Annotated in this window: 59 protein-coding genes, 1 tRNA gene and 1 pseudogene (1 of these 61 running past the window's edge); 40 read left to right on the top strand and 21 right to left on the bottom strand. The window is 58.9% G+C overall.

The window, feature by feature from the left end; translation table 11 throughout:
* From HX855_RS05900 to HX855_RS05890, 3 genes are all read left to right on the top strand, one after another.
* Window positions 1-749: the 3' portion of an MFS transporter gene (locus HX855_RS05900; RefSeq protein ID WP_256353045.1), read on the top strand. The gene continues 571 nt to the left of window position 1, outside the view; 749 of the gene's 1,320 nt are visible here — the last part of the coding sequence; its start codon lies off the left edge, out of view; the stop codon is at window positions 747-749.
* A 117-nt stretch (window positions 750-866) separates the two neighbouring features.
* Window positions 867-1,631, top strand: coding sequence for an IclR family transcriptional regulator (locus HX855_RS05895; protein ID WP_177087761.1), 765 nt, complete (start codon window positions 867-869; stop codon window positions 1,629-1,631).
* A 51-nt stretch (window positions 1,632-1,682) separates the two neighbouring features.
* Window positions 1,683-2,108 (top strand): GNAT family N-acetyltransferase, encoded by a 426-nt coding sequence (locus tag HX855_RS05890; RefSeq protein WP_177087762.1) that lies wholly within the window; start codon window positions 1,683-1,685, stop codon window positions 2,106-2,108.
* 154 nt (window positions 2,109-2,262) lie between these two features.
* On the opposite strand, the gene HX855_RS05885 is transcribed toward HX855_RS05890, so the two are convergent.
* Window positions 2,263-2,808, bottom strand: coding sequence for a DUF4410 domain-containing protein (locus tag HX855_RS05885; protein WP_177087764.1), 546 nt, complete (start codon window positions 2,806-2,808; stop codon window positions 2,263-2,265).
* A gap of 330 nt (window positions 2,809-3,138) precedes the next feature.
* Here HX855_RS05885 and HX855_RS05880 point away from each other — a divergent pair, with 330 nt between their 5' ends.
* The 3 genes from HX855_RS05880 to pcp are packed head-to-tail and all read left to right on the top strand — an operon-like array spanning window position 3,139 to window position 5,454.
* Window positions 3,139-3,852: a DUF969 domain-containing protein gene (locus HX855_RS05880; protein ID WP_177087767.1), complete on the top strand. Its 714-nt coding sequence runs from the start codon at window positions 3,139-3,141 to the stop codon at window positions 3,850-3,852.
* A complete protein-coding gene (locus HX855_RS05875) occupies window positions 3,849-4,799 on the top strand; it encodes a DUF979 domain-containing protein (RefSeq protein WP_177087769.1) in 951 nt (316 codons plus the stop codon). The genes HX855_RS05880 and HX855_RS05875 overlap by 4 nt, the downstream gene beginning before the upstream one ends.
* A 7-nt stretch (window positions 4,800-4,806) precedes the next feature.
* On the top strand, window positions 4,807-5,454 hold the full coding sequence (gene pcp, locus HX855_RS05870) for a pyroglutamyl-peptidase I (RefSeq protein WP_177087771.1): 648 nt from the start codon (window positions 4,807-4,809) through the stop codon (window positions 5,452-5,454).
* A gap of 5 nt (window positions 5,455-5,459) precedes the next feature.
* Here the strand turns inward: pcp and HX855_RS05865 are convergent, their stop codons facing one another.
* From HX855_RS05865 to HX855_RS05845, 5 genes are all read right to left on the bottom strand, one after another.
* A complete protein-coding gene (locus tag HX855_RS05865; protein ID WP_177087773.1) occupies window positions 5,460-6,860 on the bottom strand; it encodes a heavy metal sensor histidine kinase in 1,401 nt (466 codons plus the stop codon).
* Complete coding sequence (locus tag HX855_RS05860) at window positions 6,857-7,528, bottom strand: heavy metal response regulator transcription factor (RefSeq protein ID WP_177087775.1); 672 nt, start codon at window positions 7,526-7,528, stop codon at window positions 6,857-6,859. The genes HX855_RS05865 and HX855_RS05860 overlap by 4 nt, the downstream gene beginning before the upstream one ends.
* Before the next feature lie 51 nt (window positions 7,529-7,579).
* Entirely contained in the window at window positions 7,580-7,837 is a 258-nt protein-coding gene (locus HX855_RS05855; protein ID WP_177087777.1) for a DUF2790 domain-containing protein, read from the bottom strand.
* Between the two features lie 111 nt (window positions 7,838-7,948).
* Window positions 7,949-8,719 carry an alpha/beta fold hydrolase gene (locus HX855_RS05850; protein ID WP_177087779.1) on the bottom strand — a complete coding sequence of 257 codons (771 nt, stop codon included), beginning with the start codon at window positions 8,717-8,719 and terminating at the stop codon, window positions 7,949-7,951.
* A 169-nt stretch (window positions 8,720-8,888) separates the two neighbouring features.
* Complete coding sequence (locus HX855_RS05845; RefSeq protein ID WP_177087781.1) at window positions 8,889-9,140, bottom strand: phage infection protein; 252 nt, start codon at window positions 9,138-9,140, stop codon at window positions 8,889-8,891.
* Between the two features lie 244 nt (window positions 9,141-9,384).
* On the opposite strand from HX855_RS05845, the gene HX855_RS05840 reads away from it, so the two are divergent.
* Complete coding sequence (locus HX855_RS05840) at window positions 9,385-10,059, top strand: HAD-IA family hydrolase (RefSeq protein ID WP_177087783.1); 675 nt, start codon at window positions 9,385-9,387, stop codon at window positions 10,057-10,059.
* Between the two features lie 15 nt (window positions 10,060-10,074).
* On the opposite strand, the gene HX855_RS05835 is transcribed toward HX855_RS05840, so the two are convergent.
* The 3 genes from HX855_RS05835 to HX855_RS05825 all read right to left on the bottom strand — a co-directional run bounded on the left by HX855_RS05835 (window position 10,075) and on the right by HX855_RS05825 (window position 11,082).
* The gene (locus HX855_RS05835) at window positions 10,075-10,389 is read right to left on the bottom strand and encodes a hypothetical protein (RefSeq protein WP_177087785.1); all 315 of its coding nucleotides are present in this window, start codon (window positions 10,387-10,389) and stop codon (window positions 10,075-10,077) included.
* Window positions 10,390-10,484: 95 nt separating this feature from the next.
* Window positions 10,485-10,736 carry a hypothetical protein gene (locus HX855_RS05830; RefSeq protein ID WP_177087787.1) on the bottom strand — a complete coding sequence of 84 codons (252 nt, stop codon included), beginning with the start codon at window positions 10,734-10,736 and terminating at the stop codon, window positions 10,485-10,487.
* 88 nt (window positions 10,737-10,824) lie between these two features.
* Window positions 10,825-11,082, bottom strand: coding sequence for a hypothetical protein (locus tag HX855_RS05825; RefSeq protein WP_177087789.1), 258 nt, complete (start codon window positions 11,080-11,082; stop codon window positions 10,825-10,827).
* 170 nt (window positions 11,083-11,252) lie between these two features.
* Between HX855_RS05825 and HX855_RS05820 the strand changes: the two genes are divergently transcribed.
* The gene (locus HX855_RS05820) at window positions 11,253-11,711 is read left to right on the top strand and encodes a DUF2214 family protein (RefSeq protein ID WP_177087791.1); all 459 of its coding nucleotides are present in this window, start codon (window positions 11,253-11,255) and stop codon (window positions 11,709-11,711) included.
* Window positions 11,712-11,831: 120 nt separating this feature from the next.
* On the opposite strand, the gene csrA is transcribed toward HX855_RS05820, so the two are convergent.
* Window positions 11,832-12,026, bottom strand: coding sequence for a carbon storage regulator CsrA (gene csrA / locus HX855_RS05815; RefSeq protein WP_003192511.1), 195 nt, complete (start codon window positions 12,024-12,026; stop codon window positions 11,832-11,834).
* Between the two features lie 263 nt (window positions 12,027-12,289).
* On the opposite strand from csrA, the gene HX855_RS05810 reads away from it, so the two are divergent.
* Complete coding sequence (locus HX855_RS05810; protein WP_177087864.1) at window positions 12,290-12,667, top strand: SPOR domain-containing protein; 378 nt, start codon at window positions 12,290-12,292, stop codon at window positions 12,665-12,667.
* 44 nt (window positions 12,668-12,711) lie between these two features.
* On the opposite strand, the gene HX855_RS05805 is transcribed toward HX855_RS05810, so the two are convergent.
* From HX855_RS05805 to HX855_RS05795, 3 genes are all read right to left on the bottom strand, one after another.
* Window positions 12,712-13,401, bottom strand: coding sequence for an endonuclease (locus HX855_RS05805; RefSeq protein ID WP_177087794.1), 690 nt, complete (start codon window positions 13,399-13,401; stop codon window positions 12,712-12,714).
* 4 nt (window positions 13,402-13,405) lie between these two features.
* Complete coding sequence (locus tag HX855_RS05800) at window positions 13,406-13,657, bottom strand: DUF1654 domain-containing protein (RefSeq protein ID WP_177087796.1); 252 nt, start codon at window positions 13,655-13,657, stop codon at window positions 13,406-13,408.
* Window positions 13,658-13,885: 228 nt separating this feature from the next.
* Entirely contained in the window at window positions 13,886-14,974 is a 1,089-nt protein-coding gene (locus tag HX855_RS05795; protein ID WP_177087799.1) for an asparaginase, read from the bottom strand.
* Window positions 14,975-15,541: 567 nt separating this feature from the next.
* Here HX855_RS05795 and HX855_RS05790 point away from each other — a divergent pair.
* From HX855_RS05790 to HX855_RS05760, 7 genes are read left to right on the top strand one after another with little or no spacing between them, the layout of a single operon-like run.
* Entirely contained in the window at window positions 15,542-16,501 is a 960-nt protein-coding gene (locus tag HX855_RS05790) for a sugar ABC transporter substrate-binding protein (RefSeq protein WP_177087801.1), read from the top strand.
* Window positions 16,502-16,559: 58 nt separating this feature from the next.
* Window positions 16,560-18,113 carry a sugar ABC transporter ATP-binding protein gene (locus tag HX855_RS05785; RefSeq protein WP_177087804.1) on the top strand — a complete coding sequence of 518 codons (1,554 nt, stop codon included), beginning with the start codon at window positions 16,560-16,562 and terminating at the stop codon, window positions 18,111-18,113.
* Entirely contained in the window at window positions 18,110-19,087 is a 978-nt protein-coding gene (locus HX855_RS05780) for an ABC transporter permease (protein ID WP_177087806.1), read from the top strand. The genes HX855_RS05785 and HX855_RS05780 overlap by 4 nt, the downstream gene beginning before the upstream one ends.
* A 3-nt stretch (window positions 19,088-19,090) precedes the next feature.
* Window positions 19,091-20,113: a LacI family DNA-binding transcriptional regulator gene (locus HX855_RS05775; protein ID WP_177087808.1), complete on the top strand. Its 1,023-nt coding sequence runs from the start codon at window positions 19,091-19,093 to the stop codon at window positions 20,111-20,113.
* Window positions 20,114-20,136: 23 nt separating this feature from the next.
* Entirely contained in the window at window positions 20,137-21,054 is a 918-nt protein-coding gene (gene rbsK, locus HX855_RS05770; protein ID WP_177087810.1) for a ribokinase, read from the top strand.
* Window positions 21,051-21,455: a D-ribose pyranase gene (gene rbsD / locus HX855_RS05765; RefSeq protein ID WP_177087813.1), complete on the top strand. Its 405-nt coding sequence runs from the start codon at window positions 21,051-21,053 to the stop codon at window positions 21,453-21,455. The genes rbsK and rbsD overlap by 4 nt, the downstream gene beginning before the upstream one ends.
* Before the next feature lie 26 nt (window positions 21,456-21,481).
* Window positions 21,482-22,510, top strand: a complete 1,029-nt coding sequence (locus HX855_RS05760; protein ID WP_177087815.1) for a nucleoside hydrolase — start codon at window positions 21,482-21,484, stop codon at window positions 22,508-22,510.
* 33 nt (window positions 22,511-22,543) lie between these two features.
* Here HX855_RS05760 and HX855_RS05755 read toward each other — a convergent pair whose 3' ends face one another.
* Complete coding sequence (locus HX855_RS05755; RefSeq protein WP_010175634.1) at window positions 22,544-22,756, bottom strand: hypothetical protein; 213 nt, start codon at window positions 22,754-22,756, stop codon at window positions 22,544-22,546.
* Between the two features lie 146 nt (window positions 22,757-22,902).
* Here HX855_RS05755 and HX855_RS05750 point away from each other — a divergent pair, with 146 nt between their 5' ends.
* Together HX855_RS05750 and HX855_RS05745 are read left to right on the top strand one after the other, a co-directional pair.
* The gene (locus HX855_RS05750; RefSeq protein ID WP_177087817.1) at window positions 22,903-23,208 is read left to right on the top strand and encodes a hypothetical protein; all 306 of its coding nucleotides are present in this window, start codon (window positions 22,903-22,905) and stop codon (window positions 23,206-23,208) included.
* Window positions 23,209-23,355: 147 nt separating this feature from the next.
* The gene (locus tag HX855_RS05745; RefSeq protein WP_177087819.1) at window positions 23,356-23,676 is read left to right on the top strand and encodes an I78 family peptidase inhibitor; all 321 of its coding nucleotides are present in this window, start codon (window positions 23,356-23,358) and stop codon (window positions 23,674-23,676) included.
* Window positions 23,677-23,749: 73 nt separating this feature from the next.
* Here HX855_RS05745 and HX855_RS05740 read toward each other — a convergent pair whose 3' ends face one another.
* Both HX855_RS05740 and HX855_RS05735 read right to left on the bottom strand, forming a co-directional pair.
* Window positions 23,750-23,962 (bottom strand): cold-shock protein, encoded by a 213-nt coding sequence (locus tag HX855_RS05740; protein WP_003179963.1) that lies wholly within the window; start codon window positions 23,960-23,962, stop codon window positions 23,750-23,752.
* A gap of 289 nt (window positions 23,963-24,251) precedes the next feature.
* Window positions 24,252-24,566 (bottom strand): hypothetical protein, encoded by a 315-nt coding sequence (locus tag HX855_RS05735; protein WP_177087866.1) that lies wholly within the window; start codon window positions 24,564-24,566, stop codon window positions 24,252-24,254.
* Window positions 24,567-24,930: 364 nt separating this feature from the next.
* Between HX855_RS05735 and thrS the strand changes: the two genes are divergently transcribed.
* From thrS to HX855_RS05680, 11 genes are all read left to right on the top strand, one after another.
* Entirely contained in the window at window positions 24,931-26,853 is a 1,923-nt protein-coding gene (gene thrS, locus HX855_RS05730; RefSeq protein WP_177087821.1) for a threonine--tRNA ligase, read from the top strand.
* On the top strand, window positions 26,853-27,404 hold the full coding sequence (infC, locus tag HX855_RS05725) for a translation initiation factor IF-3 (protein WP_169875357.1): 552 nt from the start codon (window positions 26,853-26,855) through the stop codon (window positions 27,402-27,404). The genes thrS and infC overlap by 1 nt, the downstream gene beginning before the upstream one ends.
* Before the next feature lie 59 nt (window positions 27,405-27,463).
* A complete protein-coding gene (gene rpmI / locus HX855_RS05720) occupies window positions 27,464-27,658 on the top strand; it encodes a 50S ribosomal protein L35 (RefSeq protein WP_002553160.1) in 195 nt (64 codons plus the stop codon).
* A gap of 28 nt (window positions 27,659-27,686) precedes the next feature.
* On the top strand, window positions 27,687-28,043 hold the full coding sequence (gene rplT, locus HX855_RS05715; protein WP_003219940.1) for a 50S ribosomal protein L20: 357 nt from the start codon (window positions 27,687-27,689) through the stop codon (window positions 28,041-28,043).
* A 109-nt stretch (window positions 28,044-28,152) separates the two neighbouring features.
* Window positions 28,153-29,169 carry a phenylalanine--tRNA ligase subunit alpha gene (pheS, locus tag HX855_RS05710; protein WP_003219939.1) on the top strand — a complete coding sequence of 339 codons (1,017 nt, stop codon included), beginning with the start codon at window positions 28,153-28,155 and terminating at the stop codon, window positions 29,167-29,169.
* A gap of 26 nt (window positions 29,170-29,195) precedes the next feature.
* Window positions 29,196-31,574, top strand: a complete 2,379-nt coding sequence (gene pheT, locus HX855_RS05705; protein ID WP_177087823.1) for a phenylalanine--tRNA ligase subunit beta — start codon at window positions 29,196-29,198, stop codon at window positions 31,572-31,574.
* Window positions 31,575-31,577: 3 nt separating this feature from the next.
* The gene (gene ihfA, locus HX855_RS05700; RefSeq protein ID WP_002553164.1) at window positions 31,578-31,880 is read left to right on the top strand and encodes an integration host factor subunit alpha; all 303 of its coding nucleotides are present in this window, start codon (window positions 31,578-31,580) and stop codon (window positions 31,878-31,880) included.
* A complete protein-coding gene (locus tag HX855_RS05695; protein ID WP_003219935.1) occupies window positions 31,861-32,217 on the top strand; it encodes a MerR family transcriptional regulator in 357 nt (118 codons plus the stop codon). The genes ihfA and HX855_RS05695 overlap by 20 nt, the downstream gene beginning before the upstream one ends.
* Before the next feature lie 90 nt (window positions 32,218-32,307).
* A tRNA-Pro gene (locus tag HX855_RS05690) sits at window positions 32,308-32,384 on the top strand.
* Between the two features lie 514 nt (window positions 32,385-32,898).
* Entirely contained in the window at window positions 32,899-33,909 is a 1,011-nt protein-coding gene (locus tag HX855_RS05685) for a hypothetical protein (protein WP_177087825.1), read from the top strand.
* Window positions 33,910-33,911: 2 nt separating this feature from the next.
* Window positions 33,912-34,142 carry a hypothetical protein gene (locus HX855_RS05680; protein ID WP_177087827.1) on the top strand — a complete coding sequence of 77 codons (231 nt, stop codon included), beginning with the start codon at window positions 33,912-33,914 and terminating at the stop codon, window positions 34,140-34,142.
* Window positions 34,143-34,230: 88 nt separating this feature from the next.
* Here HX855_RS05680 and HX855_RS05675 read toward each other — a convergent pair.
* A pseudogene (locus HX855_RS05675) lies at window positions 34,231-34,810 on the bottom strand (IS3 family transposase); the annotation flags it as partial.
* Between the two features lie 335 nt (window positions 34,811-35,145).
* On the opposite strand from HX855_RS05675, the gene HX855_RS05670 reads away from it, so the two are divergent.
* The gene (locus tag HX855_RS05670) at window positions 35,146-38,538 is read left to right on the top strand and encodes a TM0106 family RecB-like putative nuclease (protein WP_177087829.1); all 3,393 of its coding nucleotides are present in this window, start codon (window positions 35,146-35,148) and stop codon (window positions 38,536-38,538) included.
* A gap of 374 nt (window positions 38,539-38,912) precedes the next feature.
* Window positions 38,913-39,791, top strand: coding sequence for a TIGR02391 family protein (locus HX855_RS05665; RefSeq protein ID WP_177087831.1), 879 nt, complete (start codon window positions 38,913-38,915; stop codon window positions 39,789-39,791).
* A gap of 219 nt (window positions 39,792-40,010) precedes the next feature.
* Here HX855_RS05665 and HX855_RS05660 read toward each other — a convergent pair whose 3' ends face one another.
* The 3 genes from HX855_RS05660 to HX855_RS05650 form a co-directional block, all read right to left on the bottom strand.
* The gene (locus tag HX855_RS05660; RefSeq protein ID WP_177087833.1) at window positions 40,011-40,235 is read right to left on the bottom strand and encodes a hypothetical protein; all 225 of its coding nucleotides are present in this window, start codon (window positions 40,233-40,235) and stop codon (window positions 40,011-40,013) included.
* A 202-nt stretch (window positions 40,236-40,437) separates the two neighbouring features.
* Window positions 40,438-41,022 carry a hypothetical protein gene (locus tag HX855_RS05655; protein ID WP_177087835.1) on the bottom strand — a complete coding sequence of 195 codons (585 nt, stop codon included), beginning with the start codon at window positions 41,020-41,022 and terminating at the stop codon, window positions 40,438-40,440.
* Between the two features lie 138 nt (window positions 41,023-41,160).
* A complete protein-coding gene (locus tag HX855_RS05650) occupies window positions 41,161-41,532 on the bottom strand; it encodes an OmpA family protein (RefSeq protein ID WP_177087837.1) in 372 nt (123 codons plus the stop codon).
* Between the two features lie 121 nt (window positions 41,533-41,653).
* Between HX855_RS05650 and HX855_RS05645 the strand changes: the two genes are divergently transcribed.
* Window positions 41,654-42,760, top strand: coding sequence for a helix-turn-helix domain-containing protein (locus HX855_RS05645; RefSeq protein ID WP_256353046.1), 1,107 nt, complete (start codon window positions 41,654-41,656; stop codon window positions 42,758-42,760).
* 49 nt (window positions 42,761-42,809) lie between these two features.
* Here the strand turns inward: HX855_RS05645 and HX855_RS05640 are convergent, their stop codons facing one another.
* Entirely contained in the window at window positions 42,810-44,960 is a 2,151-nt protein-coding gene (locus HX855_RS05640) for a TonB-dependent receptor (RefSeq protein ID WP_177087839.1), read from the bottom strand.
* A 424-nt stretch (window positions 44,961-45,384) separates the two neighbouring features.
* On the opposite strand from HX855_RS05640, the gene HX855_RS05635 reads away from it, so the two are divergent.
* The 8 genes from HX855_RS05635 to HX855_RS05600 are packed head-to-tail and all read left to right on the top strand — an operon-like array spanning window position 45,385 to window position 54,920.
* A complete protein-coding gene (locus tag HX855_RS05635) occupies window positions 45,385-47,088 on the top strand; it encodes an ABC transporter substrate-binding protein (RefSeq protein WP_177087841.1) in 1,704 nt (567 codons plus the stop codon).
* Entirely contained in the window at window positions 47,085-48,017 is a 933-nt protein-coding gene (locus HX855_RS05630; RefSeq protein ID WP_177087843.1) for an ABC transporter permease, read from the top strand. Before HX855_RS05635 ends, HX855_RS05630 begins: the two co-directional genes overlap by 4 nt.
* A gap of 23 nt (window positions 48,018-48,040) precedes the next feature.
* Complete coding sequence (locus tag HX855_RS05625) at window positions 48,041-49,294, top strand: acyl-CoA dehydrogenase family protein (protein WP_177087845.1); 1,254 nt, start codon at window positions 48,041-48,043, stop codon at window positions 49,292-49,294.
* Between the two features lie 32 nt (window positions 49,295-49,326).
* Window positions 49,327-50,379: an NADP(H)-dependent aldo-keto reductase gene (locus HX855_RS05620; protein ID WP_177087847.1), complete on the top strand. Its 1,053-nt coding sequence runs from the start codon at window positions 49,327-49,329 to the stop codon at window positions 50,377-50,379.
* A 15-nt stretch (window positions 50,380-50,394) separates the two neighbouring features.
* Window positions 50,395-51,270 (top strand): ABC transporter permease, encoded by an 876-nt coding sequence (locus HX855_RS05615; protein ID WP_177087849.1) that lies wholly within the window; start codon window positions 50,395-50,397, stop codon window positions 51,268-51,270.
* Window positions 51,267-52,925: an ABC transporter ATP-binding protein gene (locus HX855_RS05610; RefSeq protein ID WP_177087851.1), complete on the top strand. Its 1,659-nt coding sequence runs from the start codon at window positions 51,267-51,269 to the stop codon at window positions 52,923-52,925. The genes HX855_RS05615 and HX855_RS05610 overlap by 4 nt, the downstream gene beginning before the upstream one ends.
* A 37-nt stretch (window positions 52,926-52,962) precedes the next feature.
* Entirely contained in the window at window positions 52,963-54,363 is a 1,401-nt protein-coding gene (locus tag HX855_RS05605; protein ID WP_177087853.1) for an LLM class flavin-dependent oxidoreductase, read from the top strand.
* A 41-nt stretch (window positions 54,364-54,404) separates the two neighbouring features.
* Window positions 54,405-54,920 (top strand): GNAT family N-acetyltransferase, encoded by a 516-nt coding sequence (locus HX855_RS05600; protein WP_177087855.1) that lies wholly within the window; start codon window positions 54,405-54,407, stop codon window positions 54,918-54,920.
* The last annotated feature ends 39 nt before the right edge of the window (window positions 54,921-54,959 follow it).

Genomic DNA, 54,959 nt, shown 5'->3' with positions numbered 1-54,959 from the left:
GGTGGCAATGGATGTTTCTGATCGAAGGCATCCCGGCGTGTATCCTCGGCCTGATCACCCTGAAAGTGCTGACCAATCAGCCTTCCGAGGCCCACTGGTTGTCGACGCGGGAGCGTGCCGTCCTCACCGGGTTGTTGGCGCAAGAACAGGGCCAGGGCCAGCACCGCCATGGTTTCAAGGCCGCCTTGAAAGACCCGCGGGTGTGGATCCTCAGCTCGATCACCTTCAGCTTTACCCTGGGCTCCTACGGCATCGGGATCTGGCTGCCGCAGATGCTCAAGGCTCACGGCGTCGAAGTCAGCATGATCGGCTGGGTGGCGGCAATTCCCTACTTTTTTGCAACCATCGGCTTGCTGGTGTGGGCAAAACACGTTGACCGCACCGGCAAGGGGATTTTCAACCTGACCCTGGCCATGCTGTTGGCCGGCCTGGCGCTATTGGTCGCCCTGCAGATGGACACGCTGGTGGCCGCCCTGGCCGGGATCACCCTGGCGCTGGTGGGGACGATTGCCGGCAAGACCATTTTCTACACCTTGCCCGGCAAGTTCCTGCGTGGCCAGGCCGCGGCCGGCGGCATTGCGCTGATCAACTCGATTGGGGCCTTTGGCGGGTTTGTCGGGCCTTACCTGATGGGCTTTCTCAAGGACTACACCGGCTCGTTCACGGCGGGCTTGATGGTGATGGGTTGCATCATGTTTGTCGCGGCGGCGATGGTCATGTCGCTGCGGCTTTTCCTGCGGGAAGCATAATGCGGTGGCTGCACCCCGGCGCAAAAGGGTATGTTACGGCGACTGAGCGTGTCTGGCGCGACCGGGACGGCAATGATGCTGCCGCTCGCGCCGGCGATGAATACCCAACGAGTGGCCATGAGTACCGAACCCAACAACAGTCTTGCTGATCAAGCCGGCAGTCCGGAAGGCGGCGTTGCTGCAGTAGACCGCGCGTTTTCCATTCTCGCGGCGTTCAATATCGATCAAGAGAGCTTGAGCCTGGCGGAGATCGCACGGCGCACCGGCTTGTATAAAAGCACCATCCTGCGCCTGATCGCGTCGCTGGAAAAAGCCGGGTTCGTGCGGCGCTTGAGTGACGGCCAATACGCGGTCGGGCCTGAACCGCTGCGCCTGTCCCAGCTGTATCAAGCCTCGTTCCGCTTGCGGGATGTGATCCTGCCGCTGCTGGAATCCATCACCGAAGAGAGCGGCGAGACCTCGTCGTTCTACGTCTATGAAAACGGCAGCCGGGTGGTGTTGTTCCGTGTCGAGCCCAAGCGCGCGGTGCGGGTTTCGGTGCTGGAAGGCGCACGGTTCCCGCTGCACGCCGGGGCTTCCGGCAAGGTGCTGCGCGCGTTCTCGCGCCAGGGCGACGCCACACTGTCTCAGGAGCGTGAGCGCTGCTGGGCCTGCTCGTTTGGCGAGCGCGACCCGGAAACCACGGCGGTCTCCGTTCCCGTGTTTGCCATGGGCGGTGAGCTCAAAGGCGCATTGACGCTGTCGGGACCCTCCGACCGATTGCTGAAAGAACACATCCCCCACGCTGCATCGATCCTGCTGCGCAACGCAGCAATCGCCACCAGCGCGTTGGGCGGCAACAATACCGAACTGCGAGCAGCCCTGGAAAAACTCAACCCCTGAGGGGGTGGTGCTTTTGTCGGGTGATCTGGAATTCAACACAGGACGATCAAGATGGACGTGGCAATGGAACTGTCGTTTGAGGTCACCGAGCAAGAGCGCCAGGCCATCCTCCAGCCGCTGAGGGCGTACAACATCAGCCAATGCGGCGAGAACCCGTTTGAAACCTTCGGGTTGTTGTTGCGTGATCCCGTCAGCCAGGACGTGGTGGGCGGCCTCTACGGGAAAATCGCTTATGGCTGGATGTTCGTTGAACTGTTGAGCGTGCCTGAATCAATGCGCACTCAAGGCACCGGTTCAAAGCTGATGCGGGCGGCCGAGGACCTGGCGCGGGAGAAAAAATGCACGGGGATCTGGCTGGATACCTTCAGCTTCCAGGCTCCCGGGTTCTATCGAAAACTGGGCTTCAGCGAGTTCGGGCATATCGCCGACTACCCGCCTGGGCACACGCGTCACTTTTTCCAGAAGCACCTGGCCTGAGGGCTGGCGGGTCACCGACGGCCACGTCACCAGTCCGTCCAAACCCTGGTCAGACTTCAAGTACCTGAGCACATTCTGCGCACTGCCGACGCTGGGCAGCTTCGGCCACGCGTCGGCACTCGCCGCGCAAACAGCATGGATACCCGCCAGGGGATTACTGTGCCTTGGCGTTCTTGATATCCGCGATCACCTGCTTGGCAATCGCCTGAACCTGCTTCTGGGTCATGGCTGACGCCACGCCTTCCCACGCCGAGGACTCGGTCTCATAGGTGCGCGCGCCCAGCGGTGCGCCGGACTTCAAGTCGGAAAAGTCGGCTTTCGAAAAGACCCACGCATTGCCCACCAATGCGCCGGCGGCGTAGCGGGTGCCCGCCGTCAGGTAGCGGAACTTGCTGACGTTGATGGTGATGCCCACGCCGTCGGCACTGCCGGTCTCGAGGGTTGGGGTTTGCTTGAGGCTATAACCGGCCTGTTGCGCTTCGGTTTGCAGGGCTGCGCCCCATTGTTGCTTGAGCAGTGGCCAGTCCTGGTTTTGCTCGACCGTGGTGTTGCCTTTAAAACTCACCACCAGGTTCTGTTTGGCCGATTCCGGAATGGCCAGTGCGTCGGTACCGCCGCTTTTTACCTTGGCGGCGCAGCCACCCAGCATCGAAAGGGCGACAGCGAACGACAGGGCATACAAGGCCTTGGAGGTTTTCATTGAATTTCCGTATCCACAACAGTTGAGAGAGGAGGCCACCCCATCGGGTGGGGCGGCTAAGATGCTGAACTTCGCGCCGTCTGGCAAGGGCGGCGATTGCAATACGCCAGCTTACGCCTCAAATACCCACAAACTTTATTGGTTTGCAGCAACAGTTTTTCTTGTTGGACACCTCCCGCCCCAAGCAGCAAAGATGCCGCCACTGACGCTCGACCTTCCGGGTCAACAATAAAAAATCGAGCCGGGCTGCACGCCGTTTTCTTGCAGTGAACCCCTTGTTCACTACCTGCTTTACTGGCGCCGCAGCGCGCATTTAAGGACCACATCACCATGCAAACTGCTGTGAACCTATGGCCGCTGATTGGCGTACTCGTCATCGTGGTCGGCTTTGTGTTGCGCTTCAATCCGCTGCTGGTCGTGACGGCGGCAGCGATTGCCACCGGGTTTGCCGCCCACTTCCCGCTGGAAAAGATCCTCGCCACCATGGGCGACGGTTTCCTCCAGACCCGCGCCTTGCAACTGATCCTGTTATTGCCGCTGGCCGTGATCGGCTTGCTGGAACGCCATGGCTTGCGCCTGCATGCGCAAAACTGGATCGCACGGTTTGAGCGGGCCACCGTCGGGCGCTTGTTGATCATCTACCTGTTTGTGCGTGAGACCACGGCGGCCATGGGCCTCACCAGCCTGGGCGGGCACCCGCAGATGGTGCGCCCGTTGCTGGCGCCGATGGCCGAAGGCGCAGCGGAGAAACGCTACGGCAAACTCCCGGACAAGCTCCGCCACAAGGTCCTGGCCATGTGCGCCGCGACCGACAACGTCGGGCTGTTTTTTGGCGAGGACATCTTCGTCGCCTTTGGTGCGATTGCGCTGATGCACACCTTCCTGCTGGGTTCGGGGATTGACGTCGAGCCTTTGCATATCGCGGTCTGGGGCATCCCGACGGCGATCTGCGCCTTCATTATTCACGCCATACGCTTGCACCGCTTTGACCGAATGCTCACCCGCGAGTGCTCGCCGGCCAAGCAGACGGAGGCGGCGCAATGATTATTTCCATTCAATACCTGTACTGGCTGGCCGGGGTTCTGCTGGTAATCACCGCCGGGATGATCCTGATGGATCGAACCCACCCCAAGCGTTGGTCGAGTTCGTTGTTCTGGCTGCTGTTTGCCATCCCGTTCCTGGTAGGGGAGCGCCTGCCTTCGGTGGTGGTCGGCGCGGGGGTGGTGGTGATGGCGCTGATTGCGGGCTTCGGCGGCGTAGGCCGCGGCGCCCACGCCCAGTTGCATGACAAGGCGGCGCGGGCCAGTGCAGGTCGGCTGGGGCACAAGTTGTTTATCCCGGCATTGGCCATTCCATTGACCACGGTGATCGGCTCGGTACTGCTCAAGCACACCGAGATCGGCGGCGTGCCGCTGCTGGACCCGAAGAACACCACCTTTGTTTCCCTGGGCATTGGCTGCCTGATTGCACTGGCGCTGGCGTGCTGGCTGACGCGGGACACGCCGGTGCAAGCCCTTCGCGAATCCCGGCGCCTGACCGAGGCACTGGGCTGGGCGATGGTGTTGCCGCAGATGCTGGCGATGCTCGGGCTGTTGTTCAACGAAGCGGGCGTGGGCACGGCCGTGGCGCACATCACCACCACCTACATCAACCTGGATTACAAGCTCGTAGCGGTGATGGTCTATGTCCTGGGCATGGCGCTGTTCACGGTGATCATGGGCAATGGCTTCGCCGCCTTCCCGGTCATGACCGGCGGCGTGGGCGTGCCGGTGCTGGTGGGCATCTACGGCGGCAACCCGGCGGTGATGGCCGCTATCGGCATGTTTTCCGGTTACTGCGGTACGCTGATGACACCGATGGCGGCGAACTTCAATATCGTGCCGGCGGCGCTGCTTGAACTGCCGGATAAAAACGCGGTGATCAAGGCGCAGATGCCGACCGCCTTGATGATGCTGGTGGTTAATATTGTCCTGCTCTACTTACTGATGTGAGGCTGTGATGCGTACTGTGTTGCTCACGGGGTTCGAACCGTTTGACCAAGACCTGATCAACCCGTCCTGGGAAGCGGTACACCTGTTGGACGGTGAGCCGCTGGGGGCTGATGTGCGGATTGTCGCGCGGCAGTTGCCTTGCGCCTTTGCCACGGCGGGTGTGCGTTTGGCCGAGTTGATGGCTGAGCATCGCCCGCAGATGGTGATTGCCGTCGGGCTGGGGCCCGGGCGCAGGCATATTTCCATTGAACGGGTCGCCATCAACGTCAATGACGCGCGGATCCCGGACAACCTGGGTGAGCAGCCCATCGACACCGACGTGGTGCCCGGCGGCCCGGCGGCGTACTTCAGCACCTTGCCGATCAAGGCCATGGTGAAGGCCGTGAGCGAGGCCGGCATTGCGGCCGGCGTCTCGCAAACCGCCGGTACCTTTGTGTGCAATCAGGTGTTCTACCTCTTGCAGCACGCCCTGGCGGGGTCGGCGGTGCGCAGCGGCTTCATCCATGTGCCATGGCTGCCGGAACAGGTGGTCGGCACTGCGCCCGAGCCACCTTCGATGGCCTTGGCGACCGTGGTTGAAGGATTACGGATCGCGACGCTGACGGCCTGGAACACCCAGGTGGATGTGGTGCAAACCGGTGGCCAGGTCAGCTGACGCGTTCAGGATTGGCGCGCCGGGAAAAACAGCTCAAAACACGTGACGCCATTCTCACTGGTCACGCTGTAACGGCCGTTGTGCAGTTGCATGATGGTCGCCACGATGGACAGTCCCAACCCATTGGACTGCGCCGAGCGCTCCCGGGATTCATCCACGCGATAAAACCGCTCGAATAACCGGGGCAAGTGCTCTTGCGCAATGGTCGTGCCCTGATTGCTGACCGTGAGGCTGATGCCCTCGTCGCCGGGCGTGGCCTGAATCAATAGCTCGGAACTCGGCGCACCGTATTTGATGGCGTTGGCGCACAGGTTGGCCAGCGCCCGGCGCAGCAACATGGGCTCGGCCCAGATCACGCCTTCACCCCGGGCCATGATGTTGATGTCGACGTCGGCTGCCAGGCCTTCAAAATAGTCGGCGATGCGTTCCACTTCGTCTGCCGCATCCAGCTCCTGGCGCTGGCGCAGGGCACTGGCCGGGTCGGTGCGGGCCAGGAACAGCATGTTGTCGAGCATCCGGGCCAGGCGTTCGAGCTCTTCGACGTTGGAGGCCAGCAACTGCTGGTAGTTTTCGATGCTGCGGTGTTGCTGCAACGCCACCTGGGTTTCCCCCAGCAGGTTGTTGATCGGCGTGCGCAGTTCGTGGGCCATGTCGGTGGAGACCTGGCCCAGTTGCACAAAACCCTTGGCCAGCCGCTCAAGCATGGTGTTGAACGAATCAATCATCGGCAGCAGTTCCTTGGGGGCGCCCTGGCTGTCGAGGCGTTCGGCGAGGTTGCCGACGCCGATGCCCTGGGCATGCACCGCCAGGCGGCGCAATGGCAGCAGGCCGCGATGCACCATCAGGTAGCCGACCACCGCCAGGATGAACGCGGCAATGCTGGCGAGGATATAGACACTCAGCCGGTAACTGGCGAGCACGGCGGTGCGCTCGGTCATCAGGCGCCCGGTGGTCACTTGCAGGCTGCCCAGGTCGCCCGAATCGATGGTGGCGGCCAGGGTGGAGAAGGGCACGCCATTGACGCCGGGCAAGTGCTGTACATCGGCGATTTCCAGGGTGTGGTCCCTGGGCACCGGTGCAACGTCGGGCATGTCGATGTTGCCGGGGTTCACTTCCAGCAACGGCTTCTTCCCGGGCGCGGCGATGCTCAGCACGGATTCGCGGTTGCCCAGCATGTTCTGGAACAGCTCCGGCTTGGTCTTGATCAGGTCCAGGGTGTTGCTGTCGTTCAGCAGGTTGCGCAGTTGGTCGACGCGGTAAATCAGCGCGGCGTCGTCACGGTGGATCAGTTCACGCTCCAGCTCGCGGTACAGCGCCACGCCGAGGGTCGCCAGCAGGGCAAACGCCAGCAAGGCAAAGATCAGCGCCAGGCGCAGGGTCAGGGAGTAATGCCGAGGTTTGCTCATGGCTGCGTATCGAAGCGGTAGCCGATGCCGCGCACGCTGTGGATCAGCTTGAGCTGGAACGGGTCGTCGATTTTCAGGCGCAGGCGGCGCACGGCCACGTCGACCACGTTGGTGTCGCTGTCGAAATTCATGTCCCACACCCGGGAGGCGATCAGCGAGCGCGACAACACCTGGTCCTGGTGGCTGGCGAACAAGTGCAGCAAGGCGAACTCCTTGTTGGTCAGGGTAATGCGCACACCGCCGCGGGTGACGCGGCGCTTGAGCACGTCGATCTGCAGGTCGGCGATCTGCAGGTGTTCTTCTTCACGGCTGGGCCCGCGCCGGGTCAGGGTGCGCAGGCGCGCCACCAGTTCGGCGAAGGAAAACGGTTTGATCAGGTAATCATCGGCGCCCAGTTCCAGGCCCTTGATACGGTCGGCAATGTCGTCCCGGGCGGTCAGGAACAGCACCGGCGTGTCGGCTTCCTTGCGCAGGCGACGCAGCACTTCCCAGCCGTCCATTTTCGGCATCATCACGTCCAGCACGATCACGTCGAACGGGGTTTCCAGGGCCTGGTGCAAACCGTCCACGCCGTCGCGGGCGAGGCTCACGGAGTAGCCCAGTTCCTGCAGGCCGTTGAGCAAGTAGTTGCCCGCCTTGGGCTCGTCTTCGACTACGAGGATATTCATGGGAGGTGCCCTGGTGATGTGCCGGTGTTGCGTGGCGCAAGTGTAGCCCGATCAATTGTCATTGGGGCAGCCGATACCCTGTACCTGATAGTCCAGCACGTGTTCGTGGCCCTGGCTGTCCAGGTAGTCGAGGCGGGCGGGGACGATGCCGCACTGGCCGTAGGTGTCGGTGCTGGAGAGCACTTTGGCGACATCCATGTGCATGAAGAAGCCCGGTTTGTCATGGATCACCGAGGTGGCGGCAGTGGTATCGGCAAAGGCCGAGCCGGTGGCGAGGAGGGCAGCAAAGCCGAGGATAAACAGTTTCATGGCGGTATCTCTCTTTAAGGGTTGGCTGCCGGTATCTGGCAGTGAGTTCACAGTAACCAGGGGACACAAACAGCCAACCAACAGGATGATGACAAGGTTGTAATGAAGGGCTTAAGGCTGGCGGCCGGACGCTTCGAGGATCAGGTCGGTGATTTCCTTGGCGTGGGACACCAGCGACAAGTGGCTCGACGGCACCTCGATGGTGGTGGCGTTCATGCGCTTGGCCAGGAAGCGTTCAAAGTCGGGGTTGATGGTCTGGTCATTGCTGGACACCGCATACCAGGATGGCTTGGTGTGCCACGCGGCGTTGACGGTGCGGCCGCTGAACAGGGTTTTGGCGATCGGTTGTTGCACGGCGTACAACTCCATCGCCTTGGCGCGGGGCACGTCGGCGGCGAAGTACTTGAGGAAGGCGTCCTGGTTCAGGGTCAGGTAGCCGTCGTGCTCCACCACACCCGCGCGCACCGGCGTGGTCGGGAACTTGGCGGACAGGGCGACGAAATCTTCACCGGCATCCGGGGCGCGGGCCGCGACGTAGACCAGCGAGCTGACTTTCGGGTTGACCCCCGCGTCGCTGACCACCGTACCTGCGTAGGAATGGCCGACCAGCACGGTAGGACCGTCCTGTTGATCGAGTACGCGGTTGGTGGCGGCGACGTCATCTGCCACCGACGTCAGCGGGTTCTGTACGGCGGTCACGTGCAAGCCGGCCGCCTGCAGACGGGTGATCACTTCGGCCCAGCTGGAGCCGTCGGCCCAGGAGCCGTGCACCAGCACCACGTTGTTGGCTTTCACCGGGGCAATCGGGCCGGCCACGGCGGCGCCGGTGCCCAGCATCAACAGGCTGGCGGCGATCAGGCAGAGTTTGCTTGTATGTTTCATGGGGCGGGCTCGCTTCATTTTCAGTGGGAAGTTTGGTCACCCGTTGTGGGTGACTGACGACTTCACTGTATGAAGTGAGGGTGCTGGCAACACTGACAGCTTAATGACAAGTTTGTAATGCAACGGGCAGCCTGGAGGCTGCCCGGATTCAATGCGGGGCAGTGATGCATTACACCGTGCGGGCTTCTCTTACGCGTTCGGCGCCACCTTCCGCCAGGCCGAGTTCATGCAGGCGATCAGCACCGCCTTCAGCGACCCGGTTTTGTTGCAGGCGATCTGCTCCGCCCTCGACGAGCAGGTGTGACGGTTGGCTCTTGACCACGGCGGCATGAGGGTTGGCTGACGCCACGGATGCCAGCCCGAGCCCTGCGGCTACAGCCAGGCCGAATACCAGGGACGACGCTTTCGAGAAATTGAACATGGTGGTGCTCCTGCGAGTGAGTCAGCCGGATTGGCTGGTGGCTGTAGTTAATCGCCGGGGTGTATCCGCCATGTGTGCCCGTGCGTGGTGAAATGCGGGTTCGCGTATCCGGGGAGGGTTTCCATACAGTCCGATACAAAACCACGGGAAGGTTTACAGCGTTTGGACCGATCCGTAGATTGCACCAGGCAAGTGGTTCGTCAGCGCCCAAGACCGGGTGACGAAAGCAAGAGGAAGCCGAGCAGTGTCCACCCGCGATTCAGCTGTATTCGCCAACCGTTACCGTGCGTTCCTGTTCGATATGGACGGCACCCTCCTGAACTCCATCGCTGCCGCCGAGCGTGTATGGGCCACCTGGGCTGAACGCCACGGGTTGGATGTCGACGCCTTTCTCAAGACCATCCATGGCGCCCGGGCCATCGATACCATCACCCGCCAGGCACTGCCCGGCGTGGACGCGCCAGCGGAGGCGCAGTGGATTACCGAGGCTGAACTCGAGGACGTAGAAGGGGTGGTGGCGATTGCCGGCGCGGTTGAATTTCTCAACGCGCTGCCCGGTGATCAATGGGCGTTGGTGACGTCCGCGCCCAAGGCGCTGGCCCTGCGCCGTATGCAGGCCGCCGGCATCAACCCGCCGGCGGTGTTGGTCACGGCGGAAGACGTCGCCCGCGGCAAGCCGGATCCGGCCTGCTACGTGCTTGGCGCGCAACGGTTGGGCGTGCCGGTACAGGACTGCCTGGTGTTCGAGGATGCCAGCGTGGGGATTCGCGCCGGCGAGGCGGCGGGGGCCGATGTGATGGTGGTGACCTCGACACACCTTACGCCCATGGTCACGGAGCATCCGACGATTGCCGGGTACGAGCGCCTGCAGGTCCAGGTGGACGAAGCCGGGCTGCTGAGCCTGCAGCGCCTGGCATGAAAAAGGCCGGCCCGGTTACCCGGATCGGCCTTCTTCGTAAATGGGCGGTTCAACCGTGGGGCCGTTTTCAGCCAGAGTCTGCAGGCGATTGCCCTTGATCCCCTGGCGAGACAGCACCATCTCCTTGAGTATTTCGCTGGCGAGCCTGGCGATCGCCTCCGGCCCTCGATGGTGCGCCCGGACGATGCCGGTCACCGCAAAATGATCCGCTTCCGGGCCGCTGAGGATCGCGGAAAGTGTGCCATCGGCATGCAAGGTACAGATGATTTTGTAACTGGGCAGACGCGCTGCCAGTGCCGCTTCGATTTCAGCTTTACTCAGAGTGTCCATCCGCGCCACAACCTTTCAGTGACCATGCATGCCCTAGCATAGGTGGTGTCGTGTTGCTGTAAATACCGGCGATCTGATATCGGATGCAGTGCGCTTCAAAGTGGCTTCAGGGATACGCCGCGCGGGGTCAACAAGATGTTTCTGGCGCTGATCCATTGGCAGCCCAGCGGGTCCACAATATCGCCATTGACGAAGGTGCCGGTGATCAAGTGCAGCAAATACAGTTCGCGCAAGCCGGCGAGCACATCGTCGGGCTGGCCCTGTAATTCCGTCGAGCACTTTGGGGTGTCCGCTGACAGTTGCAGGATCAAGGACTGAAGGATGGCGACACTCTGCTTCATATCCATATCGATAGCCTTTTTAATTAAAGGTATTCGTATGGGTGTTGCAGGGCCGAATAGTTCCTGATTTTTTGACGATGGGATCCAAAAGGCTTCAGGACGAGGCTTTCTGGCGATCACGCCGGGGGGCACGTCGGCACAGTTTTCGGTAAATAGTTGTCTGGATCGGCTTGAGACAGAAGATGAACAGGTACGCACTGAGGAACAGTGCCAGGTCCAGCCAGGAATGGGCTTTGCCCGTGCTCTCGATTTCGAATCTCAGGCCGTACTCCACCCCCACAAAGGCAAGGCTGATCAACGCGACGATCATCCAGGACTTGGATAAATAAGGTTGTTTGCCAGGTTGCCTCATCAACGTGCTCCTGAGCGCGCTGCAGACTGTAGGAAATTTGTCACGAGTTTTGGCTGTGGGATACTCAACAAGTTCCCTTTGCCCGCGGACTGTTTCATGCGCAGAAGGCGACCTGCGGCTATTACTGAGGAGTGTTCCTGCCATGTGTTACACAAAAGGGAGTACGCCTTATGTTTGTTCAATGGTTTCTTGCAGCAACCCATTTACTGGCATTCGCCATGGCGTTGTCGGCCGTACTGGCCCGGGGTAAAGCCTTGCGCAGCCTGGTGGATACTGAACCGTCTGCCGTGCGCCGCGTGTTGATCGCGGACACTGTCTGGGGAATCAGCGCCCTGGTGTTAGTCGTAACCGGTGGCCTGCGGGCCTTTGGCGGCTACGAAAAGGGCAGTGATTATTACCTGCACCAGCCGTTGTTTCACGTGAAGATGACGCTGCTTGTATTAATTTTGTTACTGGAACTCGCCCCGATGATCCGCTTGATCAAATGGCGCATCGCCTTGGCCCATGGCACGAAGGTGGATGTGCATCGGGCAGGACTTTTTGCGCGCATCAGTCACGTGCAGGCGCTGCTGGTGGTGCTGATGATGATTGCCGCGAGTGGCATGGCGCGCGGTGTCGGCCTGGGATGACAGTGGCCTGGCGCTGGAACGAGGGAACAGGACGCGCTGGTCACGGTAAGCCGTGAGCAGGCCAAAGGAGGTTTTCGCCAGCCGTTACAGTGAACGAAAGGGCTGGCTACTGGAGGCGCTTCAAGGTGTCTGGTTTTTATCCGGAGCCGTCAGACCCGCCTGGATACGTTGGTAGATCTCCTCGCGATGCACGGCAACGTCCTTTGGAGCATTGATGCCGATTCTTACTTGCTGGCCGCTAACGCCCAGAATGGTGATCGTAATGTCATCACCGATGTTTATGCTTTCACCGACTTTGCGGGTGAGTATCAGCATGGACTTCTCCTTGATTGCTTTGAAGGACACATGTTTCAGACAGGGCAGATGTCGGATGTGTGTAGCTTACTGCGAAGCGCTTCCCTGTGGCTGCCTCTTTTAGGACGCATAGAGGCGGCATTAATTCCCATGGCGCCATCATACAGGTCTGCGATACATCATTCGCATTGTTTAAGCCAACGTTTATGACCGCCAGAATAGACAGTGAATGATAAAGTCGCCTCTTTGATCTTCTAAGGAGCAGGGTAGTGCGTAAAGTAGCGATGGCAATTGCGGTGTTGGCATTGGCCGGTTGCGGTGAAGGTAAAAGTGTCGATGCGCCCAAGGCCAGGCCCGCCGTTGCCGAGGCGCCCGCTCCGGCCCAACCTGCGGTCGGTGCGATTGCCTCTCAAGAGTGGGATGTATGGGTGGGGCCGCCCGATCACAAGCTGCAGGCGATAACTGACCTGACCGCGTGGTTGCTGGAGCACGGTTTCAGTTTCTATCTGACGAAGGAAGACGGTAAGGATCAGGTGCTTCTGGGCCCGTTCAGCACCAAGGCGGAGGCCGAGGCGAAGCAGGTGCAGTTGACTGAGAAGCTGGCCACTGCGAAGAAAAATGACACGGTGTCCGAGGTTATCGAACACAAGGTCGCGCAGTAAGAAACCGGCAAGCGGGAGGCGATGGCGCTCCCGCTTTTTTGCCTTTACCCGCAGGCTTTCAAGTTCACCGGGCCGACAAACTCATTGCCGCGGCCCATCACGCACGCCACGGTTTGATTGCGCTGGCGTTCCCAGGGTTGTACCGGGTAGGTCTTGTTCCAGGCTTCGTAGAGCTGTCGGTCCTGTTTCGACAGCCGCAAGCCATACTGCTTGCTCATATAGAAGTACGTACGGGCGATCATCCCGCGTATGGAAGGGCGGGGCATGACCTTCTTGGCCTTGAAGTCCACCTGGGTCAGGCACGATCCATATTGCCCGGTTTGTACCGGCAACCAGCCAAAACTGAAGTTATTACGGTCGCCATTGACCTCGCCGATACTTGGCACCAGGTTGTGCAGGTCCGCCTCGGCACGCTTGTACACAGCATCCTTGCGGGTGCAGTTCTTGCGCCCGCCGTCCTGCCAGCACTGGCGCTGATGGCCGATCTGCCAGGCCGGAACAATGTGCTCCCACTCGATACGCGCTGCTCGGTTGGCGTTCTTGCGCGGGACATAGCCGCAGGCTTTCAGGTCCACCCGGTTACCGTTGTATTTGCAGCCGCAATAAAACTCCGTGGATTGCGGCTGATAAAGCTTCCAGGCGATTTTCTTGGCCTCACTGAACGTCTTGGGGGCTTGGGCGTGAGCGGTGACAGCAAAAAACAGAAACAAAATACTGATAAAACGAACACTCATTGACTCAATCTTCCTTCGGTACAACCCAGAAAATCTGCACGCCACCGTCGTCGCGATATGCGAGGGTGACGTTATCGTTCTCTGCAATTTCCTCCAGTAGTCGTGCCCACTCGTCTTCCGGTTCCTCCGGCAATCGAAAAATCAACGCCGCCTTATTCTTTTGGGCATTGGTGGAATTAATGATTTTTTGCACGCGAACGGCCAGGCGTTCGTAAGCATCAGGTGCTGTCGCTACGGCGGAAGAGGACTTTGCCACGGAGTATTCCTTAATAAGCTGTACGTGCATACAGTATTTAACTGTGGGCAATTTCGCAACTGCTTAAATTAATGAAATTCTTCTGACAATAATTTTGCGAAGTTGCTGTAGGACAGCTTTGTTTTTCAAGGCTTTTTTGTGCGGAGGTAAAGCGGGGGTGTGTTGGACCCGCTCGCGGTGCGCCACGAGCGGGATAGCCCAACCGTTACCGGTCAGGCCAGGGAGCGATCAATATTCCCAGAACATCCGTTGCAGTTCCTTGCTGTCCTGAGTCTTGGTCAGGGCGACCATGGCCAGGATGCGGGCTTTTTGCGGGTTCAGGTCGTGGGCAACCACCCAGTCGTATTTGTCGTCAGGCTGCTCGGCGTTACGCAGAACGAAACCGCCGGCATTCACGTGGGAAGAGCGAATGATCTGTACGCCTTGCTTGCGCAGTTCCTGCAGCGCCGGCACCACCTTGGACGACACCGAACCATTGCCGGTACCGGCGTGGATAATGGCTTTTGCGCCGGCCTGGGCCAGGGCTTTGTAGGCGGTGTCGCTGACGTTGCCGTAGGAGTAGGCGATCTCGACATCCGGCAGGCTTTTGATGGTCTTGATGTCGAATTCCGAGTTCATGGTGTGGCGCTTGGCGGGCAAGCGGAACCAGTAGGATTTGCCTTCAACTACCATGCCCAGCGGGCCCCATGGGCTCTTGAACGCTTCAGTCTTGATGTTGATCATCTTGCTGACGTCGCGACCCGATTGGATCTCGTCATTCATGGTCACCAGTACGCCTTTGCCGCGGGCGTCTTTGCTGCCGGCGACGGCAACGGCGTTGTACAGGTTGAGCATGCCGTCTGCCGACATGGCGGTGCCTGGGCGCATCGAACCGACCACGACGATTGGCTTGTCGGTCTTTTCCACCAGGTTCAGGAAGTAGGCGGTCTCTTCCAGGGTGTCGGTACCGTGGGTGATCACGATGCCGTCGACGTCCTTGCTGTCTGCCAGCTCGGCGACGCGGCGACCCAGTTGCAGCAGGTTTTCGTTGGTGATGCTTTCGGAGGCAATTTGCAACACTTGCTCGCCGCGAACATTGGCGATCTGACTAAGCTCAGGAACACCGGCGATCAATTGTTCGATGCCGACTTTGGCGGCCTGGTAGGTCGCACTGTTGGCCGCACTGGCGCCAGCGCCGGCGATGGTGCCGCCAGTGGCGAGGATCACCACGTTCGACAGCTTTTGCTGGGTTTCAGCTTCTTTTGACTGAGCGGCAACAGGGAACAGCAGCAGGAGGGCTAACGCGCCCGGGACGAAAGTTTTCAACGCAGATTTCATTATTCTTCTCTCTAGTTTTTGATGAGTGCTGATGCAAGTTCATCTAGAAACACCCGGGCGGTTCTGAGCGCCACGAGGTGCTGAGTAAGAGCAGGATTTGTACCAGCGGTATTTTGTTATTCAATAGAATTTAACTTATTGATTTGTATCTATTTTTATTTGATTTTCAGGCGGGGTTTCTTGTTGTGTGTCCGGCTTTCCGAACAAAACGAAGGGTTGATGTTCGGTTGTCCGAAAAGGATGACGGAAAAGGGGTGGTGTAATACGTGGGGGCACGACGCGACCTGTCGTTTCAGAGAACGATCAATCCGCGCGGATGTTTAAGGAGGGCACCCCATGGACGCCAGGGCAGGGCGCAGAGCGAATTCATCAAAAGGCTGTTTTCTCCCGTTGACAAATCTCGACAAGCTTCTCATAGTTTGATCTAACGCAAACGTTTGCGAGATGTTTCACGGGTAGCTCCTTGAGTGTCGTGAAAGCTCGTATCAGTCGCCCGGGTGGGATGGCTGCCGAAGCGTTCTTCGGTGCAAGCGTTGCTCACAATAATCATAAGATCGGAGTGAACCCATGAAGCTGCCATTTGCCGGACGTCTTCTTGCTGTCGCTGTGCTTGCTGCCGCATCCGCTGCCCTGCCTCTTTCCTCTGCATTTGCTGCCGAGACCGCCGCCAAACCCAAGGTCGGCCTGGTCATGAAATCCCTCGCCAATGAGTTCTTCGTCACCATGCAAGACGGTGCCAAGGCCTATCAGAAGGCTCACTCCGCCGACTTCGACATGATCACCAACGGGATCAAGAACGAAACCGATACCTCGGCGCAGATTGATATCGTCAATCAGATGATCTTGTCCAAGGTTGACGCCATCGTCATTGCTCCCGCCGATTCGAAAGCCTTAGTCACCGTGCTGAAAAAGGCCTCGGACAAGGGCATCAAGATCGTCAACATCGACAACCGTCTTGATGTGGACGTTCTCAAAAGCAAGTCCCTGAATATCCCGTTCGTGGGCCCCGACAACCGCAAGGGCGCGCGCCTGGTGGGTGAAGAACTCGCCAAGCACCTCACCAAGGGTGACGAGGTTGGGATCATCGAAGGGGTGTCCACCACCACCAACGCCCAGCAGCGCACCGCTGGCTTCAAGGACGCGATGGATGCCGCCGGCATGAAGATCGTTTCCACCCAGTCCGGCGAGTGGGAAATCGACAAGGGCAACGCGATTGCCGCTGCGATGCTCCAGGCAAACCCGAACATCAAGGCGCTGTTGGCCGGTAACGACAACATGGCACTGGGCGCAGTGTCCGCTGTGCGTGGCGCCGGCAAGGCAGGCAAGGTGCTCGTGGTGGGCTACGACAACATCGAAGCGATCAAGCCGATGCTTCAGGACGGCCGTGTCCTGGCCACCGCCGACCAGGCCGCTGCCCAGCAAGCCGTTTTCGGTATCCAGAACGCTCTGAAGCTGGTCAAGGGTGAAAAAGTCGATGCCGTGGATGGCATGATCGAAACCCCGGTCGAACTCATCCTCAAGAAGTAATCCCCGGCAGCACAAAACAGCGTCCGCTCACCCCGAGCGGACGCCTGGAGACGTTCCTATGTCATCTTCCGCACCGAACGCTGTCCTCTCGGTCAGCGGTATCGGCAAGACCTATGCCCAACCGGTTCTATCCGACATCACCCTGACGCTCAATCGTGGGGAGGTGTTGGCGCTGACCGGTGAGAATGGCGCGGGGAAAAGCACCCTGTCGAAGATCATCGGCGGGCTGGTCACGCCGACCGACGGCCAGATGCAGTTCAATGGCCAGGCCTACACGCCGGCCAGCCGCACCCAGGCTGAAGAGCAGGGGGTCCGCATGGTCATGCAGGAACTCAACCTGCTGCCGACCCTGACGGTTGCCGAAAACCTGTTCCTTGATAACCTGCCCAGCCACGGTGGCTGGATCAGCCGCAAGCAACTGCGCAAGGCCGCGATTGAAGCCATGGCCCAGGTGGGCCTGGATGCCATCGACCCGGACACCCTGGTCGGCAGCCTCGGCATCGGCCACCAGCAGATGGTCGAAATCGCCCGCAACCTGATTGGCGATTGTCACGTATTGATCCTCGACGAACCCACGGCGATGTTGACTGCCCGGGAAGTGGAGATGCTGTTTGAACAAATCACCCGCCTGCAAGCCCGGGGCGTGGCGATCATCTATATTTCCCACCGGCTCGAAGAACTGGCCCGCGTCGCCCAGCGCATTGCGGTATTGCGTGACGGCAAGCTGGTGTGTGTCGAGCCGATGGCCAACTACAACAGTGAGCAGTTGGTCACGTTGATGGTGGGCCGCGAACTGGGCGAGAAAATCGACCTGGGCCCGCGCACTATCGGCGCGCCGCTGCTGACGGTAAAAGGCCTGACCCGCTCGGACAAGGTCCGCGACGTGTCCTTTGAAGTGCGTGCCGGTGAAATCTACGGCATCTCCGGGCTGATCGGTGCTGGCCGTACAGAGTTGCTGCGCCTGATCTTCGGTGCCGACCTGGCCGACAGTGGCACCGTGGCCCTGGGCACGCCCGCCCAGGTCGTCAGCATTCGCTCCCCGGTTGACGCGGTGGGTCATGGCATTGCCCTGATCACCGAGGACCGTAAAGGCGAAGGCTTGCTGTTGACTCAATCCATCGGCGCCAATATCGCCCTGGGCAACATGCCGAAAGTGTCCAGCGCCGGCCTGGTGAACAGCCGCGACGAAACGGCCTTGGCCAAACGCCAGGTCGACGCCATGCGCATCCGCAGTTCCAGCACGGCACAGCTGGTGTCTGAGCTGTCGGGCGGTAACCAGCAGAAGGTGGTGATCGGCCGCTGGCTGGAGCGCGATTGTGCGGTGATGCTGTTCGATGAGCCTACCCGAGGCATCGACGTCGGCGCCAAGTTCGATATCTATGCCTTGCTCGGCGACCTGACCCGTCAGGGCAAGGCGCTGGTGGTGGTGTCCAGCGACCTGCGTGAGTTGATGCTGATCTGCGACCGCATCGGCGTGCTCTCCGCCGGGCGCCTGATCGAGACCTTCGAGCGTGACAGCTGGACCCAGGACGAATTGCTTGCGGCCGCATTTGCCGGCTATCAGAAACGTGATGCGCTGCTCAACGATGCAGCGCCTAGGAATACCCCATGAAAACCACTTCCTCACCCGCAAAACGTGGCGGCAACTTCTATGGCCTGGGTACCTATCTGGGCCTGGCCGGTGCGTTGCTGGCGATGATTGCGTTGTTCTCGTTCCTGAGTGACCACTTCCTCTCGTACGACACCTTCAGCACCTTGGCCAACCAGATTCCCGATCTGATGGTGTTGGCGGTCGGCATGACGTTCGTGCTGATCATCGGCGGCATCGACCTGTCGGTGGGTTCGGTACTGGCCCTGGCTGCGTCGGCGGTCAGCGTGGCCATTCTCGGCTGGGGCTGGAGTGTATTGCCGGCGGCTGTGCTGGGCATGGGCTGCGCCGCGTTGGCCGGGACCATTACCGGTTCGATCACCGTGGCCTGGCGCATCCCGTCGTTCATCGTGTCCCTCGGCGTGCTGGAAATGGCCCGCGGCGTGGCCTACCAAATGACCGGCTCGCGCACCGCGTACATCGGTGATTCGTTTGCCTGGCTGTCCAACCCGGTGGCCTTCGGGATTTCGCCTTCGTTCATCATCGCGTTGCTGGTGATCATCGTCGCGCAGCTTGTGCTGACGCGTACCGTGTTCGGTCGCTACCTGATCGGCATCGGTACCAACGAAGAGGCCGTGCGCTTGGCCGGGATCAATCCAAAGCCCTACAAGATTTTGGTGTTCAGCCTGATGGGCCTGCTGGCCGGCGTGGCGGCACTGTTCCAGATTTCGCGCCTGGAAGCGGCCGATCCCAACGCCGGTTCCGGCCTGGAGCTGCAAGTGATCGCTGCCGTGGTCATCGGCGGCACCAGCCTGATGGGCGGGCGTGGCTCGGTGATCAGCACGTTCTTCGGCGTACTGATTATCTCGGTATTGGCGGCGGGGCTGGCACAGATTGGCGCCACCGAACCCACCAAACGTATCATCACCGGTGCCGTGATCGTAATCGCGGTGGTGCTGGATACTTACCGCAGCCAGCGCGCCAGTCGGCGAGCCTGAGCCATGGCAACGATCAAGGATGTGGCCGCGCTTGCGGGGATTTCCTACACCACCGTGTCCCATGTGGTGAACAAGACGCGCCCGGTCAGCGAGCACGTACGGATCAAGGTCGAGGCGGCCATCAAGCAGCTCGACTATGTGCCCAGCGCGGTCGCGCGGTCGCTGAAGGCCAAGACCACCGCGACCATCGGCCTGTTGGTGCCCAATAGCCTCAACCCGTATTTTGCGGAGCTGGCCCGGGGCATCGAGGATTATTGCGAGCGTAACGGCTATTGCGTGATCCTCTGCAACTCCGACGATAATGCCGAAAAGCAGCGCAGCTACCTGAGGGTGCTGCTGGAAAAGCGCATCGACGGGTTGATTGTGACATCGGTGGGCGGCGACGACAGCGGCCTGGCGACGGGCTTGAAAGCGGTGCGCACGCCCATGGTCATCGTCGACCGTGCGCTGGACGGGATCGATGTCGACCTGGTGCGCATCGACCACGAACAGGGCGCTTACCTGGCGACCCGGCACTTGCTGGATTTGGGCCACCGCGACATCGCCTGCATTGGTGGCCCGAGCCGCACTCGCGTCGCGCAGATGCGTATGGCCGGTTACTACCGCGCCCTGGCCGAGGCGGGGCTTGAAGTGCCCGCGGGCCGTGTGCTGGAGAGTGATTTCACCAGCACCGGTGGCTACGCGGCTGCAGCGCAATTGCTGGCGGATAATCCCCCCAGCGCGATTTTTGCCGGCAACGACATGATCGGTTTTGGCGTATTGCGCGCGGCTGCCGAGCGCAATATCCGCGTGCCCGGCGAGCTGTCGGTGATCGGCTTTGACGATATTCAAATGAGCCAGTACGTGTACCCGGCACTGACCACCGTGGGCCAGTCGATCCTGCAACTGGGAGAGATGGCCGCCGAGCTTTTACTGCGACGAATTGCGACACCCCAACTGCCGATCGATCAACGCATCGTGACGCCCAGTATTGTCTTGCGCGAGTCGACGGCGCCGTTGACCGGCGTGTTTGCCCAATACCGCTGAACCGAATTGATGAGTACTGATGTATGCCAGCAAAAGTAGTGGTAATAGGCAGCCTGAACATGGACCTGGTCACCCGGGCCAGCCGGCTGCCCCGTGCCGGTGAAACCCTGATCGGCCAATCGTTTTCCACCGTCCCGGGTGGCAAGGGCGCGAACCAGGCGGTCGCGTCGGCGCGCCTTGGGGCCGAGGTCTCGATGGTGGGCTGCGTAGGCACCGATGCCTATGGCGCGCAATTGCGCGATGCGTTGGTGGTGGAAGGTATCGACTGCCAGGCCGTCAGCACTGTCGACGGCTCCAGCGGTGTGGCGCTGATCGTGGTGGATGACAGCAGCCAGAATGCGATCGTGATCGTCGCCGGCAGCAATGGCGAGCTGACCCCGGCCAAATTGCAGACAGTTGACAGTGTGCTGCAGGCTGCCGACGTCATCGTCTGTCAGCTTGAAACACCGATGGACACCGTCGGCCATGCCCTCAAGCGCGGTCGCGAACTGGGCAAGACGGTGATCCTTAACCCGGCGCCGGCCAGCGGCCCGCTGCCGGAGGATTGGTACGCTGCCATCGACTACCTGATCCCCAATGAAAGCGAAGCCTCGGCCTTGAGTGGCGTGGTGGTCGACTCCCTGGAAAGCGCCAAGGTCGCCGCCACGCGTCTGATCAAGGCGGGTGCCGGCAAAGTCATCATTACCCTCGGTTCCGAGGGTGCGTTGTTTGCCGATGGCCAAGGCTTTGAGCACTTGGTGGCGCCCAAGGTCAAGGCGGTCGATACCACCGCTGCCGGTGACACCTTCGTCGGTGGTTTTGCAGCGGCGCTGGCTAACGGCAAGAGCGAGGCCCAGGCCATTCGTTTTGGCCAGGTAGCGGCCGCGCTGTCCGTGACCCGTGCCGGTGCGCAACCCTCCATTCCCACATTGCATGACGTCCAAGGTTTTGTGCCCTCATGAAAAAGACTCCCTTGCTCAACATTGCGTTGTCGCGGCTGATCGCGTCCCTTGGCCATGGCGACATTCTGGTGATCGGTGATGCCGGCCTGCCGGTGCCGCCGGGTGTCGAGCTGATCGACCTGGCGCTGACCAAAGGCATTCCGGACTTCGTCAGCACCCTGCGCATCGTGCTCAGCGAAATGCAGGTGGAAAGCCATGTGCTCGCGGAAGAAATCCTGCTCAAGCAGCCACCGGCCCTGACCGACCTTAATACCCTGACCGAACAGGCCGCCCTCGGCGAGCGCCGCCTGGTCAGCCACGAAGAATTCAAGCAGCTCAGCCGCAAGGCGAGGGCGGTGGTGCGCACTGGCGAGTGCCAGCCTTACTGCAATATCGCGCTGGTCTCCGGCGTAACGTTTTAGAATTTCCCAACGACAAGGAGTGCGTCATGCAACGTGGTACCCAAACCCTGCGACACCTGTTCCGGAGTGTGCTGCTTTTGTCCGTGCTAACCGCTGCAAGCGCCCACGGCGCGGAAAAAATCGACCTGATCATCGACACCGACCCCGGTGCCGACGACGTGGTTGCCTTGCTGTTCGCCATGGCTTCGCCCGATGAGCTGAAGATCCGCGCGTTGACCACCGTTGCCGGTAACGTGCGCCTGGACAAGACCTCCCGCAACGCGCGACTGGCCCGCGAGTGGGCAGGGCGCGAAGACATCCCGGTGTACGCCGGTGCGCCGAAACCCATGCTGCGCACGCCGATCTATGCCGAAAACATCCATGGCAAGGAAGGCATCTCCGGTGTCACGGTGCATGAGCCCAAAAAAGGCCTGGCCGAAGGCAATGCCGTTGACTACCTGATCAAGACCCTCAGCACCGCCAAGCCCCACAGCATCACCCTGGCCATGCTCGGCCCGCAGACCAACCTGGCGCTGGCACTGACCCAGGCACCGGAGATCACTCAAGGCATCAAGGAAGTGGTGGTGATGGGCGGCGCGCACTTCAACGGCGGCAATATCACGCCGGTGGCCGAATTCAACCTGTTCGCGGACCCGATCGCGGCGGAGATCGTGCTCAAAAGCGGCGTCAAGCTGACTTACCTGCCGTTGGACGTGACCCACAAGGTTCTGACCAGCGAAGCGCGCCTGAAGCAAATCGCAGCGTTGAACAACAACGCGAGCAAGGTGGTGGGCGACATTCTCAATGAATACGTCAAAGGCGACATGGAGCACTACGGCATTCCGGGTGGCCCGGTGCATGACGCTACCGTCATTGCCTACCTGCTCAAGCCTTCGCTGTTCAGTGGCCGTGAGGTCAATGTGGTGGTGGACAGCCGTGAAGGCCCGACCTTCGGCCAGACCATCGTCGATTGGTACGACGGCCTGAAACAACCGAAGAATGCGTTCTGGGTTGAAAACGGCGACGCCCAAGGCTTCTTCGATCTGCTGACCGAACGTCTGGGTCGACTGAAGTAAGCGGTTTGCCGGTCGGCGTTCGTCGGCCGGATCTTATTCGCGCTCGGGGTCTGGTGCCCCCATGTGATCGGCCGGGTATTTCTCGAATACCTGGCCGATAAATGCCTGCGCGGCCTGTGTCCCCATCTCCTTGACCAGCAGGTCGATACCGATGATAGCCAACTCCTCCGGGCTGCCCGGGCTGTAGGAACTCTGCCCGTGGGGCCACTTGGCTTTGATGTCGGCGTGGATCGTCACGATGGTCATGGGTGTCTCGCGAGGCTGAAAGGCGGTTGGTGCGTTTATCTGGCGTGTGGAGTTAACCATTTTGCGCGGTGTTTGGCACTGCTACTTAGGCATGAGGGGAGGGCTGTGCGACACTGTCCGCCTGTTTAATTGCCAGGGCAAACCGCGTGCAGATCGATTTGAATAACCCCGAGAACTTGACGCTGGACGCTGTGAGGCAGCTGCTTGCCTCCGCCAGTGACAACGTTCACACCCAGTTGCGCGTTACCAAAGCCGGCATTGCCTATATGTCTTCGGGCGTGGTGGGCGGTGTTGATATCGACGGCCTGCTGTTCCGCCTGGAGACCTGGGCGGCGGGTTCCGGTTATGTTGGCAACGTCGCGGCCAGCGATGAAGTGTGGGTGATGCAGATTTTCAACGCGCTCAAGCAGAACTGGCCGAAACCGCCGTTTGATTACATCGACATCTACTGAGTGCGTTCATATCTGGTGACGATTGATTCGCCAGCGGCAAGCGCCGACTCAGGCAGACTGGCCCGTGGCCAATTGTGACAAATCTGAAACCAATCGGCCAAACCACGGTCGCACGATCTCTGTCCATTTTTTCTCAAAGGAGGCTTCATGCCTTGGAAGCTCGCATCATTCGGTACTTTGTTGGCTGCGCTGGTCTTGACGGGTTGCAGCACCCCGGGTACCTCTGAGCCAGCCAAAGACACTGCCGTGACCGATGCTGGTCATAGCCGCTGTGAGGCGAAGGCTGCCGAGTTCGCAATCGGCCAGAAGGCTTCGCCGCAACTGCTGGATCAGGCCCGTAGCCGCGCCGGCGCGCAGAACGCCCGCATTCTCAAGCCAGACGACATGGTCACCCTGGAGTACCGCTCCGATCGCCTGAACCTCAACACCGATGACAACCTGGTGATCAATCGGGTCAATTGCGGCTAATCGCTACAGGGCTTTTATCCAGGCCATAAAAAACCCCGTCACATGGACGGGGTTTTTTAGATCAGCGCAGAAATTACTCTGGGCGAACCTGTGCAGCTTGCATACCCTTTTGGCCTTTCTCAGCCACGAAGGAAACGGTTTGGCCTTCTTTCAGGCTTTTGAAACCGTCGCTTTCGATAGCTTTGAAGTGTACGAACAGGTCGTCACCGCCACCTTGAGGAGTGATGAAGCCGAAGCCTTTTTCATCGTTGAACCATTTAACGGTGCCGGTTTGGCGATTAGACATGGTGTATCTCCAAGAAACATATATTTTCAGTAGTGCTGTGCTGCTCAGGCCAACTGGGCACACCGAGCTATCATAGTCGAAATGTTCGGCTTGGGAGCCCCCCCAAGGCATTGTTTGCTAACCAATCGCGTTGTGTTTCATGCTTGGGTTGGCTGAAAGCCACGATCTACGGGGCTTTCAGGCGAAATATAAGCTGTTAAAAAAAGCAGTAAAAGCTGCGTAATTTGTGAGAAATGGCAGTTTTCAGGGCTTTTTTCGGTCATTTAGCCGGTCCGGCGGGGCGTAAAAACTACTTTTTCTTCACGACCTTGCAGGACGAAATAGCCGCGACGGCCTTGTTCTTGAGTGCAGGATCCGCGTTCTGATTGGTCATCAGTTCCTTGATCTCGGCACTGCTCAATTCGGCATTGATTTTGTCCGCGCCACATTCGCAATGATCTTTGGCGGTTTTGGCATCAACGCTCTGGCTGGCGGCCGAACTGCAATCCTTGATGAAGCTGTCTCGCGCACCGGCAGGCCAGTTCGAAGGGGCTGCGGCGTGCGCGCCCAGGGAAATGAGGGTCAGGGATGCAGCGAGGGCGAAAGTCGAGGTAAAACGCATAATGAAATGCTCCTGGAGTCGTGGACGAACGGCGATTCTCGGTGTGTTTGAGGCTCGCCGTACAGTTCAAGTTCACTTTTGGCGCTAAAAGCCGGGAATTTTCGTTTCGTGAAGCGGTGCCGACGCCATGACCGTTCATCTGTGCTAGCATCTTTCGCTTGGCTATTTTCCGGCGCGCACTTTGCCGCCTTGCCAAGGTCTTTTTTGTTTAACTCCAGTCACTCTGGTTCGATTATCGGTTGGCCGAAAGGCTCCTGCCGCTGTAAGGCAGGCGTTCATCACTGAACGGCCTGGTATTGGATCTTGTACTGGCTCATCCCAACCCACGTGACCTTTGGTAGGGGTCACCACTAGGAGAGGAGGCGCCATGCCAACTATTACTCTTCCCGACGGCAGTCAACGTTCATTCGATCATTCGGTTTCCGTAGCCGAGGTCGCCGCATCCATTGGTGCCGGCCTGGCCAAGGCCACCGTGGCCGGCAAGGTCGACGGCAAGCTGGTTGACGCCAGCGACCTGATCACCACTGATGCCAGCCTGCAAATCATCACGCCCAAGGATCAAGAGGGGCTGGAGATCATTCGCCACTCTTGCGCACACCTGATTGGCCATGCGGTCAAGCAACTGTACCCCACCGCGAAGATGGTCATCGGCCCGGTCATCGACGAAGGCTTCTATTACGACATCGCCTACGAGCGTCCTTTCACCCCGGACGACCTGGCGGCCATCGAGCAGCGCATGCACGCGCTGATCGAAAAAGATTACGACGTCATCAAGAAAGTCACTCCGCGTGCCGAAGTGATCGACGTGTTCACCGCCCGCGGCGAAGACTACAAGCTGCGCCTGGTGGAAGACATGCCGGACGAGCAGGCCATGGGCCTGTATTACCACGAAGAATACGTCGACATGTGCCGCGGCCCGCACGTGCCGAACACACGCTTCCTCAAGTCGTTCAAGCTGACCAAGCTGTCCGGTGCCTACTGGCGCGGTGACGCGAAGAATGAACAACTGCAGCGGATCTACGGCACGGCCTGGGCTGACAAGAAGCAACTGGCGGCCTACATCCAGCGCATCGAAGAAGCCGAAAAACGCGACCACCGCAAGATCGGCAAGCGCCTGAACCTGTTTCACCTCCAGGAAGAAGCGCCGGGCATGGTGTTCTGGCACCCGAACGGCTGGACCCTGTACCAGGTGCTCGAGCAGTACATGCGCAAGGTTCAGCGCGACAACGGCTACCTGGAAATCAAGACGCCGCAAGTGGTTGACCGCAGCCTGTGGGAGAAATCCGGGCACTGGGCCAACTACGCCGACAACATGTTCACCACCCAGTCGGAAAACCGCGACTACGCCATCAAGCCAATGAACTGCCCGTGCCACGTACAGGTGTTCAACCAGGGCCTGAAGAGCTACCGCGAGTTGCCGATGCGTCTGGCCGAGTTCGGTGCCTGCCACCGTAACGAGCCGTCGGGTGCGCTGCACGGCATCATGCGTGTGCGCGGCTTCACTCAGGACGACGCCCACATCTTCTGCACCGAAGAGCAGATGCAGGCTGAATCCGCTGCGTTCATCAAGTTGACCATGGACGTTTACCGCGATTTCGGCTTCACCGAAGTCGAAATGAAGCTGTCCACTCGTCCGGAAAAACGCGTTGGCTCCGACGAACTGTGGGATCGCGCCGAGGCTGCACTGGCCGCAGCACTGGACAGTGCGGGGCTTGCGTACGACCTGCAACCGGGTGAGGGCGCGTTCTACGGTCCGAAGATCGAGTTCTCGCTGAAAGATTGCCTTGGTCGCGTCTGGCAGTGTGGTACCCTGCAGCTCGATTTTAACCTGCCGATCCGTCTGGGAGCCGAATACGTCTCCGAAGACAACAGCCGTAAACACCCGGTTATGCTGCACCGGGCGATCCTCGGTTCGTTCGAACGGTTCGTCGGGATCCTGATCGAGCACTACGAGGGTGCATTCCCTGCGTGGCTGGCTCCGACCCAGGCAGTGATCATGAATATCACTGATAAACAGGCAGATTTTGCCGCTGAAGTTGAAAAAACTCTCAATGAAAGCGGATTTCGTGCCAAGTCCGACTTGAGAAATGAAAAGATCGGCTTTAAAATCCGCGAGCATACTTTGCTCAAGGTTCCCTATCTTTTGGTTATCGGAGATCGGGAAGTCGAGATGCAGACTGTCGCTGTGCGTACTCGTGAAGGTGCTGACCTGGGCTCGATGCCCGTCGCCCAGTTCGCTGAGTTCCTCGCGCAAGCGGTTTCCCGGCGTGGTCGCCCAGATTCGGAGTAATTATTATTAAGCGTGAAATGAGACAAGATAAACGAGCTGCACCGAAAGCCCCGATCAACGAGAATATCTCGGCACGCGAGGTTCGGTTAATTGGCGCTGACGGCGAGCAGATTGGCATCGTCTCGATTGATGAAGCGCTTCGTATTGCTGAAGAGTCCAAATTGGACCTGGTGGAAATCTCCGCCGACGCAATCCCGCCCGTTTGCCGGGTGATGGACTACGGCAAGTCGATCTTCGAAAAGAAGAAGCAGATTGCCGCGGCGAAGAAGAACCAGAAGCAGATTCAAGTAAAAGAAATCAAGTTTCGTCCAGGGACGGAGGAAGGGGATTACCAGGTAAAACTGCGCAACCTGGTACGTTTCCTGAGTGATGGGGACAGGGCCAAGGTATCCTTGCGATTCCGCGGCCGTGAGATGGCCCACCAGGAGCTGGGGATGGAACTCCTCAAGCGGGTTGAAGCTGACCTGCTCGAGTACGGTTCGGTCGAACAGCATCCTAAGATGGAAGGACGCCAGCTTATTATGGTCATCGCCCCGAAAAAGAAGAAGTAATCAATAGGGCACGGCAGGCCTTCTGATTATGTTTATCAACTGAATGCGGAGTACCGAACATGCCAAAGATGAAAACTAAAAGTGGTGCTGCTAAGCGGTTTCTGAAAACTGCTAACGGTATCAAGCACAAGCACGCTTTCAAGAGCCACATCCTGACTAAAATGTCGACCAAGCGTAAGCGTCAACTGCGCGGTAGCAGCTTGCTGCATCCGTCTGACGTGGCAAAAGTCGAGCGCATGCTGCGCCTTCGTTAATTTTAGTCAAGAATAGAGGAAGTAACTCATGGCTCGTGTAAAGCGTGGCGTCATGGCGCGTAAGCGCCACAAGAAAATTCTGAAACTTGCTAAAGGCTACTACGGCGCGCGTTCACGCGTATTCCGTGTTGCCAAGCAAGCGGTTATCAAGGCTGGCCAATACGCCTACCGTGACCGTCGTCAGAAAAAACGTCAGTTCCGCGCTCTGTGGATCGCTCGTATCAATGCCGGTGCACGTGTTAACGGTCTGTCCTACAGCCGTTTCATTGCTGGCCTGAAGAAAGCGTCCATCGAGATCGACCGTAAGGTTCTGGCTGATCTGGCAGTGAACGAAAAAGCGGCGTTTGCTGCGATTGTCGAGAAAGCTAAAGCCACCTTGGCTTAAGTACCCCCGACAGTCACCTTGGGCCGCTTTCGTGGCCCAAGGTGTTAAACGTCTTAAATAGGGGAAGAGCCTTCAAGCTCTTCCCCTATTTTGTATCTGGAGTCTGTACATGGAAAACCTGGATGCGCTGGTCTCTCAAGCACTAGAGGCTGTGCAAAGCGCAGAAGATATCAATGCCCTGGAGCAAATCCGGGTTCACTACCTTGGCAAAAAGGGTGAATTGACTCAGGTGATGAAGACCCTGGGGAATTTGCCGGCTGAAGAGCGTCCGCAAGTCGGTGCGCTGATCAACGTGGCCAAGGAGCGTGTTACAGAGGTTCTCAATGCGCGCAAGGCGTCGCTCGAGGAGGCCGATCTTGCGGCCAAGCTCGCCGCCGAGTCCATTGACGTGACCCTGCCTGGCCGTGGCCAGACCTCGGGCGGCCTGCATCCGATTACCCGGACTCTGGAACGTATCGAGCAGTTCTTCACCCACATCGGCTACGGCATTGCCGAAGGCCCTGAGGTCGAAGACGACTACCACAACTTCGAGGCGCTCAACATCCCAGGCCATCACCCGGCCCGGTCGATGCATGACACCTTCTATTTCAATGCGAACATGCTGCTGCGCACCCATACCTCGCCGGTACAGGTCCGCACCATGGAATCGCAGAAGCCGCCGATCCGCATCGTCTGCCCAGGCCGTGTGTACCGCAGCGACTCCGATATCACCCACTCGCCGATGTTCCATCAGGTCGAAGGCCTGCTGGTGGATCGCGACATCAACTTCGCCGACCTCAAAGGCACCATCGAAGAGTTCCTGCGGGTGTTCTTCGAGAAAGAGCTGGCGGTGCGTTTCCGTCCCTCGTTCTTCCCGTTCACCGAGCCGTCCGCTGAAGTCGACATGGAATGCGTGATGTGCAGCGGTAAGGGCTGCCGCGTCTGCAAACAGACCGGCTGGCTGGAAGTGATGGGTTGCGGCATGGTTCACCCCAACGTGCTGCGCATGTCCGGGATCGACCCGGAAGAATTCTCGGGCTTTGCCTTCGGCATGGGCGTTGAGCGTCTGGCCATGCTGCGTTACGGCGTGAACGACTTGCGTCTGTTCTTCGACAACGACTTGCGGTTCCTCGCGCAATTTCGCTAGTCGTAACGGATCTTTAGGAGAGCAGGATGAAATTCAGTGAACAATGGCTGCGTGGCTGGGTAAGCCCGCAGGTAAGTCGCGACGAGCTGGTTGCCCGTCTGTCGATGGCCGGCCTTGAGGTCGATAGCGTCACGCCGGCCGCCGGTGTTTTCAGTGGTGTGGTAGTGGGCGAGGTGCTGAGCACCGAGCAGCACCCGGATGCCGACAAATTGCGTGTGTGCCAGGTCAGCAATGGCGCGGAAACTTTCCAGGTCGTGTGCGGAGCGCCTAACGTGCGCCCGGGCCTGAAAATCCCGTTCGCCATGATCGGTGCCGAACTGCCGGGCGACTTCAAAATCAAGAAGGCCAAACTGCGCGGTGTCGAATCCAACGGCATGCTGTGCTCCCAGGCGGAGCTGCAGGTCGGTGAAGGCAACGATGGCCTGATGGAACTGCCGGCCGACGCGCCAGTGGGCCAGGACATCCGTGTCTACCTGGAGCTGGAAGATGCCAGCATCGAGGTCGACCTGACCCCGAACCGCGGCGATTGCCTGTCCCTGGCTGGCCTGGCGCGTGAAGTCGGCGCCTTGTACGCCGCGACCGTCACCCGTCCGGTGGTTGCCGCCGTACCTGCGGTGCACGACGAAGTCCGTTCCATCGAAGTGCTAGCCCCCAACGCCTGCCCGCGTTACCTGGGTCGTGTGATCCGTAACGTCGACCTGTCCAAGCCAACCCCGCTGTGGATGGTGGAGCGTCTGCGTCGTTCCGAAGTGCGCAGCATCGATGCAGCTGTCGACATCACCAACTACGTGATGCTGGAGTTGGGTCAGCCGCTGCACGCTTTCGATCTTGCCGAAATCAACGGCGGCATCCGCGTGCGCATGGCCGAAGAAGGCGAGAAGCTGGTGCTGCTGGACGGCCAGGAAGTCAGCCTGCGTGCCGACACCCTGGTGATCGCTGATCATTCCCGCGCCCTGGCGATTGCCGGCGTGATGGGTGGCGAGCACAGCGGTGTGTCCGCAACCACTCGCGATATCTTCCTCGAAAGCGCGTTCTTCGATCAGATCGCCATCGCCGGCAAGGCCCGTTCCTATGGCCTGCACACTGATGCTTCGCACCGCTACGAGCGCGGCGTGGACTGGCAACTGGCCCGTGAAGCCATGGAGCGCGCCACCGGCCTGCTGCTGGAAATCACTGGCGGCGAAGCCGGCCCGATCATTGAAACCGTCAGCGCGCAGCACCTGCCGTCGGTTGCGCCGATCATCCTGCGTGCCAAGGCCGTTGAGCAAATGCTCGGCCTGGTGATCGACCCGGTTGAAATCGAGCGCCTGCTGTCGGCACTCGGCCTCGGCATCTCCGCCGGTGAAGCAGGGCAGTGGCACGTAGAAGTGCCAAGCCATCGCTTCGACATCAGCCTGGAAGTCGACCTGATTGAAGAACTGGCTCGCCTGTACGGCTACAACCGCCTGCCGGTTCGTTACCCGCAAGCGCGCCTGGCGCCGCAGCCGAAAGCTGAAGCCCGTGCGCACCTGCCGGAACTGCGTCGCCTGCTGGTAGCTCGTGGTTATCAGGAAGCAGTGACCTACAGCTTCATCGATCCAAAGCAGTTCGAACTGTTCAACCCCGGTGTCGAGCCGCTGTTGCTGGCTAACCCGATCTCCAACGACATGGCCGCCATGCGCTCGTCGCTGTGGCCCGGTCTGGTGAAAGCACTTTCCCACAACCTGAACCGTCAGCAAGACCGCGTGCGCATGTTCGAAAGCGGTCTGCGTTTTGTCGGTCAACTGGATGGCCTGAAGCAAGAGCCGATGCTGGCTGGCGTTGTCTGCGGCAGCCGTTTGCCGGAAGGCTGGGCACAAGGTCGCGACACCGTCGACTTCTTCGACGTCAAGGCGGATGTGGAAGCGGTGCTGGGCTTTGCCGGCGCGCTGGATGCCTTCACGTTCACGCCTGGCAAACACCCGGCGTTGCACCCGGGCCAGACCGCGCGTATCGAACGCGAAGGTCGCCTGGTGGGCTTCGTTGGCGCGATTCACCCTGAACTGTCGAAAACCTTGGGCCTGGACCGTCCAGTCTTCGTTTTTGAGCTAGTCTTGGCTGAAGTGGCCTCGGGCAAAATGCCTAAATTCAGCGAGTTGTCGCGTTTCCCTGAAGTACGACGTGATCTGGCGTTGATCGCCGACCAAGATGTTGCAGCCAGTGCTGTTCTGGACGTAATCCGTGAAAATGCAGGGGAATGGCTGACAGACCTCAGGCTATTTGACGTTTATCAGGGTAAAGGCATTGATCCGCATAGAAAAAGCCTTGCAGTTGGCTTGACCTGGCAGCATCCATCGCGCACTCTTAATGACGATGAGGTGAATACGACGACGCAAAATATCCTCACCTCGCTCGAACAAAGGTTGAACGCCACGTTAAGGAAGTGACGTATGGGGGCTTTGACGAAAGCTGAGATGGCGGAACGTCTGTATGAAGAGCTGGGCCTGAACAAGCGCGAAGCCAAGGAATTGGTCGAGCTGTTCTTTGAAGAAATCAGGCACGCTCTTGAAGACAACGAACAGGTCAAATTGTCCGGTTTCGGTAATTTTGACCTGCGGGACAAACGCCAGCGGCCTGGCCGCAATCCAAAAACGGGAGAAGAAATCCCGATCACGGCTCGCCGTGTGGTCACCTTTCGTCCAGGGCAGAAGTTGAAGGCCCGAGTTGAGGCTTATGCTGGAACCAAGTCATAACGACGAACTGCCCGTCATCCCAGGCAAACGCTACTTCACCATTGGTGAAGTCAGCGAGCTTTGTGCGGTAAAGCCGCATGTGCTGCGCTATTGGGAGCAGGAGTTTCCTCAACTCAACCCCGTCAAACGCACCGGGAACCGTCGGTATTATCAGCGCCAGGATGTGCTGATGATCCGGCAGATCCGCGCGTTGTTGTATGACCAGGGGTTCACCATCAGCGGTGCGCGTCAGCGTATGTCCGGTGATGAAGCCAAAGACGACACCACCCAATACAAGCAAATGATCCGCCAGATGATCTCCGAACTGGAAGATGTGCTGGTGGTTTTGAAGAAGTAATTCCGGCTTTTAAAATACTTCCACATTTCAAAAGCTTGCGGTATATTCCTGATCGCTTCGTTGCGAAGCGAACCCAGTAACACGCCTAGTCGGGGCGTAGCGCAGTCCGGTAGCGCACTAGCATGGGGTGCTAGGGGTCGAGTGTTCGAATCACTCCGTCCCGACCATATAATTCAAGGGGTTGCGAGATTTTATCTCGCAACCCCTTTTTATTTTTAGTCGTTTTTACCCCTACAAAACGACTGGCTCTGGGTGGAATCTCCGAATGGTGCCAACTCAGAATTTGGCCAAAGGGTTCATTCAGCTAGATATGTCCGCCCAGTCGCTGTCTGATTGGTCAAGTGGTTTTGTAAATTTACGGTGTCACTGATTGATACTGGTATGTCTTCAGGTTCCTAGTCGTCAGCTATCCTAGACCTAGCGAAAAAATCGAGTTGCAAGCGAATAGAGTCCAAGTATATATCTCTAAATAGCGAATGTGCCTGCTCCAATCAGCTTGGGGTTGCTTTGTCTATTTACTATTACATAATTCAAATTCGATTCGGGATACTGAGCTTGGGTAGGGGGCGTCAGATGGGAGGCACCATAAGGCATGTCGTCGTTACGTTACACGGCATTCGTACACGAGGAGAGTGGCAGAAGAGAATCGCTCCGCTTATTGCGCAGCACGGGATGATTCCAGTGCTTCTCGACTACGGTTATTTCAATATTTTTCAGTTTATCAACCCGTACTCCCGAGACAAGCTAGTCAAATGGCTTCGGGATGAGGTAGCAGCCGTCCGTCGTGATTATCCCGGGTCCCCTGTGTCTCTGGTTGCCCATAGTCTTGGCACATTCCTCGTGGCACGACTCATTGAAGAGGAAACCGCATTCAGTTTCGACACCGTGCTTTTTTCGGGGAGTATTGTTAATACAGATTACGATTGGAGTAAGTACCTTGACTCCTACCGGGTCAAATACGTCGCCAACTACATGGCAAAAAAAGATATTTGGCCGGCTCTCGCGAGTTATATTGTAAAGGGAGCTGGACGAGCTGGAGTCGACGGATTCGAATCTACGCATGTGTCGCTGTTTCAGCATTTACACTCCAAATATGGACACAGCGACTACTTCAATCCGCACACTTTCAAAGAGCTTTGGTTACCAAAGCTCGTCATTCCTCAGCGGCAGGTCATCGAAACCCTATCGGGCCTACTTGTTCAGGCAAAAACACTTCTGAAGACGTCTCCAGAGTCAGGTGACTGTCATGTCCGTGTACGCATGTTCTACAATGCTGGTGACACGACGTTTCGGCAGTTTCCGGGAATGCACGCGGCTACATCCAAAGAGGTTCGCTACTCGGAAGAAGAATTGGATTATGCACTCACGCGAGAGTCGGCTCTGGGAGCCGTAGCCACTTGTCCTCCGACATTTCAGGCTGCTTTCACGACGACGCCGACAGAATGGTCCGCTCTTGATGAGTCTCAGCCGACAAATGGCCGGGGCGACCTGATCGCTGCCGTATCGGCGAGGCTATTCTCCATCTCTCAGCCGGACGCTCCAGCGATAGGGATGGTTGCCCTTGAGGTTCTCGAGGCGGGCGACCATAATCACGCGAAGCAGGCAGTTGGCGCAAAACCATTGGTGCCGAAGCTCAGTGAGTACGTTGTAACCGCTTGCGTAGGGATTCAGGCACTTTTTCCAGAGAACTGACCATGAACGATCAAAAAGTTCGCACTACAACAAAGCTGGTCAACGGCGTACTTGTTGTCACAACAGAAGTTGTAACTGACATGGGAATCATTAGCACCAGCGAAGGCCTTGTTCAGGCGATGGAGGCTCCCTATAAAGGACTTTCTCCCGAACAACGAAGCATCGCAATCCATGCAGATTTTGAGAGAAGCTTGGTTGAAAACCACGAACTTGTCGCACAATTCGTGAACTGAACCGAAAGGATTACGATGAGTATCCCGGTCAGACCTGAGGTTTTGGTTTGGACAGGACTACCCGCGCTCCGGTGGATATTTCCCAGCCTCACAATGAGGCGAGTTCAAATTCCTCGGGACTGACGCCGCCCGAGTGACTGTGGCGGCGAGTTAGGTTATAAAACATTTCGATGTAATCGCACACACCTGCCCTGGCCAAGTCACGGGTTTTGTAGATGTGCTTACGGATACGCTCTTTCTTCAAGCTGCTGAAAAACGATTCGGCCACAGCATTATCCTATCAGTTGCTACGCCGACTCATGCTCTGCTCGAGGTTATTGGCCAGGCAAAAGCGCTTCCAGTCATCACTGCCTTACTGACGGCCTTGATCGGAATGCACCAGTACACGGTCGTTGGGCCGACGGCGCCAGAGCGCCTCTTCATCGACCAGCCCACGACCTTGCGCGCTTAGAGATCCACCACCACGCCAAATACAACCAACCCTGCCATGTGCGGATGTAGGTGATGTCGGTCACCCAAGCCTTGTTGGGGGGTATCGACCGTGAGCGCTCGGTTGAGATGATCGAGGGCCGCCCGGCGATTGGGCGTGGCACCTTATAGCCCCGCAACGCCTTGATCCGGTTGGCACGCATCAGCCGCGCAACACGGTGTTTGCCGCAACTCTCGCCGTGTTGATGACAGTGCCGAATTGACCAATGTGCTGATGCAAGACTGACCTGCCTCCAATCGGAAAAAATCCTTCACAGACAACAGCTTACAAGGATTCAGGCTGGATCAGTGTCATCTCGGCAACTGGGTCAATTCGGTGTCGGCACCAACATGAAGCTCTAAGGTAACGCACGACGGGGTATGTTTGAGTGCCTGTTTTTTGATCCACAGTGGATCTTTCACTATTGACTACACTCGACGAGCGGGCATTCGCTTTGGCTAATCCTAAAAGTCACTAGAGCTGGCATTTGGACGACAGAGCATCTGAATGGACTTTTGATGAGGTCGGAATCAAATGCAAAGGCTAGGCGATTCGATTTTTCTTAGTGCTTCTGACTTGGTTGGACATCTTAACTGCCGGCACTTAACGAGCCTTGACTTAGCGGTAGCGAATGGCGAGCTAGAACGCCCCGCTATCTGGGACCCATTGCTGCAGATTCTTTGGGAGCGTGGCGCGCGACATGAACAAGGCTTTGTCGAGCACCTACGATCGCAAGGTCTATCCGTCACAATCATTGACGGTGTCGGAGTTGATGACGAATCGGTCGAGCGCACAAGGAGCGCCATGGTTGCTGGGGACGAGATCATAGTACAAGGCGCGTTTCGCGCGAATGGTTGGGTGGGTCGCACGGATGTCCTCAGGCGAATAGAGGCCGAGAGCGATCTCGGAGCATGGTCTTATGAGGTGATTGATACCAAGCTCGCTCGTGAGACCAAAGGTGGAACTGTCTTGCAGCTTTGCTTGTATGCGGATCTAGTCGGCACCATCCAAGGGGGTTTCCCGACGCATAGCTATGTAGTTGCCCCATGGTCTGGGTATGAGCCACAGATGTATCGAATGGACGATTACGCAGCGTACTTCCGACGAGTCAAAAGCAGCCTTGTAGCTGCTATCGAGCACGCGGGGGAGATGATCTATCCTGAACCGAAGGAGCATTGCGACATCTGTCGTTGGCAGCGTCGTTGCGACCGGAAACGTCGAGAGGATGACCATCTCTCGCTTGTGGCCGGGATCACCAAAGTCCATATCGATGAGTTAAAACGGCACGGCATAGAAACCATGACGGATCTAGCAGCAATGCCGGTTCCGCTTCCATGGAGGCCGTCGCGCGGGGCAGTACATTCGTACGAGCGGGTACGAGAGCAGGCGCGCATTCAGATCGAGGGGCGCGAAGCAGGGAGCGTGCTTCACGAGCTTTTACCTGTGACGGAAGGATTCGGTTTAGCGAGCCTACCCGAACCCTCAGTCGGGGATATCTTCTTCGATCTGGAGGGCGATCCATTTGCTGGGGAAGGCGGCCTTGAGTACTTATTTGGTTATACTTTTATTGATGGTGGCAATGACATCGCTTACACAGCTGACTGGGCGCTATCTCGTGAGGAGGAAAAACTGAATTTCGAGCGTTTCATCGATTTCGTCGTCGCTCGACAGGAGCAATACCCGGATCTGCACATTTACCATTTCGCACCCTATGAGCCGGCTGCTCTAAAACGGTTGATGGGGAGGCATGCAAGTCGTGAAGAGGAGATTGATGCTCTTCTGCGCTCAAAATGCTTTGTTGACCTTTACAGCGTGATACGAAATGGGCTACGAGCGAGCGTGGAAAGTTACTCGATCAAAAAGCTTGAGCCCTTATATGGTTTCATCCGAGACACCGCGCTTTCAGAAGCAAACATGGCCCTTGCTAAGGTTCAAGCATGTCTTGAACTGGGAGATTTAGCATTCATCAGTGATGCTGATCGTTATGTTGTGACTGGATACAACCGAGATGACTGCGTATCTACATGGCGCCTTCGGGACTGGTTAGAAATACGGCGCACCAACTTGATCAATGTTGGCAATATCATTCCCCGACGGGAAGTGCCTGAGAGCGTGCCAAGCGAGGCCCTTGGTGAATGGCAAGAGAGGATCAATGCGCTTATCGAACGGTTGACGGACGGGGTTCCTACTGATGCGGCGGAGCGCACGGCCGAGGAGCACGCTCGATGGATTCTCGCGCATTCGCTCGACTGGCACCGCAGAGAACAGAAAGCGCTTTGGTGGGAGTATTTCCGCCTTTCCGACCTTATGGCAGAAGATTTGCTCGACGAGCGAGCTGGACTTTCAGGTCTAACATTTGTGGGCGTGAACGGGGGAACCGCTAGGGCCCCCATTCATCGCTACAGCTTCCCTCCTCAAGAAACGGAGATGCGCGGCAGTGAGGATTTGCACACTTTAGGAGGCAGGAAGCTAGGCAGCGTCGACGCAATTTCTCTGGATGACCGTTGGGTCGATATTAAGAAAAGAGGGGACAGTGCAAATATTCATCCTGAGGCAGTTTTTTCCCACACAGTTATTAATACTACTGTCCTCGCCAATGCGCTTGTTCGCATCGGCGAACATGTCGTTGCTAATGGGATGGAGGGAGGCGGACCCTTTCAGGCCGCTCGAGATCTTCTGATGCGCCTGCCCCCTCGTATAGGTAATCAACCGATCCAGCATGAAGGTGAGCCTGCCCTCGATGCCGCACTCCGTGTTGCGGCACATATCGAAAGTGGACTGCTTCCAATTCAAGGGCCGCCAGGTGCCGGCAAGACGCACACAGGCTCACGCATGATCTGTTCTCTGGTACAAGCCGGGAAGACTGTTGGGGTGACTGCCAATAGCCACAAGGTCATCCGCAACCTTCTCGATGGAGTTGTGAAGGCTTCTGAAGAAATGGGAATTGATGTTTGCTGCTTTCAAAAACCTTCGGAGATGGAAGCAGATCAGCAGCGATTGCGATTTGTAAAAAGTAATGCTGATTTGCTAAACGCCATCGGCAGCAGAGCGAATGTGGCAGGAGGGACTGCTTGGCTGTGGGCGTCGCCTGATGCAGCGCACTCCGTAGATGTGCTGTTTATTGATGAAGCGGCGCAAATGGCGCTTGCGAATGTAATTGCTGTATCACAAGCGGCGAATAGCGTTGTGTTGCTAGGCGATCCGCAACAACTCGATCAGCCGATGCAGGGTAGTCATCCACAAGGCACGGATGTTTCAGCTCTGCATCATATTCTTGGTGAAGAGCAGACGATTGCGTCTGACCGAGGACTTTTTCTTGCGGAGACATGGCGTCTTCATCCGGACATCTGCTCCTATACGTCCGAACTATTCTACGAGGGGCGTCTTCATCCTCGCCCAGGATTGGAGGCTCAAGCAATTCGCTCACCCGGACGCCTCAATGGTTCAGGCCTCCGCTATGTTGCAGTCGTTTCTGAAGGCAATCAGAGTTCATCGCCGGAAGAGGCTGATTGCGTTCGAACGCTCGTGGAGGAAATCCTTGCGTCAGGCACTACCTGGATCGACAGGCATGGTGTTGAGCGACTGATATCGCTTCAAGATATATTAATCATTGCTCCCTATAATGCGCAGGTGTTCGAGCTGCAGGACCGCATTTCGGGCGCTCGGATCGGAACTGTCGACAAATTCCAAGGGCAGGAGGCGCCGATCGTTATTTACTCGATGACAACATCAAGTTACGTCGATGCACCGCGTGGAATGGAGTTTCTCTACAGCCTAAACCGACTGAATGTCGCTACATCACGTGCAAAATGTGTTTGTGTACTCGTTGCGTCGCCTACTTTGTTTGAGGCTCAATGCCGAACACCCCGCCAGATGCAACTCGCCAATGCTTTCTGTCGGTACGATGAACTTGCGATGAGAATATGAGAGGAAGATTGTACTAACCCTGACTTCTGAGGGGCACACCGCGCAAGGTAATGGATACGGTGTAGTGGTCAAGTTATTTTGAACGCTGGCTTGGGTTTATCCGGCCAGTGATTCAGCCTCTGCTGACGTCCTATATTGCGGGCAAAAATCTTCGGGACAGATGTCGTGTTGAAGGGCGGTGACGCTATGCAGGTAGCCACTTCATCATGACTTCATCATTAAAGGTGAGCAATTCGAGACGTATAGAATATTTGCGGGTAACGCCTCGTTGCAGATGATGCGGTACTCTCATATCTCACCTGACCATTTACAGGACGCCATTCAGTTCGGTCCGACACTACAATAAGCTAAATTCCAATTGTCAGGGAGCGAAAATGAGGAAAACGGTAGATATCAGCAAAGTTGCCGGGATTGAGTATCACGGTAGTTCTGGAATTACTCAGAATTCCATCGACGCTATCGTGAATATCATCAACTCTGGCGAGCAGATCAAGTCAGCCTGGATTTTATCTTGGATCGATGGAAGCATTGGTGAGCATAGTTTTTTACTAAGTATATTCCCTGCGCGACAGGTGCTTATAAAGACAGGCTTCACGTCAGGGTATTCAGGAGAGGGGCCGAGTGGGCTTTCCACCGCTCTGAAGATCCTACAACTGCATAGCGTAGAGATTGAAGAGTACGACATCGATCGAGCGGTGAAGCAACGGATTGAGGCTGGATGCCTGCTTTCATCTGATTTGGAAAGACTGGAAAAGTCTCGCCCTATTCGTCCAACTAGATTCTACGACTACATCCTACGACAACCAAATTCGCCGCGAGAAACTGACGTCCGTGATGTTCAGCAATGCTTTCCTGCTGCTATCAATTTAGGGCTTCTCGACGAGAGACTTGTAGAGTTGGCGATCAGCCTCCTTGAGAGTCCGGACTCAGCGATTAATACCGCCTTTCGTCGATTAGAAGACATTGTCAGAGATAGAATATGCATTTATGACAAGAGTGGCTCTCATCTGTTCAAGAAAGCTTTTGAGGGCGACAAGTCCCTGCTCCACTGGAGCGATCTGGACGGTGGTGAGCAGGCAGGAAAAGTGGGACTGTTCGTGGCAGTTTTTCTTGCTTACCGTAATCCCCGAGCTCACCGTGAGATCCTTTGCAATCCTCGGGAAGCTGTGCGCGAGTTCATGCTGATCAACCAGCTCTATCTCTTGGAAGCATCGGCGGTGGCGCGGATAACCAACTTCGTCTCCTCTGAATGAGGCGCTGCCTATACTCTTCGATATCTCTCCAACCTAAAAAAGCAAAGCCCCCGAAACGCTAGGCATGCGGGGGCTTTTGGCGGGATGTTCTGCTGCGGACGAAGGAGGCGAATCTTCGTCATGAACCTGGAAGACTCTGGTAAAAGCAATCTAAGGCAGACCAAAATATTGATGCTAAGTGCCGACTATGGGGTGGTGGCGAAAATGGAAGTGTCTCTGCTATGTTCGCACCAGCATCACAGCGCCTCCGCAGAGTTGACACACCATCCAAGGCGATTCTGGATTGCGGGTGTACCTGCCGGCAAGCTCATTTCTGTCTTGCATGACCGCTGCAAGCTCTTGGCTTAAAAATTCCGTTGGATCAATCGCTCGGCTGTTATCGAGATCGAATATTTCCGTCAGAAGCATATGCTCTGTTGGCTGAGCAACTTCATACGTGTACATGCCGTGCTTCCTTTCATGCGACGTGACGTGGACAAATGTCATAGTCGGCGGGGAGGAGAAATCCTTTTCGCTATCGGTCAAGCTCAAGATTTTACTTGAGCAGGTGATCGCAAAGTTCTCCTTACTACTTCATTTTGTTCCAGACTCCCCGCGCGCGCTGAGAGGATTGTGAGGTCTCGGTCCAAAAAGGTGGTCATGCGCGTTATCGCAGGTAGGTACGCTTGGTACGCGTCATATTGATCATGAACGTATCTTCGTACAGGCCATTGGTCTCTAGGACAATCTTGTCCTTAGACGTGCTGCGAATGTCATATCGCTGTGATTGGGCGAGCTTGAATTTCGGGCCAAGATCCATCGCTGGACTGTCTGAGGGGAGGCCAAGATCAATGGCTGGGATGGTTTTTTCTCCCAAGATGGTGCTAGACAAGGGAACTTCGGCGTTTATCACTTTGATCACCAATTCAGCATCGGTAGCTTGCCACTCTCCATTTCCGTCATAGTCGTAGTGGATGACGAATGGAATTCCCGGTGCGGTACTGGTCGCTTTCAAGTCGCCGGTGACCCTGTAGGTCTTGTTCGTAAAGTACTGGATGGTGCCTTGGAAGTGGACGATGAAACCACGGTCTAGAAACTCGAACTCCTGGTACCAGTTTCCAAGCAGTGCAGGATTGACGCCGTCAGGCGATTTAGGTGGGAATAGATAGGGCAGAAGTGGGCCAGAGATGGTGGCTGTCGTCTCCAGTACTGACACGAGAACTATCACAGCCGGCAATGCTGACAGCCACATAGTGCGACTCTTGAACCATTTATTCATGTGTCCCTAGTTTACAGAGTCAGAGGTTTGCGCTTCGTCGATACCGCTCTTCCCACGCCAGCAGAATCTACGGGACGGTGGCTGCACGCCCTTTAATTTTTTTCAAGTCCGTTACTGAATCGCTTTCGTTTGGATAACGATCTGCACGCGGCGATCCGTTGCCAAGCATTCCTTGAGTTCTGGTTTGGGCAGATTGCGTGCGCAGTTTGAGATAGGCATATGAGAACCTGCCGCCTTGATATTGAACTGCAATTCGGGGCCAAGGGGTTTGAGCTTTTCAACGACACTTTCAGCCCGGCGGCGTGACAGTTTTTGATTGCTATCGTTAGAAGTAAGTACTGGGATCCGATCACTGTGGCCGGTGACGGTGACTGCGATGACTTGGCGCTTGGACTCTTCCAAATAGTTTTTTACTTTCTCTGCAAAGGCCGTAAGAGCCGCGTCACCTTCTGGTGATGGTGACTTGTAGCATTGTGGCGGCATAGGTTTTGAACAGATCGATCAGATACTTCAACGGTACTTCCTTGTCATTTTTGTGTGGCGCTGTGCCACTATACCGTTCGCTCCTTGAAAGCTACCAGGCGTATTGAAGGATTAATCGTCAATGAAGCTCACCACTGGTTGGTTGAAACCGCCTTATGCGAGCACCGGAATCGATCATCTGGGGACTCAGGCGCCCTGCGGGATGATCTATAGCCAGTTGCTTCCAGGCATCACCAACGTTACTGATCGGGCGCGCTACTACTCTTTCTACCCTTGGCTGGTCTGGTCTTATGACCAGCGCTATTTGAAAGACGACCATGCCCATTTTGTTGAGCGGTTCCGGCGGGCAGATTGCCTGTTCACTTTGATTGCCGAGCGGCACTCGCAGGTCAGTGATCAAGAAGGTGAGCAGCATGGCATCGCGATGGTTGGCCGCATCAAGCTCGTTCCGGCATTGGCTCGTTTGAAGGCTGGTGAGTCTCTACGTTTGTCGCAGTACGCAACGACCGAAAACACTGCGGACCGGTACTTTGTGAACAGGTTGGGTGGTCTTTCTCAGTACTACGCTGGCACCTTGGCCAATCTGTTGATCATGGAGTCTTCTACAACGTCATGGGCCAGATACAGCGAGGAGTACGGCACTCTGCTTGCGCAGAACTTCGATACGGACATTCCAGGCAAGCGTTTCTGGGAGATTGTGGAGGGGGACAAAGTCACCCAGGCGAATCTGGATGAACTGAGTGAGTTTTGCGCTTGCAACATTCCTTCGAGCCGCGCGGAATGCCAGCAGCTTGCCTCGTCGCAGATCGCCCAACTGATGTTCGTCGAGCTGTTGCGCGCCCATCTGGCGGCCTCCGGCGCGTTTCCCGTTGGATGGCTGCGGGCGCTGGGTGATTCGCGCCTGGCCCCCTCACTGCGCCTGATGCACCAAGCGCCCGAGCGGGACTGGAAACTCGAAGCGCTGGCCAGTGCGTGTGCAATGTCCCGAACCACTTTTTCGGTTCGTTTCAAGGCGTCAGTGGGGCGCACGCCGTTCGCATACCTTATCGAATGGCGTATGCGCCTGGCAGAACGTGCGCTGCGGGAAAGCGACCTCTCGGTGGCCGGGGTAGGTCAATCCCTGGGCTACACGTCTGAAAGCGCCTTCAGTCATGCCTTCAAGCGCGTGGTAGGACGTGCGCCCCGCAGTTACCGGGCTTCCCCCGACGCTTGCGTCACCGAGAAATAAGCACATCGACCGCTGGGGTGAGGCGATCCCCCCAGCGATCGACGCGGCCTCAATAGCGCATTTCCACCGCCACATACGCCCCAATCCCATCCCCCGGATACAACGACGCCGTATCCTGGCCCTTCGCGTCGTACAACGGCTGCACGGCCGTCACGTACTTCTGGTTGGTCAGGTTCTTCACATCCAGCGACACCTTCCAGTCTTTGCTCGGCGTTTCATACCCCACGTTCGCCCCAAAGATCGTGTAGGAGGGCGCGTAGAAGCTGTTCGCATAATCCACCGCCGTACGCGACGCCGACTGCACATTCACCCCGGTGTAGAAGCCCGCCGGGTGCTGGTACTGCACTTCGCCCTGATAGATGTGCTTGGGAATCCCCGGCAACTGGTTGTTGCCGAAGGTCGGGTCGTGCCGGTAGTAGAAGTCGTTATAGGTATACACCTGGCGCAGGGTGATCTTTTCACCCGAGGTGTTTTCCCACAGGCGTGTGTTCAGGCCGGCTTCGATGCCTTGGTGGATCGTCGGCGTGGCGTTGAACGCGCCGGTGACGGCAGCCTCGGTAGAGGTGGCTGGAATGATCTGCACGTTGAGCAATTCATTTTTCACCCACGAGCGGTAGAGCGCCAGGCTGCCGTCAAAGATGCCCGATGAACCCTTGATCCCGATTTCCACGGTATTGGCTTTCTGTTCCACCAGCGGCCGTACGTACGGTGCGGTCGGCCCGGAGCCGGAGTATTCCCACGACGCCGGTGGGTCGACGGAGCGGCTGACGTTGGCGAACACCTGCAGTTGGGGGTTGAACTCGTAACGCACGCCCACTCGCGGTGCCAGGCTCCAGTTGTCGTAGGTCACATCGCTCGGGTAGGTGGTGGTGTTGGCCACCAGGGACTCCTTGACGTCGGCGTGGCGGCGCACGTTGATCGCCGATACGCCGCTGGTCAGCCACAGGCCGTCCACCAGTTCCAGGTCGTTGCCCAGGGAGAACACGTGATCGAACGAGGAGCTGTAGTCGACGAACTTGCGCGTCTGTTTGTTGGCGAAAGTGGAGTCGACCTGGCCCTTGAGGTGTTCGGTGGAGGTGAAGGCCAGGCTGGAGCGGCTTTCGTGGCCGAACAGGGTGTCGCGCCGGTCGTAGTTGATCACCGCGCTCAGGTCATGCCAGTCCCAGTAGCTCGGGTTGCTCGGGCTGTTCGGGCTGTTGTTGTGGGCGTACTGGTAGTAGACGAAGCCCACCGACAGGGTGGCGTCGTCCTCAAAGGTGTAGGTGGTCTTGCTGCCGAGCCATACGCTGCCGGGTCGACGGCTGCCGGCGCCGCTGCTTTCGGCGGTGGCGCTGGCGCGGTCGGAGTGGTGCTTGACCGCGTCCAGGGTGGTGGCGCTTGGGTCGTTGTGGAACTCGTCGCGGTAACGCAGCATCACTCGGGTTTCGAGTTGCGGGCTGAAGCGGTAGCCAAAGTTGGCCACCACGCCCTGGCTCTTCGACAGGCTGTAGTCGCGGTAGCCGTCGCTGCGGTAGTTGTCGGCATTCAGGTAGTAATCGAACGCGCCCTCCACGCCGCCGACGCTCAGGCTTTGCTTGTTGTAGCCGTAGCTCCCGGTTTCCGCCCGCACTCGCAGGCCGGGTGCGGTGTAGCCGGTCTGGTTGACGAAGTTGATGGCGCCGCCAAGGCTCAGCGCGCCGTATTGGAAGGCGTTGGCACCCCGCAGGATTTCGGTGTAGTTCACCCCCGAGCCATTGAGGAATTCGTAGGGTGTGCCGCCCGGGCCGGTGATCGGCAGGCCGTCGAACAGGAACTTGATGCCCTCACGGAAATACCCCGGCGAGGTGTTGGCCCCCGATCCACGAATGGAAATCTTGGCCGCGTCGTTGCCACCGGTGGACTGCACAAACACTCCGGGCTGATAGGCGAGGGTGTCCTGCAAGGTGGCGGTGCGTCCCTTGGCCACCTGTTCGCTGTCGACCACGCTGGTGCCGCCCGGCACCTCGGACAACTGACTTTTTGCCGCCTCCACGGGGGTGATTTTTTGCGCCTCCACCGTCACCGTTTTCAGCTGCGGGGCGGTCGACGGGGCGGCCTCGTCATCCGCAAAGGCCGCGGCGGAAAACACCAGCGCTGAACCGAACCCGAAGGCGGTCAGCCGTGTGGTTTGCCGGATGGCAAGGGGTAACTTTTTCAACTCTGCACGAAAGAATGGAGCCATTAAACGTGTTCCTTATGAATAGATAAAAAGTGCCAGCTTTCTATTCGAATAGTCATGCCTGTTTCGCTCTGAGCAGGTTCTATGCCAATGCTGTTTATCAATGAATGCGGGCATTCAGTGGGTGTTGAAGTGTTCTGCGGGAGACTTTGTTTTGGGTGACTGTCTGGTTTGCAACAGTCAACTTTATTAGCGAGGTCTACGGCAGCTGTCGCGAACGCAACAGTGGATAAGCAGTGTGTAAGGTTGCCAACAATTCGGGGGCGTATAACGGGTATAACGATATAAGTGTTTGGCAGCGATATCCCCGGTTTATAAGGGTTTTGCGCTGTTTTTGTGGTCGAGGGTCGGCTCTTTTAAAGACTGGCATGCTCACTGCATTGCACCCTGTTGTTGCACACTTTCGAGTGCCTCTAAGGACGCGTCATTGACAACCCTCCTGAAACTTTCGGCGATTATTTCACTGTCCCTGGCGATCACGGCCTGTTCGCCGGCTGCGGCACCCCAACATGAAACTTCTGCGGCCGATGGCACGGTTACCCACGGTGTAGTGACGTATTCGGCAACGGACTTTCATGAGACATCACCGGGCCGCAACGGCGGAACTTTGCGCGTCTCAGCTGCTTCCGATGCCGGCAGTTTCGATGTTCATGCACTGTCCAACGGCAATATCCAGTGGATGGGCCGGATTCTCTTCGATTGCCTGGTGTACCAGGACGAGCAGGGCAATATCAGCCCGTGGCTGGCGCGCTCCTGGGACATCTCCGAAGACGGCAAGACCTACACCTTTCACCTGCGCGATGACGTGACCTTCAGCGACGGCGAGAAATTCAGCGCCCGGGCGCTGCAAACCAACCTGGAACACATGCGCGACCCGGCCACCAAGTCCCCGCTCGCAGCGGCCTACATTGCGCCGTACCTGGACGGCAAGGTCATCGACGACTACACCTTTGAAGCCCATTTGCGCGAACCCTATACGCCGTTCCTCGACGTACTGGCGCAGTCCTGGCTGAGCATGATCTCCCCCCGACAGATTCGCGAAGCGCCCAAGACTATCGCCGAACACCCCATCGGCAGCGGCCCGTTCCTGTTGCAGAGTTACACCCGTGACCAGGGCGCGGTGTTTATCAAACGCCCCGGCTACCACTGGGCGCCACCGGTGACGCGGCACACGGGGGAGGCGTACCTGGACCGTATCGAATTGAGCTACGTCCCCGAAGCCATGATCCGCTTCACGGCGCTTGAGTCCGGCCAGTCGGATTTTGCCCTCGATGCACCGGCCCAGAACGCCGCCGCCATCCGCGCCAACCCCCATCTTGTGATGCGCAGCCGTATCCGCAAAGGCAACCCCAGCCGCAGCATGACCTTCAACGTTGAGCAGCCACCGTTCGATGACGTGCGTGTACGCCGCGCAGTCGCCAAGGCCATCGACCGCGAAGGCCTGGCATGGATTTCCGGCTTCGGTGAGTACATCGCCAAGGCGGATTTCCTGGCGGCCAACACCCGGTTTTATCAACCCAACAACGATGCCCTGGCCTACGACGTCAACGCCGCCAACACGTTGCTGGACGAGGCCGGTTGGACCGGGCGCGATGCCCAGGGTTATCGAACCCGCGACGGGCAGCGCCTCAAGGCCACGCTGCTGACCTATGACAACCCGGCGTTTCCCGCCAGCGTCTCGGTGGCCATCCAGGCCGACCTGAAAAAAGTCGGCTTCGAGATGCCCATCGAAATGCTGCCCCTGACCCGCGTAACCGAGAAACGCTACGCCGGGAAATTCCAGGCGCTGGCCGGCGGTTACTGGCACACCAACACACCGGATGGCCTGTTCGTGCTCTATCACAGCCAGGCCATCAGCACCGACAAGACCATCGGCCAGAACGTCGGGCGTTTTCGCGATGCCGAACTGGACCGGGTGCTCAGCGCCGCTCGCCAATCCCGTGACCCGGCGCAGTTGCAGGCGCTCTACGGCGAAGCGCAAAAGCGCCTGACCGAAACCGTGCCCGCCGTGCCGTCGGTGGAAAGCCAGGTGCTCACCGCCTATGGCCGGCAAGTCCATGGCGTGATTTTCGATACCTCCCACAACGTACCGTTCTTCACCAGCGTCTGGCTGGACCGGGGGCAACCATGAGCCTGTTCAAATCCATCGCCTGGCGCCTGCTGGCGGGCATTGGCGTGCTGTGGGGCGCGGCGACGCTGACCTTTCTCGCCGTCAATTTCAGCGGCGGTGACACCGCGCTGGCGATCCTCGGCGGCCCGGATTCGATGCCCACCCCGGAGCTGTTGGCCCGGGTGCGGGCCGAGTACGGCCTGGACCAGCCGCTGATCGTGCAATACGGCAATTACCTGGTGCGCCTGGCCCATGGCGACCTGGGCGAGTCCTACCGCTTGCGCATCCCGGTGCAGCAGGCGATCAGTGAACAGATCGGCGCAACCCTTCAATTGTCCCTGAGCGCCGCGCTGCTGGCGGTGGTGTTGGCACTGGTGTGCGCGATCCTCACCGCCAACCGTTCACGCTGGGTCCGCTCCGTCGTTTCAGGCTCCGAGCTGGTGCTGTCATCCGCGCCTTCGTTTGTGATCGGCATGCTGCTGTTGCTGGTGTTTTCGTTTCATTGGCACTGGTTGCCGCCGTCCGGCTCCGTGGGTTGGCGCTCGTTGATCCTGCCCTCCGTCGCGCTGGCCCTGCCGGTGGCGGCGGTGCTGACCCAGCTGCTGCGCCAGTCCCTGGAAGACACCCTCGAACAACCTTTTATCGCCATGGCGCGCGCACGCGGCCTGTCCGAAACCGCCGTGCGCCTGCGCCATGCCTTGCGCCACGCCCTGGTGCCGTTGGTGACCCTGGCCGGGTTCGTGTTCGCCAGCCTGCTGGGCGGCGCGGTGGTGGTGGAGTTGCTGTTTGCACGCCAGGGCATCGGGCGCCTGATGCTCGACGCTACCAGCAACAAAGACGTGCCGATGGTGCTGGGGGTGACGTTGCTTGCGGCCACGGTGTACGTGCTGGTGAACCTGGCCGTCGATTTGATCAACCGCTGGATTGACCCCCGGGCCAATCAGGCGTGAGTGCCTTTGAAGAAGGAAAAACCATGAGTGTTTCGATCCCCGCGCAGGTGAGTTATGCCGACTTGCACCTGCGTTTCGCCGACGTATTTGCACGCATCGCCGACACCGCCGTCGCCCGTGAGCAACAGCGCGAACTGGCCCATGACGCGGTGGCGTGGCTGCGTGAGGCCGGCTTTGGTGCCCTGCGCGTGCCGCAGGCCCTGGGCGGGCTGGGTGCCAGCCTGCCGCAGTTGTTTCGCCTGTTGATCGAGCTGGGCGAGGCCGATTCAAACCTGCCGCAGATCGTGCGCGCGCATTTCGGTTTTGTAGAAGGCCGGCTGTCCAGCCGCGACAGCGAGTCCCAGGCGTACTGGTTCGCCAAAGTCGTCGACGGCGAACTGTGGGGCGCCGCCATGGCGGAGCGCACCGACACCACCCGCAACTCGGTGACCCTCAGCGCGGTCGATTCCGGCTGGCAGCTGGACGGCGAGAAGTACTACTGCACCGGTACGCTGTACGCCAACTGGATCGCTGCCGTCGCCCTGGATGGCGAGGATTTTGTCAGCCTCGCGGTGCGTACCGATGCGCCAGGCGTCACTGTCGAGGACGACTGGGACGGCTTTGGCCAGCGCCTCACCGGCAGCGGCACCACACGCTTCAAGGCGGTCGACGTACCGGCCCGGCACATCGTGCGGCGCTTCAAGAAAGACGAGCTGCGTGCGGAGTCCTACCTGAGCGCGTTCTACCAGCTGTTCCACCTGGCGACCCTGGCCGGCATCGCCAACGCGGTGCTGCGCGACGCCACCGAATTCGTCAAAGGCCGCACCCGTGCGTTTGGGGTGCCGGGGCAATCAAGCCCCAAGGATGATCCGCTGGTGCAGCGGGTGGTCGGTCGCCTGTCGAGCCTGGCGTATGCGGCACGCACCCAGGTGCTGGCCGTCGCCGAGGTGCTGCAGGACGTGCACGAAGCAGAGCAGGGCGGCTACGCAACCGAACAGCATTACACCGAGGCTGAGATTCGCGCTTTTCAGGCGCAACAGATCGTGCTGGAACAAGTGCTGGAAGCCACCACCCTGTTGTTCGAAGTTGGCGGCGCGTCCGCCACCAGCGAGTCGCGACGCTTCGACCGCCACTGGCGCAACGCCCGAACCCTGGCCTCCCACAACCCGGCGATCTTTCGCGAACGGGCCCTGGGCAATTACTACCTCAACGACGTCACCCCCAACGCCGCCTGGCGCAGCCTGCAAGCCGCCGACGCCGAGCAGCAGGCCGCCCGCGACGAAGCGAGTGCGGTATGAGCCTTCAACCCTTGCATAAAAAAGGATCACCCATGCGTTACCGTCAACTGGGCAACAGCGACATCCAAGTCAGCGTGCTGGGCCTGGGCACCATGACCTGGGGCCACCAGAACACCGAACACGATGCCCATCAACAGATCGACCTGGCGCTGGCCGAAGGCATCAATTTCATCGACACCGCCGAGATGTACCCCACGCCCACCAAGGCCGAAACCTGGCGCACCACCGAGCGCTATATCGGCAGTTGGCTGGCGGCCAGTGGCCGACGGGACGAGGTGATCCTGGCGAGTAAAATCGCCGGCCCGGCCCGTGACCACAGCAGCCAGCAGCACATCCGCGACGGCCTCAGCCACCACGACCGGCGCAACATCGTCGAAGCCCTGGACGGCAGCCTCAAACGCCTGAACACCGACTACCTCGACCTGTACCAACTGCACTGGCCCGACCGCACCACCAACATCTTCGGCCAGCGCGAATACCCGTATCAGGCAGACACCCAAAGCGTCGCCATCGAAGAAACCCTGGCGGTGCTGGCCGATCAGGTCAAGGCCGGCAAGGTGCGGCACATCGGTGTGTCCAATGAAACCCCGTGGGGCGTGGCCGAGTTTCTCAAGCAAAGCGAACGCCTTGGCCTGCCGCGCATTGCCAGTGTGCAAAACCCCTACAGCCTGCTTAATCGCCTGTACGAAGGCGGGCTCTCGGAGTTCAGCCACCGCGAAGGCGTCGGCCTGCTCGCGTACTCGCCCCTGGCCTTCGGTGCGCTCACCGGCAAGTACCTGGGCGGCGCACGTCCCGAGGGCTCGCGGTTGTCGGCGGTGTACCGCACCTTCAATCGTTATGACAGCGCCTCGGCTCAGGAAGCCATCACCGGCTACGTGGAGATTGCCCGGCAACACGGCCTGACACCGGCCCAGTTGGCGTTGGCGTTCATCATCGACAAACCCTTCGTCACCAGCGCGCTCACCGGGCAAACCAGCCTGGCGCAATTGCGCGACAACCTCGGCGCGCTGGACGTGAACCTCAGCGACGAGATCAAGGCGCAGGTCCAGGCCATCCACCAGCGCATCCCCAACCCCGCGCCCTAGCACCAGGAGCCTGGCATGACGCACACCATTGAAACCTTGATCGCAGGGCCAAGGGGCAGTCGCCCGTTGCGTCTTGCCGGGCTGACCCGGCTGCGGCCTGGCCTGTTGCTCGCCGGGGTGTTTGTCGGGCTGCTGCTGTTGGCCGCCGTTGTTCCGCACTGGCTGGCCCCGTATGACCCGCTGGATGCCACGGCGCGCCTGGCGTTCCAGGCCCCGAGCAACGTGCATTGGCTGGGCACCGACGAGAATGGGCGTGACGTGCTCAGCCGGCTGATTTATGGCGTGCGCTCGTCGCTGTTCATGGGCCTCGCCGCCACCGCGCTGGGGCTGGCCTGGGGCACCTTGCTCGGGTTGATCGCCGGCCTTGGCCCACGCTGGCTGGACGGCGCCTTGATGCGCGGGATCGATGTGCTGCTGTCCTTTCCCGACCTGTTGCTGGCGCTGGTGATCATCACGTTTTTCGGCCAGGGCACGGCCAATCTGATCCTTGCCGTGGGCATCGCCGGCGTGCCGCGGTATGCGCGGCTGGTGCGGGCGCAAACCCTCACCGTGCGCAACGCCGGCTACGTCGAATCCGCCGTCACCCTAGGCCAATCGCAGCTGGCCGTGGTGCTGCGGCACATCCTGCCGAATGCGTTCAAACCGGTGCTGATCCTCGCCACCATCGGCATCGGCGGTGCGATCACCGCCGGTGCCGCCTTGAGTTTTCTCGGCTTTGGCGCACCGCCGCCCGCGCCGGAGTGGGGCGGGATGATGGCCATCGGGCGCAGCTTCCTGGCCAACGCTCCGTGGCTGGTGGCCTGGCCGGCTCTGATCATCACCCTGACCGTTGTCTCCATCAGTGCCATCGGCCGCGAACTGTTGCGCCGCAGCGAAGGAAAGCCTCTATGACGATGAATATCCATACCCTCGGCCCGCTGGTCGACATCCGCGACCTGACCGTACGTTTCGGTCAGGCCGAGCCGGTATTGCACGGTGTCAGCCTGCAGTTGAACCGTGGCGAATGCCTGGCGCTGGTGGGCGAATCGGGCTCCGGTAAAAGCGTCACCGCCCGTACCCTGGCCGGCCTCACGGGCAAGGAGGCTAGCGTCCAGGCCGCCAAGCTGGCCTTCCAGGGCGTCGACCTGCGCCAGCTCAATGAACGGGCCTGGCAGCAACTGCGCGGCGCGAGCATCGGTTTTGTGATGCAGGACGCACTGGGCGCGCTGGACCCACTGCGCCGTGTGGGCGCCGAGATTGAAGAACCGTTGCACCTGCACACGTCGTTGGGCCTGGAAGCGCGCCGCCTGCGGGTGCTGGAGCTGCTGCGGGATGTCGGCGTGCCGGAACCGGAACTGCGCGCCAGCCAATACCCGTGGCAACTCTCCGGTGGCTTGCGCCAGCGCGCGCTGATCGCCTCGGCCATTGCCTGCAACCCACGGCTGATCATTGCCGATGAGCCCACCACGGCCCTGGACGCCACGGTGCAGGCCCAGGTCATCGCGCTGCTGGAAAGCCTGCGCGGTGAAGACAACGCACTGCTGATGGTCAGCCATGACCTGTCGGTGGTCTCGCGCCTGGCCGACCGCGTGGCCGTGATGCGCCACGGGGTGATCGTGGAGGAGGGCAGCACCGAACAGGTCCTGCAAGACCCGCGTCATCCATACACCCAACTGCTGCTGCGGGCGGCCAAGGCCGTGCACTTCCAGCCCACACGCCGATTGCTCACGGCGGTCGAACCCGAGCCCGTGCCCCAGGGCGAAGTGCTGCTGGAAGCCCGCGAGCTGTCCAAAACCTTTGTCGGCCCCGACGGCAAAACCCGCACGGTGCTGAACCAGGTGTCGTTGCAGCTGCGTCGCGGCGAGACCCTCGGCGTGGTGGGCGAATCGGGCTGCGGCAAGACCACCTTGACCCGCCTGATACTCGGCCTGGAAACCGCCGACGCCGGCGAGGTATGGATCAAGGGCCAGCGCTGGTCCGACCTCGACGCCAAGCAAAAACGCGAAGCCCGGCGTGCGGTGCAGGTGGTGTTCCAGGACCCGCTCAGCTCCTTCGACCCGCGCTACACCGTGCAGCGTGTGCTGTTCGAAGCGCTGGTGGTGGCTGGCGTACCGCGTCACGCACGGCGCGACCGCGCCCTGGAACTGCTGGACCTGGTGCGCCTCGATGCCAGCGCCTTGTCCCGTCGCCCCATCGAACTCTCCGGCGGCCAGCGCCAGCGCATCGCGATTGCCCGGGCCCTGGCTTCGGAGCCGAAAATTTTGATCTGCGATGAGCCGGTGTCGGCGCTGGACGTATCGGTACAGGCACAGATTCTGGAGCTGCTCGACGACCTCAAGCGCCGCCTTGGCCTGGCCTGCCTGTTCATCTCCCATGACCTTGGCGTGATCAACCACGTCAGCGAGCGCGTGCTGGTGATGAAGGCCGGCGAAGGGGTGGAGTCCGGCTCGGTACGCGCGGTGTTCGACCGCCCGGCCCACGCCTATACCCGCGCGCTGATCGACGCGATTCCGACCCTTGAAACCGACTACACGCCAGTCCCGTTCTACCTGAACGTCGCGATCTGACGTATTGGAAAAAGTATCTACGAAAGGAGTGCTCCTGGTGCCCAAGCAATTGCACGTGAATTTGTTTGAGATGAACTGCGTCAGTCACATCGTCCATGGTTTGTGGGTGCACCCGGACAACAACCGGCACCGCTTCAACGACCTGGACTACTGGACCGAGCTGGCGCAACTGCTGGAATACGGCACCTTCGACGGTGTGTTCCTGGCTGACGTGATCGGCACCTACGACCGCTTTCGCGATGGCCCTGAAACGTCCTTGCGTGAAGGCATGCAGATTCCCAGCAACGACCCGCTGTTGGTGATTCCGGCGATGGCCGGGGTGACCAAGAATCTTGGTTTTGGCGCGACCTTTTCCACCACCTACGAACCGCCGTTTGCCTTTGCGCGGCGCATGAGCACCCTTGATCACCTGACCAAAGGTCGGGTGGGCTGGAATATCGTCACCTCGTACTTGCCGAATGCCGCGCGCAATTTTGGGCACGATACCGAGGTGGTCCATGATCACCGTTACGAGATCGCCGACGAATACCTCGACGTGTTGTACAAGCTTTGGGAGGGCTCGTGGGATGACGATGCGGTGATTGTCGACCGTGAGCGGCGGATCTACACCGACCCGGACAAGGTGCGCTATATCAACCACGTGGGGGAGCATTTCAAGGTGGCCGGGCCGCACCTGTGCCAGCCTTCGCGGCAGCGTACGCCGGTGCTGTTCCAGGCCACCGGGTCGCCTGCCGGCATCGAGTTTGCGGGGCGGCATGCTGAAGTGGTGTTTACCGGTGGGAATGATGCGCCGGCGGTGCGTGCGAATATCCAGGCCATGCGGCAGAAGGCGGTTGAACATGATCGCGATCCGGCGGGGTTGAAGTTTATCGTCATGGCTGGGGTGATCGTGGGGCGTACCGATGAGGAGGTGAGTGCCAAGCTCGACAGCTATCGCAAGTTGGTGAGTGTCGAGGCGTCGCTGGCTCATGGGCAGTCGGCGATCGATTTGACGGCGTATCCGCGGGATACCTTGATCAGTGAGCTGGTGAGTCGGCAGGTCAAGGGGTGGGAGAGTTTGAGTCGGTACAAAGCGGACTCCACTGTTGGGGCGGTATTGGCGCAGCTTGGGGGGTTTAATCGCGAGCGGTTTTTTGTGGCGGGTACACCGACGGTGGTGGCGGATGCGATTGAAAAATGGCTGGATGAGGATGGGATCGACGGGATTAACCTGAGGCAGTATTTGTCGTTTGAGACGGCGCGGGATTTCATTGAATTGGTGGTGCCGGAGTTGCGTCGTCGTGGGCGGTTTCGTGAGCGGTATAACGAGGGGGAGACGTTGCGGGAGCGGTTGTTTGGGGCTGGGCGGGCGCGGTTGCCGCATGATCATTTTGGTGCGCGTTATCGGGATCCGGTGGCGTTGCTTCAGCCCGCGTTGCCGTTGCGGTTTCCGGCGTGAGTGGTGTGCCTGAGGGGGTTCTGTATTTCAGGGCTGCCAGGGTGGATGATGCGCCGCGGTTGGCGCACATTCATTTGCAGACCTGGCAGGCTGCGTACCGGGAGATTTTGTCCGAGCGTTTTCTTGCTGACCTGAACAGCGGGGTGTCACAGCGCACTGCGTTTCTGGCCCAGGCCATAGGTGGTGGCACCTTGTCGGTGTGGGTAGTGGAGTTGGACGGGGAGCTCGTGGCGTGGGCGTCGTTTGGTAGCAGTCGGGATGTGGATGCGCCGCCGGTTACTGGAGAACTGCGTGCGCTTAATCTGTTGCCTGGGATCTGGGGGCAGGGGATTGGTACGCGGCTTTGGGGGCGGGTTCGGGAGCAGTTGATCGAGGCCGGTTTTATCAGTGCGACCGTTTGGGTGGTGCAGGGGAATCGGCGTGCTCAGGGTTTCTATCGGGCGCTTGGGTTTGTGGCTGAGCCGCAGACTGAAAAGACCGTGGTGGAACATGATGAGCCGTTGCCGTTGGTGCGATATCGGGTGCAGCTTAAGGTTTTTGTGGGAAATGAAGTTTGAGTACATATCCGTTATTTAGGTAACGGCGGCTTATGGTTC

The sequence above is a fragment of the Pseudomonas sp. IPO3778 genome, assembly GCF_013386825.1.
Lineage (GTDB): Bacteria > Pseudomonadota > Gammaproteobacteria > Pseudomonadales > Pseudomonadaceae > Aquipseudomonas.
This window is presented reverse-complemented; position numbering and strand designations above follow the sequence as displayed.

Excerpts from the sequence above, each read along its gene's own strand:
- HX855_RS05895 (WP_177087761.1), top strand. The coding sequence starts at position 867 with ATGAGTACCGAACCCAACAACAGTCTTGCTGATCAAGCCGGCAGTCCG.
- HX855_RS05890 (WP_177087762.1), top strand. The coding sequence starts at position 1,683 with ATGGACGTGGCAATGGAACTGTCGTTTGAGGTCACCGAGCAAGAGCGC.
- HX855_RS05885 (WP_177087764.1), bottom strand. The coding sequence starts at position 2,808 with ATGAAAACCTCCAAGGCCTTGTATGCCCTGTCGTTCGCTGTCGCCCTT.
- HX855_RS05880 (WP_177087767.1), top strand. The coding sequence starts at position 3,139 with ATGCAAACTGCTGTGAACCTATGGCCGCTGATTGGCGTACTCGTCATC.
- HX855_RS05875 (WP_177087769.1), top strand. The coding sequence starts at position 3,849 with ATGATTATTTCCATTCAATACCTGTACTGGCTGGCCGGGGTTCTGCTG.
- pcp (WP_177087771.1), top strand. The coding sequence starts at position 4,807 with ATGCGTACTGTGTTGCTCACGGGGTTCGAACCGTTTGACCAAGACCTG.
- HX855_RS05865 (WP_177087773.1), bottom strand. The coding sequence starts at position 6,860 with ATGAGCAAACCTCGGCATTACTCCCTGACCCTGCGCCTGGCGCTGATC.
- HX855_RS05860 (WP_177087775.1), bottom strand. The coding sequence starts at position 7,528 with ATGAATATCCTCGTAGTCGAAGACGAGCCCAAGGCGGGCAACTACTTG.
- HX855_RS05855 (WP_177087777.1), bottom strand. The coding sequence starts at position 7,837 with ATGAAACTGTTTATCCTCGGCTTTGCTGCCCTCCTCGCCACCGGCTCG.
- HX855_RS05850 (WP_177087779.1), bottom strand. The coding sequence starts at position 8,719 with ATGAAACATACAAGCAAACTCTGCCTGATCGCCGCCAGCCTGTTGATG.
- HX855_RS05845 (WP_177087781.1), bottom strand. The coding sequence starts at position 9,140 with ATGTTCAATTTCTCGAAAGCGTCGTCCCTGGTATTCGGCCTGGCTGTA.
- HX855_RS05835 (WP_177087785.1), bottom strand. The coding sequence starts at position 10,389 with ATGGACACTCTGAGTAAAGCTGAAATCGAAGCGGCACTGGCAGCGCGT.
- HX855_RS05830 (WP_177087787.1), bottom strand. The coding sequence starts at position 10,736 with ATGGATATGAAGCAGAGTGTCGCCATCCTTCAGTCCTTGATCCTGCAA.
- HX855_RS05825 (WP_177087789.1), bottom strand. The coding sequence starts at position 11,082 with ATGAGGCAACCTGGCAAACAACCTTATTTATCCAAGTCCTGGATGATC.
- HX855_RS05820 (WP_177087791.1), top strand. The coding sequence starts at position 11,253 with ATGTTTGTTCAATGGTTTCTTGCAGCAACCCATTTACTGGCATTCGCC.
- csrA (WP_003192511.1), bottom strand. The coding sequence starts at position 12,026 with ATGCTGATACTCACCCGCAAAGTCGGTGAAAGCATAAACATCGGTGAT.
- HX855_RS05810 (WP_177087864.1), top strand. The coding sequence starts at position 12,290 with ATGGCAATTGCGGTGTTGGCATTGGCCGGTTGCGGTGAAGGTAAAAGT.
- HX855_RS05805 (WP_177087794.1), bottom strand. The coding sequence starts at position 13,401 with ATGAGTGTTCGTTTTATCAGTATTTTGTTTCTGTTTTTTGCTGTCACC.
- HX855_RS05795 (WP_177087799.1), bottom strand. The coding sequence starts at position 14,974 with ATGAAATCTGCGTTGAAAACTTTCGTCCCGGGCGCGTTAGCCCTCCTG.
- HX855_RS05790 (WP_177087801.1), top strand. The coding sequence starts at position 15,542 with ATGAAGCTGCCATTTGCCGGACGTCTTCTTGCTGTCGCTGTGCTTGCT.
- HX855_RS05785 (WP_177087804.1), top strand. The coding sequence starts at position 16,560 with ATGTCATCTTCCGCACCGAACGCTGTCCTCTCGGTCAGCGGTATCGGC.
- HX855_RS05780 (WP_177087806.1), top strand. The coding sequence starts at position 18,110 with ATGAAAACCACTTCCTCACCCGCAAAACGTGGCGGCAACTTCTATGGC.
- HX855_RS05775 (WP_177087808.1), top strand. The coding sequence starts at position 19,091 with ATGGCAACGATCAAGGATGTGGCCGCGCTTGCGGGGATTTCCTACACC.
- rbsK (WP_177087810.1), top strand. The coding sequence starts at position 20,137 with ATGCCAGCAAAAGTAGTGGTAATAGGCAGCCTGAACATGGACCTGGTC.
- rbsD (WP_177087813.1), top strand. The coding sequence starts at position 21,051 with ATGAAAAAGACTCCCTTGCTCAACATTGCGTTGTCGCGGCTGATCGCG.
- HX855_RS05760 (WP_177087815.1), top strand. The coding sequence starts at position 21,482 with ATGCAACGTGGTACCCAAACCCTGCGACACCTGTTCCGGAGTGTGCTG.
- HX855_RS05755 (WP_010175634.1), bottom strand. The coding sequence starts at position 22,756 with ATGACCATCGTGACGATCCACGCCGACATCAAAGCCAAGTGGCCCCAC.
- HX855_RS05745 (WP_177087819.1), top strand. The coding sequence starts at position 23,356 with ATGCCTTGGAAGCTCGCATCATTCGGTACTTTGTTGGCTGCGCTGGTC.
- HX855_RS05740 (WP_003179963.1), bottom strand. The coding sequence starts at position 23,962 with ATGTCTAATCGCCAAACCGGCACCGTTAAATGGTTCAACGATGAAAAA.
- thrS (WP_177087821.1), top strand. The coding sequence starts at position 24,931 with ATGCCAACTATTACTCTTCCCGACGGCAGTCAACGTTCATTCGATCAT.
- rpmI (WP_002553160.1), top strand. The coding sequence starts at position 27,464 with ATGCCAAAGATGAAAACTAAAAGTGGTGCTGCTAAGCGGTTTCTGAAA.
- rplT (WP_003219940.1), top strand. The coding sequence starts at position 27,687 with ATGGCTCGTGTAAAGCGTGGCGTCATGGCGCGTAAGCGCCACAAGAAA.
- pheS (WP_003219939.1), top strand. The coding sequence starts at position 28,153 with ATGGAAAACCTGGATGCGCTGGTCTCTCAAGCACTAGAGGCTGTGCAA.
- pheT (WP_177087823.1), top strand. The coding sequence starts at position 29,196 with ATGAAATTCAGTGAACAATGGCTGCGTGGCTGGGTAAGCCCGCAGGTA.
- ihfA (WP_002553164.1), top strand. The coding sequence starts at position 31,578 with ATGGGGGCTTTGACGAAAGCTGAGATGGCGGAACGTCTGTATGAAGAG.
- HX855_RS05695 (WP_003219935.1), top strand. The coding sequence starts at position 31,861 with ATGCTGGAACCAAGTCATAACGACGAACTGCCCGTCATCCCAGGCAAA.
- HX855_RS05680 (WP_177087827.1), top strand. The coding sequence starts at position 33,912 with ATGAACGATCAAAAAGTTCGCACTACAACAAAGCTGGTCAACGGCGTA.
- HX855_RS05670 (WP_177087829.1), top strand. The coding sequence starts at position 35,146 with ATGCAAAGGCTAGGCGATTCGATTTTTCTTAGTGCTTCTGACTTGGTT.
- HX855_RS05665 (WP_177087831.1), top strand. The coding sequence starts at position 38,913 with ATGAGGAAAACGGTAGATATCAGCAAAGTTGCCGGGATTGAGTATCAC.
- HX855_RS05660 (WP_177087833.1), bottom strand. The coding sequence starts at position 40,235 with ATGTACACGTATGAAGTTGCTCAGCCAACAGAGCATATGCTTCTGACG.
- HX855_RS05655 (WP_177087835.1), bottom strand. The coding sequence starts at position 41,022 with ATGTGGCTGTCAGCATTGCCGGCTGTGATAGTTCTCGTGTCAGTACTG.
- HX855_RS05650 (WP_177087837.1), bottom strand. The coding sequence starts at position 41,532 with ATGCCGCCACAATGCTACAAGTCACCATCACCAGAAGGTGACGCGGCT.
- HX855_RS05645 (WP_256353046.1), top strand. The coding sequence starts at position 41,654 with ATGAAGCTCACCACTGGTTGGTTGAAACCGCCTTATGCGAGCACCGGA.
- HX855_RS05640 (WP_177087839.1), bottom strand. The coding sequence starts at position 44,960 with ATGGCTCCATTCTTTCGTGCAGAGTTGAAAAAGTTACCCCTTGCCATC.
- HX855_RS05630 (WP_177087843.1), top strand. The coding sequence starts at position 47,085 with ATGAGCCTGTTCAAATCCATCGCCTGGCGCCTGCTGGCGGGCATTGGC.
- HX855_RS05625 (WP_177087845.1), top strand. The coding sequence starts at position 48,041 with ATGAGTGTTTCGATCCCCGCGCAGGTGAGTTATGCCGACTTGCACCTG.
- HX855_RS05620 (WP_177087847.1), top strand. The coding sequence starts at position 49,327 with ATGCGTTACCGTCAACTGGGCAACAGCGACATCCAAGTCAGCGTGCTG.
- HX855_RS05615 (WP_177087849.1), top strand. The coding sequence starts at position 50,395 with ATGACGCACACCATTGAAACCTTGATCGCAGGGCCAAGGGGCAGTCGC.
- HX855_RS05610 (WP_177087851.1), top strand. The coding sequence starts at position 51,267 with ATGACGATGAATATCCATACCCTCGGCCCGCTGGTCGACATCCGCGAC.